The organism is Providencia sp. AGC89 (assembly GCF_053543535.1).
This window is the reverse complement of record NZ_JBIXLP010000094.1, coordinates 7,943-65,613: the sequence shown is the minus strand read 5'-3', so window position 1 is coordinate 65,613 and position 57,671 is coordinate 7,943. Positions and strand designations below refer to the sequence as shown.

55 protein-coding genes and 3 pseudogenes (1 of these 58 cut by a window edge) are annotated in these 57,671 nt (G+C 42.5%); 38 read left to right on the top strand and 20 right to left on the bottom strand.

Translation table 11 applies throughout. The features are described 5' to 3' along the window. Positions 1–1,561 carry the 3' portion of a replication endonuclease gene (locus ACIPUA_RS22535; RefSeq protein WP_449060177.1) on the top strand. The gene continues 551 nt to the left of window position 1, outside the view, so the window shows 1,561 of its 2,112 coding nt (coding positions 552–2,112); its start codon lies off the left edge, out of view; it ends in the stop codon at positions 1,559–1,561. Positions 1,562–1,565: 4 nt separating this feature from the next. Here ACIPUA_RS22535 and ACIPUA_RS22530 read toward each other — a convergent pair whose 3' ends face one another. Then, positions 1,566–2,915: a hypothetical protein gene (locus ACIPUA_RS22530; protein ID WP_449060176.1), complete on the bottom strand. Its 1,350-nt coding sequence runs from the start codon at positions 2,913–2,915 to the stop codon at positions 1,566–1,568. Positions 2,916–3,042: 127 nt separating this feature from the next. Here ACIPUA_RS22530 and ACIPUA_RS22525 point away from each other — a divergent pair, with 127 nt between their 5' ends. After that, positions 3,043–3,249, top strand: coding sequence for a hypothetical protein (locus ACIPUA_RS22525; protein ID WP_072502799.1), 207 nt, complete (start codon positions 3,043–3,045; stop codon positions 3,247–3,249). Here the strand turns inward: ACIPUA_RS22525 and ACIPUA_RS22520 are convergent. Genes ACIPUA_RS22520 through ACIPUA_RS22510 form a run of 3 tightly spaced genes read right to left on the bottom strand, consistent with a single transcriptional unit; the run spans position 3,229 to position 6,403 of the window. Further along, positions 3,229–3,546, bottom strand: a complete 318-nt coding sequence (locus ACIPUA_RS22520) for an ogr/Delta-like zinc finger family protein (protein WP_147281954.1) — start codon at positions 3,544–3,546, stop codon at positions 3,229–3,231. The genes ACIPUA_RS22525 and ACIPUA_RS22520 overlap by 21 nt on opposite strands. A 56-nt stretch (positions 3,547–3,602) precedes the next feature. Beyond that, positions 3,603–4,625 (bottom strand): phage portal protein, encoded by a 1,023-nt coding sequence (locus ACIPUA_RS22515; RefSeq protein ID WP_449060175.1) that lies wholly within the window; start codon positions 4,623–4,625, stop codon positions 3,603–3,605. Continuing rightward, on the bottom strand, positions 4,625–6,403 hold the full coding sequence (locus tag ACIPUA_RS22510; RefSeq protein ID WP_449060174.1) for a terminase large subunit domain-containing protein: 1,779 nt from the start codon (positions 6,401–6,403) through the stop codon (positions 4,625–4,627). The genes ACIPUA_RS22515 and ACIPUA_RS22510 overlap by 1 nt, the downstream gene beginning before the upstream one ends. A 148-nt stretch (positions 6,404–6,551) precedes the next feature. On the opposite strand from ACIPUA_RS22510, the gene ACIPUA_RS22505 reads away from it, so the two are divergent. The 25 genes from ACIPUA_RS22505 (at position 6,552) to ACIPUA_RS22385 (ending at position 24,033) form a co-directional block, all read left to right on the top strand. After that, on the top strand, positions 6,552–7,307 hold the full coding sequence (locus ACIPUA_RS22505; protein ID WP_449060173.1) for a GPO family capsid scaffolding protein: 756 nt from the start codon (positions 6,552–6,554) through the stop codon (positions 7,305–7,307). 46 nt (positions 7,308–7,353) lie between these two features. Beyond that, entirely contained in the window at positions 7,354–8,385 is a 1,032-nt protein-coding gene (locus ACIPUA_RS22500; protein ID WP_272688003.1) for a phage major capsid protein, P2 family, read from the top strand. Then, the gene (gene gpM, locus ACIPUA_RS22495; RefSeq protein WP_449060172.1) at positions 8,385–9,086 is read left to right on the top strand and encodes a phage terminase small subunit; all 702 of its coding nucleotides are present in this window, start codon (positions 8,385–8,387) and stop codon (positions 9,084–9,086) included. The genes ACIPUA_RS22500 and gpM overlap by 1 nt, the downstream gene beginning before the upstream one ends. 95 nt (positions 9,087–9,181) lie before the next feature. Beyond that, positions 9,182–9,634 (top strand): head completion/stabilization protein, encoded by a 453-nt coding sequence (locus ACIPUA_RS22490; RefSeq protein ID WP_449060171.1) that lies wholly within the window; start codon positions 9,182–9,184, stop codon positions 9,632–9,634. Further along, a complete protein-coding gene (locus ACIPUA_RS22485) occupies positions 9,631–10,101 on the top strand; it encodes a phage tail protein (protein ID WP_449060170.1) in 471 nt (156 codons plus the stop codon). Before ACIPUA_RS22490 ends, ACIPUA_RS22485 begins: the two co-directional genes overlap by 4 nt. Beyond that, positions 10,098–10,766, top strand: a complete 669-nt coding sequence (locus tag ACIPUA_RS22480; RefSeq protein ID WP_449060195.1) for a hypothetical protein — start codon at positions 10,098–10,100, stop codon at positions 10,764–10,766. Before ACIPUA_RS22485 ends, ACIPUA_RS22480 begins: the two co-directional genes overlap by 4 nt. A 24-nt stretch (positions 10,767–10,790) precedes the next feature. After that, positions 10,791–11,912 (top strand): DUF2586 domain-containing protein, encoded by a 1,122-nt coding sequence (locus tag ACIPUA_RS22475; RefSeq protein WP_449060169.1) that lies wholly within the window; start codon positions 10,791–10,793, stop codon positions 11,910–11,912. Beyond that, entirely contained in the window at positions 11,909–12,364 is a 456-nt protein-coding gene (locus tag ACIPUA_RS22470; protein ID WP_166685130.1) for a phage protein, read from the top strand. The genes ACIPUA_RS22475 and ACIPUA_RS22470 overlap by 4 nt, the downstream gene beginning before the upstream one ends. A gap of 14 nt (positions 12,365–12,378) precedes the next feature. Then, positions 12,379–12,681 carry a phage holin family protein gene (locus tag ACIPUA_RS22465; protein WP_109911427.1) on the top strand — a complete coding sequence of 101 codons (303 nt, stop codon included), beginning with the start codon at positions 12,379–12,381 and terminating at the stop codon, positions 12,679–12,681. After that, positions 12,668–13,000 carry a M15 family metallopeptidase gene (locus ACIPUA_RS22460; RefSeq protein WP_449060168.1) on the top strand — a complete coding sequence of 111 codons (333 nt, stop codon included), beginning with the start codon at positions 12,668–12,670 and terminating at the stop codon, positions 12,998–13,000. Before ACIPUA_RS22465 ends, ACIPUA_RS22460 begins: the two co-directional genes overlap by 14 nt. Continuing rightward, positions 13,000–13,398, top strand: coding sequence for a hypothetical protein (locus ACIPUA_RS22455; RefSeq protein ID WP_449060167.1), 399 nt, complete (start codon positions 13,000–13,002; stop codon positions 13,396–13,398). The genes ACIPUA_RS22460 and ACIPUA_RS22455 overlap by 1 nt, the downstream gene beginning before the upstream one ends. A 91-nt stretch (positions 13,399–13,489) precedes the next feature. After that, positions 13,490–13,750, top strand: a complete 261-nt coding sequence (locus tag ACIPUA_RS22450) for a putative phage tail assembly chaperone (RefSeq protein WP_115167863.1) — start codon at positions 13,490–13,492, stop codon at positions 13,748–13,750. 32 nt (positions 13,751–13,782) lie between these two features. Next, on the top strand, positions 13,783–13,941 hold the full coding sequence (locus ACIPUA_RS22445; protein WP_158514051.1) for a DUF6890 family protein: 159 nt from the start codon (positions 13,783–13,785) through the stop codon (positions 13,939–13,941). Further along, positions 13,938–16,013 (top strand): phage tail tape measure protein, encoded by a 2,076-nt coding sequence (locus ACIPUA_RS22440; protein WP_449060166.1) that lies wholly within the window; start codon positions 13,938–13,940, stop codon positions 16,011–16,013. The genes ACIPUA_RS22445 and ACIPUA_RS22440 overlap by 4 nt, the downstream gene beginning before the upstream one ends. Further along, positions 16,006–16,338 (top strand): DUF2590 family protein, encoded by a 333-nt coding sequence (locus ACIPUA_RS22435; protein ID WP_240133443.1) that lies wholly within the window; start codon positions 16,006–16,008, stop codon positions 16,336–16,338. The genes ACIPUA_RS22440 and ACIPUA_RS22435 overlap by 8 nt, the downstream gene beginning before the upstream one ends. Next, on the top strand, positions 16,328–17,512 hold the full coding sequence (locus ACIPUA_RS22430) for a baseplate J/gp47 family protein (protein WP_449060165.1): 1,185 nt from the start codon (positions 16,328–16,330) through the stop codon (positions 17,510–17,512). Before ACIPUA_RS22435 ends, ACIPUA_RS22430 begins: the two co-directional genes overlap by 11 nt. Then, complete coding sequence (locus tag ACIPUA_RS22425) at positions 17,505–18,167, top strand: phage tail protein (protein WP_449060164.1); 663 nt, start codon at positions 17,505–17,507, stop codon at positions 18,165–18,167. Before ACIPUA_RS22430 ends, ACIPUA_RS22425 begins: the two co-directional genes overlap by 8 nt. A gap of 3 nt (positions 18,168–18,170) precedes the next feature. Continuing rightward, the gene (locus ACIPUA_RS22420) at positions 18,171–19,475 is read left to right on the top strand and encodes a phage tail-collar fiber domain-containing protein (RefSeq protein ID WP_449060163.1); all 1,305 of its coding nucleotides are present in this window, start codon (positions 18,171–18,173) and stop codon (positions 19,473–19,475) included. Between the two features lie 5 nt (positions 19,476–19,480). Next, positions 19,481–19,789 (top strand): hypothetical protein, encoded by a 309-nt coding sequence (locus ACIPUA_RS22415; RefSeq protein ID WP_449060162.1) that lies wholly within the window; start codon positions 19,481–19,483, stop codon positions 19,787–19,789. Positions 19,790–19,797: 8 nt separating this feature from the next. Further along, positions 19,798–20,103 carry a hypothetical protein gene (locus ACIPUA_RS22410; protein ID WP_449060161.1) on the top strand — a complete coding sequence of 102 codons (306 nt, stop codon included), beginning with the start codon at positions 19,798–19,800 and terminating at the stop codon, positions 20,101–20,103. Continuing rightward, positions 20,100–20,753: a hypothetical protein gene (locus ACIPUA_RS22405; protein WP_449060160.1), complete on the top strand. Its 654-nt coding sequence runs from the start codon at positions 20,100–20,102 to the stop codon at positions 20,751–20,753. The genes ACIPUA_RS22410 and ACIPUA_RS22405 overlap by 4 nt, the downstream gene beginning before the upstream one ends. A gap of 2 nt (positions 20,754–20,755) precedes the next feature. Next, positions 20,756–21,106 (top strand): tail fiber assembly protein, encoded by a 351-nt coding sequence (locus tag ACIPUA_RS22400; RefSeq protein ID WP_449060159.1) that lies wholly within the window; start codon positions 20,756–20,758, stop codon positions 21,104–21,106. After that, positions 21,103–21,849, top strand: a complete 747-nt coding sequence (locus ACIPUA_RS22395) for a hypothetical protein (RefSeq protein ID WP_449060158.1) — start codon at positions 21,103–21,105, stop codon at positions 21,847–21,849. The genes ACIPUA_RS22400 and ACIPUA_RS22395 overlap by 4 nt, the downstream gene beginning before the upstream one ends. Beyond that, positions 21,815–22,354 (top strand): baseplate complex protein, encoded by a 540-nt coding sequence (locus ACIPUA_RS22390; protein ID WP_272688017.1) that lies wholly within the window; start codon positions 21,815–21,817, stop codon positions 22,352–22,354. Before ACIPUA_RS22395 ends, ACIPUA_RS22390 begins: the two co-directional genes overlap by 35 nt. A 5-nt stretch (positions 22,355–22,359) precedes the next feature. Continuing rightward, on the top strand, positions 22,360–24,033 hold the full coding sequence (locus ACIPUA_RS22385) for a hypothetical protein (RefSeq protein ID WP_449060157.1): 1,674 nt from the start codon (positions 22,360–22,362) through the stop codon (positions 24,031–24,033). Positions 24,034–25,109: 1,076 nt separating this feature from the next. Here the strand turns inward: ACIPUA_RS22385 and ACIPUA_RS22380 are convergent. The 6 genes from ACIPUA_RS22380 to allD form a co-directional block, all read right to left on the bottom strand. After that, positions 25,110–26,144 carry a hypothetical protein gene (locus ACIPUA_RS22380; protein ID WP_449060156.1) on the bottom strand — a complete coding sequence of 345 codons (1,035 nt, stop codon included), beginning with the start codon at positions 26,142–26,144 and terminating at the stop codon, positions 25,110–25,112. Between the two features lie 720 nt (positions 26,145–26,864). Then, positions 26,865–27,746: an aspartate/glutamate racemase family protein gene (locus ACIPUA_RS22375; RefSeq protein ID WP_449060155.1), complete on the bottom strand. Its 882-nt coding sequence runs from the start codon at positions 27,744–27,746 to the stop codon at positions 26,865–26,867. A gap of 36 nt (positions 27,747–27,782) precedes the next feature. Then, complete coding sequence (uraD, locus tag ACIPUA_RS22370; RefSeq protein ID WP_104873608.1) at positions 27,783–28,361, bottom strand: 2-oxo-4-hydroxy-4-carboxy-5-ureidoimidazoline decarboxylase; 579 nt, start codon at positions 28,359–28,361, stop codon at positions 27,783–27,785. A gap of 157 nt (positions 28,362–28,518) precedes the next feature. Continuing rightward, on the bottom strand, positions 28,519–29,304 hold the full coding sequence (gene allE / locus ACIPUA_RS22365) for a (S)-ureidoglycine aminohydrolase (RefSeq protein ID WP_004261565.1): 786 nt from the start codon (positions 29,302–29,304) through the stop codon (positions 28,519–28,521). Positions 29,305–29,362: 58 nt separating this feature from the next. Next, positions 29,363–30,595, bottom strand: coding sequence for an allantoate deiminase (gene allC, locus ACIPUA_RS22360; protein ID WP_036958433.1), 1,233 nt, complete (start codon positions 30,593–30,595; stop codon positions 29,363–29,365). 235 nt (positions 30,596–30,830) lie between these two features. Next, complete coding sequence (gene allD / locus ACIPUA_RS22355) at positions 30,831–31,877, bottom strand: ureidoglycolate dehydrogenase (protein ID WP_104872853.1); 1,047 nt, start codon at positions 31,875–31,877, stop codon at positions 30,831–30,833. 358 nt (positions 31,878–32,235) lie between these two features. Between allD and fdrA the strand changes: the two genes are divergently transcribed. The 5 genes from fdrA to ACIPUA_RS22330 are packed head-to-tail and all read left to right on the top strand — an operon-like array spanning position 32,236 to position 37,825. After that, positions 32,236–33,906 (top strand): acyl-CoA synthetase FdrA, encoded by a 1,671-nt coding sequence (gene fdrA / locus ACIPUA_RS22350; protein ID WP_104872852.1) that lies wholly within the window; start codon positions 32,236–32,238, stop codon positions 33,904–33,906. 10 nt (positions 33,907–33,916) lie between these two features. Beyond that, positions 33,917–35,182: a YlbE family protein gene (locus ACIPUA_RS22345; protein WP_104872851.1), complete on the top strand. Its 1,266-nt coding sequence runs from the start codon at positions 33,917–33,919 to the stop codon at positions 35,180–35,182. A 32-nt stretch (positions 35,183–35,214) separates the two neighbouring features. Beyond that, positions 35,215–36,027, top strand: a complete 813-nt coding sequence (locus ACIPUA_RS22340) for a DUF2877 domain-containing protein (RefSeq protein WP_104872850.1) — start codon at positions 35,215–35,217, stop codon at positions 36,025–36,027. Positions 36,028–36,052: 25 nt separating this feature from the next. Next, positions 36,053–36,955: a carbamate kinase gene (locus tag ACIPUA_RS22335; protein WP_104872849.1), complete on the top strand. Its 903-nt coding sequence runs from the start codon at positions 36,053–36,055 to the stop codon at positions 36,953–36,955. Between the two features lie 33 nt (positions 36,956–36,988). Next, positions 36,989–37,825, top strand: a complete 837-nt coding sequence (locus tag ACIPUA_RS22330; protein ID WP_004261547.1) for an aldo/keto reductase — start codon at positions 36,989–36,991, stop codon at positions 37,823–37,825. 11 nt (positions 37,826–37,836) lie between these two features. Here the strand turns inward: ACIPUA_RS22330 and allS are convergent, their stop codons facing one another. Then, positions 37,837–38,763 (bottom strand): HTH-type transcriptional activator AllS, encoded by a 927-nt coding sequence (gene allS, locus ACIPUA_RS22325; protein ID WP_104872848.1) that lies wholly within the window; start codon positions 38,761–38,763, stop codon positions 37,837–37,839. Between the two features lie 324 nt (positions 38,764–39,087). Between allS and ACIPUA_RS22320 the strand changes: the two genes are divergently transcribed. The 5 genes from ACIPUA_RS22320 (at position 39,088) to glxR (ending at position 44,098) form a co-directional block, all read left to right on the top strand. After that, positions 39,088–39,573, top strand: a complete 486-nt coding sequence (locus ACIPUA_RS22320) for an ureidoglycolate lyase (protein WP_104872847.1) — start codon at positions 39,088–39,090, stop codon at positions 39,571–39,573. A gap of 74 nt (positions 39,574–39,647) precedes the next feature. Beyond that, complete coding sequence (locus ACIPUA_RS22315) at positions 39,648–40,454, top strand: IclR family transcriptional regulator domain-containing protein (RefSeq protein ID WP_006661242.1); 807 nt, start codon at positions 39,648–39,650, stop codon at positions 40,452–40,454. A gap of 178 nt (positions 40,455–40,632) precedes the next feature. Further along, on the top strand, positions 40,633–42,414 hold the full coding sequence (gene gcl / locus ACIPUA_RS22310) for a glyoxylate carboligase (RefSeq protein ID WP_104872846.1): 1,782 nt from the start codon (positions 40,633–40,635) through the stop codon (positions 42,412–42,414). A gap of 12 nt (positions 42,415–42,426) precedes the next feature. After that, positions 42,427–43,203: a hydroxypyruvate isomerase gene (gene hyi / locus ACIPUA_RS22305; protein ID WP_104872845.1), complete on the top strand. Its 777-nt coding sequence runs from the start codon at positions 42,427–42,429 to the stop codon at positions 43,201–43,203. A 13-nt stretch (positions 43,204–43,216) separates the two neighbouring features. Further along, positions 43,217–44,098 (top strand): 2-hydroxy-3-oxopropionate reductase, encoded by an 882-nt coding sequence (gene glxR, locus ACIPUA_RS22300; protein WP_104872844.1) that lies wholly within the window; start codon positions 43,217–43,219, stop codon positions 44,096–44,098. Positions 44,099–44,343: 245 nt separating this feature from the next. Here the strand turns inward: glxR and ACIPUA_RS22295 are convergent, their stop codons facing one another. From ACIPUA_RS22295 to ACIPUA_RS22285, 3 genes are all read right to left on the bottom strand, one after another. Next, a complete protein-coding gene (locus ACIPUA_RS22295; RefSeq protein ID WP_104872843.1) occupies positions 44,344–45,639 on the bottom strand; it encodes a uracil/xanthine transporter in 1,296 nt (431 codons plus the stop codon). Between the two features lie 70 nt (positions 45,640–45,709). After that, a complete protein-coding gene (gene allB / locus ACIPUA_RS22290; protein WP_104872842.1) occupies positions 45,710–47,074 on the bottom strand; it encodes an allantoinase AllB in 1,365 nt (454 codons plus the stop codon). Between the two features lie 101 nt (positions 47,075–47,175). Continuing rightward, on the bottom strand, positions 47,176–48,666 hold the full coding sequence (locus ACIPUA_RS22285; RefSeq protein WP_104872841.1) for an allantoin transporter: 1,491 nt from the start codon (positions 48,664–48,666) through the stop codon (positions 47,176–47,178). Positions 48,667–49,428: 762 nt separating this feature from the next. On the opposite strand from ACIPUA_RS22285, the gene ACIPUA_RS22280 reads away from it, so the two are divergent. Further along, a complete protein-coding gene (locus tag ACIPUA_RS22280; RefSeq protein WP_104872840.1) occupies positions 49,429–50,568 on the top strand; it encodes a glycerate kinase in 1,140 nt (379 codons plus the stop codon). 1,472 nt (positions 50,569–52,040) lie between these two features. Here the strand turns inward: ACIPUA_RS22280 and ACIPUA_RS22275 are convergent. From ACIPUA_RS22275 to ACIPUA_RS22250, 6 genes and pseudogenes are all read right to left on the bottom strand, one after another. Continuing rightward, a complete protein-coding gene (locus tag ACIPUA_RS22275; protein WP_237683227.1) occupies positions 52,041–52,337 on the bottom strand; it encodes a hypothetical protein in 297 nt (98 codons plus the stop codon). After that, positions 52,334–53,272: pseudogene (locus ACIPUA_RS22270) on the bottom strand (transposase). Before ACIPUA_RS22270 ends, ACIPUA_RS22275 begins: the two are co-directional and overlap by 4 nt. A 436-nt stretch (positions 53,273–53,708) precedes the next feature. Continuing rightward, on the bottom strand, positions 53,709–54,293 hold the full coding sequence (locus ACIPUA_RS22265) for an antirestriction protein ArdA (RefSeq protein WP_166267887.1): 585 nt from the start codon (positions 54,291–54,293) through the stop codon (positions 53,709–53,711). Between the two features lie 403 nt (positions 54,294–54,696). Then, a pseudogene (locus tag ACIPUA_RS22260) lies at positions 54,697–55,615 on the bottom strand (IS3 family transposase); the annotation flags it as partial. After that, positions 55,616–56,968 (bottom strand): IS110 family transposase, encoded by a 1,353-nt coding sequence (locus tag ACIPUA_RS22255; RefSeq protein WP_449060154.1) that lies wholly within the window; start codon positions 56,966–56,968, stop codon positions 55,616–55,618. Between the two features lie 223 nt (positions 56,969–57,191). Continuing rightward, positions 57,192–57,492 (bottom strand): annotated as a pseudogene (locus ACIPUA_RS22250) (transposase); the annotation flags it as partial. Positions 57,493–57,671 lie beyond the last annotated feature (179 nt).

Sequence of the window (57,671 nt, the reverse complement as noted above, 5' to 3'; positions counted from 1 at the left end):
ACCCCCTTATTGGCAACAATTCATGCATGGCCGCAAGAAACCAACCGACGACCAGCTATGTGCAGCACTGCTACGCATGTTTGATGCTTCGTGGTGGTACCGTCGTTTAAAACGTTTGTGCGATGTAAAACGTGAACACCTCGCCATTGCGATTGGCCAGGTACAAAAATCAGCGTCCCCGTACGTCTCTAAAACCACATTACATCGGTGGGTAGAACAAAAGCGCGCTAACTGGCAATACCTAAAAGATTTTGAGTTAGAAGATGAGGACGGCAACCGTTCTGATTTATCAAAAATGGTATTGGGTAGCGTGGCAAATCCAGCCGTTCGTCGTTGCGAATTGATGGCGCGAATGCGTGGCTTTGAGGATTTAGCTGATGAAATGGGATGTGTAGGCGAGTTCTACACCATCACTGCACCATCAAAATACCATTCAGCCTACCAAGCAGGTGGCTTTGTCACTAATTGGATGGGGAACGATCCACGGGCAACACAAAAGTACCTTTGCAGCGTTTGGCAAAAAATAAGAGCGGCCTATGCAAGAGCTGGCATTCGTGTGTTTGGCTTTCGCGTTGTTGAACCTCACCACGATGGCACACCTCATTGGCACATGTTGTTATTTGTTCGCCCTGAACAAGTCGACGAGCTGCGCGATATCTTTTGTTATTACGCACGGTTGGAAGATTCAGAAGAACTGCAATCTTATAAAGCGCTAAAAGCCCGGTTTCATGTAGAACCAATCGATAAAGAGAAAGGCAGTGCGACAGGTTATATCGCTAAGTACATCAGTAAGAATATTGATGGCTATGCGATGGATGATGAAATTGACGAAGAAACAGGACAGAAAGCCAAAGAAATGGCGCGTTCGGTTTCGGCTTGGGCATCACATCACAAAATTAGACAGTTTCAACAAATAGGCGGTGCGCCTGTGTCTGTATGGCGTGAATTACGTCGTATGGGTGATGATGTCGAAGCATCAACAGGTTTAGATGTTGAGTTTGCCGAAGTTCACAAAGCGGCAGATACAAGCAACTGGAGCGAGTACACAAAGTTACAAGGCGGTGCCTTTGTCCGTCGTGCTGATCTTATTGCTCGCCTTTGGTATGAGCGTGAGGAAAAGACCAACGCCTACGGTGAGCCCGTCGATTACATTAAGGGGGTTTACTGTACCTTAGTGGGTAACGACTCCCCAATTATCACACGCATTAAGAACTGGCAGATTGTGCCGAAGTTAGCCGAAGCGACAGCGGAGGCTGGTTTTGATGGCGCGATTAGCGCCCCTTGGAGTTCTGTCAATAACTGTACGGAGGTTCTCGGTACGGTTAAAGATAGAAATGTGGCCATCCATAATATTGTAGATGCGGCCAAGTCTATTGGGATAATTTTTGACCCTGATAAGGATAAACCGATGTTGCTTTCGTTATGGAAAGGAGCGGTTTATACAGAAAATGGCCAGAGCGTGAGATTTCACGGCAATGGCCATATACAGAGCGTTGTGACTAAGGAGCAGAAAAGGAAATCGCACCTGGGGAAGTGCGATAGAATAATAAACAATAAATAACTTATTATTTATTTTTATATTTATGTTCCCAATCGTTCAATACTTTAATATCATCTATACATAATAGTTTGTTATAAAACTGTCCGAAACTAGTGTTTTTCCATTTTGATTCATCTGTTTTTAATATTGAGTTTATTTCAGGGTTTTTATACTCATCATATAAGCTATCATTAATAATTAAATAATAAACATCTTTTATGATTTTTTCTAATGATATAATTAAGTCATACAAATCAAAATAAAAATTTAGAAATAAATTTGAATATTTTATATATTCACTATATCTTATTTTAGTTATATCATTAAATTTCACACCAAAAGTAATTAAATCCATAATTAATTTATACTCTTTTTCTTTTAATTGTTGCCTTTCTCTTTCTATATCAAAACTTGAATTCAAATCAAGGAATTCCCATATGTTTTCTATTTCGTAAAGTAGATCTTGAAGATAATCTTCTATATTAAAGCATTCACTATTGGCGTAAATAAAAATCAATGGTTTAGAATCTTCATATTTTAAATATTTAAATCTAACATGAAAATCATCTAAAGAATTAGTTAAAATCTTAACTTTTTCGTTTAAATCTTTTATAAATTCAATTGAAACTTCAACTTCAAAATTACTAGTGTTTCTTTTCTTTAAAAATATTTCAGAGTAAAATTTATTTTTATTATTTATTTTAATGTTACCTCTGTTTTCACCTTTGTTTTTTATATAAAATGAATCACCATGGTAATTTATAAAAAATAAATGCCAATCTTTATTTCTTGGTTCAATTGATTCTGAAATGTCAGCTATTTTTTCAGTTACATATTTGTAGTGTGAATAAAATAAGTCTTGATTATTTTTAATCCTAACGAGATTAAATTGTTCTTTAGCTATCTCTATTTGCTGTTTGGTTTTTTTTATTTGCTCTTCGGTTTGTATAGTTCTATGTACATTTGATACAATAACACCAAAAATAGGTGATAAAGCCAAAATTCCTAGAGGTAATTTACTTATTTCAAGAAATTTATTAAAACCTTGATAATTAATATTAAAATCAGTTCCAAACCATGCAATAACTCCAATTATAACGAAGTATATGATAGGGGTTATAATCGCTATCCAAAATAAATTTTGTTTATCTAAGCTGTCGGAAGTTAACTTTAGTGATTTCCAGATTTTTTTGTAAAATGGTACTGATTCCTCTATTGATTTTGTAGATTTTTTTGTAAAAAAACTAAATAATGAAGCAATCAATTTGATCAAAATAACGAAAATAGCCAATAAGATAATAATTGGGAAAAAAATAATTATAAAAGCTATAAACAACCAATTTAGTTGAATTTGTTCTTTCTGCTCAATACTCATACCACCCCCTATCAAAATTTGCACAGAATTCTAATCTATTAAAATATTTTAAACTACCTCTTTCATACTAGGTAAATTTACTGTATAAATAACCAGTAAAGTGATTTTATGTAAGAGGATCATGTAGATGCTAGAGGCGTCAGTGGCGTTGGAACGGATAGAAATCATCGCCAGGTTTGGGAGTTTGGATTTATGTAATGATAAAGAGCGCCAAGTGGTATTAGCGCTGATTATGGAAATCGCAGAGGACACACGCAGAATTGAGAAACATAAAATAAAAAAGTCACTCGAAAGTGACCAACGAAAAATAGCTTTAAACGGGGCTGGACTTTAACAAGTCTAGCGCCATTTGGCGCTGTTCAGGGTTTAAATTCTGTATCATCGAGCCAATCATTTTATTACTTTTCGCGCTTGGGCTAATCGTATGGTCAAACGTCAGGCTTAACACATAAGTGTGCCCGCATTCGACGTCACTGCATGCACAATAGAGATCTGAAACTTCACGATGCTTTCTATTTGATTTACGAATAATCGCCTTTTCCCCACACTCAGGGCAGAATATTTTTAATACTCGCATGTTCCAAATCTCCGCTTGATAATGACCCCGTAATTTTACCTTATTTTTGCGCATTTTTCATTTCCCTATGACCGTTAAATTCCGTAAATATCGTTAATTTTGCGTTATTATTATTTCAATTGGTGGCTATCTTCTTGAAAAGTGATCTTTAAATGATCGGGCACCTCACCATCGTTATTTATCGCATTGGCAAACATCCGCTGAACGGGAATAATTTCATCTTGTCGATAGGCTTCACGGGCATTGCGCGGGTCACCTAAGCCGCCAACATTGCCAGGAATAATCCCTGCCAACCCCGCAGGGAAACGGTGTGCGGTTAAAATATCTTGCGCACTGATGTTTTTCACATTGCTAAATTCATCATTGGCCGAAATATCCCCCACAGGAATAAACTTGATGCCGTCCGCATCCCCATTGGGAATATGCACGAACATGGTTTCAAAGTTACCAATCCCTTTGCTTTGTTCTAATTTTTTGGTGATCATCACTTCCACTTCATCGGTGAGCATCGGGTCATTACAAAAAATCATTCCCCCTGTATGCGCCCCGTTATGGTAGTAACGACGACGAAAGATGGTGGCCTCACTGTTTAACATGGCCGCATGGATGCCCCCGATATAATCGGGGATGCCATACACTTGCTGTTGGGGGTCATATTGCTTGATATAAATCACATCGTCGGGGGTATACACCATCGGCTCACCCTCTTGCAAAATCACAAAATCATTGTTTTTACGACGACGCATAAACAGTGCAGGCAGCACATACAGCCCAACCACTTCCCCGTAATAATTGCGCAGCTTTAAAATGGGCGTATCACCAAACACAATATAATCCAATACGCTGGCACGCAGCTCCTGATGCGTCAGGCCACCGCCTCGGTAGTCCGATAACACCATATTGGCACGCGCATGGATCACGCCCCCGTGTTGGCCATTTAAATTGACCAATTGCGCCAAGGCGGTACGGTCTATCGGTAAGCTGTAATGGTCATAATCATTGTCATACCAAATGTTTTGGTATTCCGTATGGGTGGTTAAAATCGGTTCTGGCTTGCCTAATGTGATGATGTTCATCGATCTTTGGCTCGTAGTTTGTTTTTGTGCAGTTTTCCGTAACTTTTTCTTACTCATCATGCAGCCTTTTGAAATTTATATTTAGATTTACGCTGTCTTTCATTGTTTAGCGGTTCGTTAGCCACGGCGTGTGAGGTGGCAAAAAACACGTCTGCGTGACCTGTTTCCTTACTGCGATCCGCGATAAAGGTCATTGAGCCCCCTTTACCCGTGGTGGTGTGCCGAATGGCTAAGAAGCTGGCCATAATTTCTTTTTGCTCAACGTCCCAGGCAATGCGCTGCTCATCCACCAAATCAATCATTTTGAGGACTAATTGCGTTTTGGTATTTTGGCTGTAGTGAATGGCCGTGGTGACGCGCGGAGCAAAGTCGGCCACCATCTCATACACCCCGTGGCCAATCCCCGTGGTGTCGATGCCGATGTGGGTAAAACGGTATTGGCTGTACAGGTCTTGGATTTGTTTGGCTTGGTGCTTCCAGCTCATGCCCTGCCAATAAAAGGTCGCGAGGATGCGAAAATATTCCCCTGCGACCAAAGGCGGTGCGACTATCACAAAGGTGGAGGTATCCCCCGAACGTGCGGGGTCGTAGCCGCCCCAAACCTCTTTATCCCCAAACGGCCGCGGGGCATTAATATCGTGATCATCCCAAATCCCAATATCGATGGCACATTTTTCAAGGTCGTTGTATTTGAAAACCGATGCGCCACTGTCCACAAACACGCACATATACAGCATGTTAAAGGTGTCTTTGTTATAGCGGTTGCGCAGTTTTTCAATGGATGCCAGGTTAAATCCATTGCGGACGGCATCTTCAATGGTAATGACATAGCGCCATTGGCCATCGGGGCAATCACGGCCACCGTCCTGCATTTCTTCAAAGCTTGGAAATTCCACATTTTTACGAGTGGCTTCGCTGCCACGCCATTCATCACCTGTCCAAAACGGGTAAGCGGGATGGGTTTTCGCGCTCGGTGTGGAAAAATAAGTGGTGCGCCATTTGTCGTGGGTTGCCATCGCAGAGGCGACTTCATTCAGTCGTTTAAAATCAGGCACCCAAAAATATTCATCGCAATACAAATGGCCACTGTATGACTGTGCGGTGTTTTTATTGGTGGATAAAAAACGCAGCTCTGCGCCATTGCTTAAACGAATAGGGTTACCCGTGAGCGTGACACCAAAAAACTTATCGGCGATATTGACGATATAGGAGCGGAATACCTCCGCCTGTGGTCGTGAAGCCGATAAAAAGATTTGTGGATCACCCGTTAAGACCGCATCCTCAAACGCTTCAAAGGCAAAGTACCAAGTCGCCCCAATTTGGCGTGATTTGAGGATATTACGAATGGCCTTTTTAATATTAATGCGCAGGTGTTTTTGGTAACCAAACAGCATTTCATCCGCGAATTTCTGAAAGTCATCAGGGGTCAGTTCAGAGATATCATTTTTCTTATAGCGACGTTTTTTCGGTGTTTCACCGTCGCCCGTTGGACTATATTCCCCGCCAGACTCGGCTTGTGCTTTGATTTCAGCCAGCTTTTCCTTGTGCTTATTGGCCTGTGCCATCAATTTGACGTGATGGGCAATCAGCCTGTCGAGCTCCTCCAGTTCAAGTTCCGTTTTTTTATTGCGCTCCGATAACAGCGCAATACGTCGGTTAATTGCCTCCAACACACTCTCATGGTTGAGCATATCCGCCCAGCACCATTTCTGCGCCCAATAGTAGACAATCCGCCTGTTAGGCAGGTTAAGTTCCTCCGCGATTTCAGCGGGGGTATAGCGTCGCAAATAAAGTGATTTGGCGACCTGTATTTTTGCATCTGAGTGTTTAGCCATAGTGGTGCCATTGTGCAATGTTCAGAAATTGCAGGCATCTACCTGTTTTCGGTAATGGCCTTATAACCGAACTCAACCATTCGCACCGTGAATAAGAATTGGCAATACTGATGGCTCAAAAGGAACGGAATGCAGCTAAGGATTTTGAATGTCGCAATTACGCACAACATGGCTCTGCATTGCCACGGAAGGTGAAACCGTTGATGGTCGGGAAATTCTGCCCGAGGAAATTATCGAAATGGCAGAAACCTATGATACCGATTTGTACACCGCCATGATTTGGCCTCGGCACAATAAGCCAGATGAAGACCGCGGTGACCCACTGGGAGAGGTCATTGAGTTACAAGCGGATACCGATGAAAGCGATACGTTACGTTTGTATGCCGTATTGCGGCCATTTGCCCGTTTATTGGAAATGAACAGCCAAAACCGTGGGGTGTTTACCTCGGTTGAAATGAATACCGATTTTCGCAATTCAGGCGTGACATATTTAGAGGGCTTGGCGGTAACGGACACCCCAGCCAGTGTAGGTACGACAAGGCTAGACTTTGGTCGTCAAAAACAAAGGAAACGAAAAATGGCAAAACCCGCAAAAAAAACATGGCGTCAGCACTTTGGCATTGAAGAAGTCAAAGAAGAAAAACCAACCGAAACCACCGTTGATGATGAGGTGTTATCAGGCATGGCGGCAGATTTGGCGGCAGCACTGACTAAAATCGCTGAATTAGAAACCATGTTGGAACAAGCGCAAAGTGATGTGGAAGTGGTGAAAGACGTGGTAGACACCGAAGATTTCGCCAAACTGCGTGACAACTTACCGGAAATCACCAAATCATTCAGCAAAGTGGCGACCCAGCTCCCAGGGAAAAACCCCGCAGGCCGTAAAGAGTTTGTACACCTCTAATCCATTGTGATCAGAGCCCATTACTGAATTTTGGAGAGGGATTTCCATGTTTTTAAACAATACGGCCAGAACGTATTTAAAAGGCCATAAATCAGGCCTTGAACGCTCATACAACATTGATGATGCGTCGAAATATTTTGCCATCACCGAACCCAAAGAAATTGCGTTACGTAAAGCGATTATGGAATCGGTTGAGTTTCTCAACCTGATTTATTGCGCGGACGTTGACCAATTGGCTGGCCAAGTCATTTCGGTGGGTAACCCAGGGTTATTCACGGGGCGTAAAAAAGGCGGCCGTTTCATGCGTGAAACGGGGATTGATGGCAATGAGTATAAATTAGCCGAAACCGACTCAGGGGCGTTTTTACCGTGGGATGTGCTGTCTGTTTGGGCAAACTCAGGCGGTGAAAATGAGTTTTACCAACGGATGCAAAATTTCGTTAATGAAAGCTTTGCCCTCGACATGCTGCGTATTGGTTTTAACGGTACCCATGTAGCCGATAGCACTGATGCGAAAGAGTACCCGAACGGGGAAGATGTGAACAAAGGGTGGCACCAAATTGCCAAAGAATGGGACGGGGGTAAACAAGTGATCTCCGAATCCATCACTTTGGATGAAAAAGGCGATTTCCGTTCACTCGATGCAATGGCGCAAGAGGTGGTAAATACCTGTATTCCTGTGCAATACCGCACCGACCCACGCCTTGTGGTGTTAGTGGGTGCTGACTTGGTCGCCGCAGAGCAGCATCGCTTATATCAAGCCGCTGACCGTCCAACGGAGAAAATTGCCGCGCAATTACTGGGTACCACTATTGCAGGCCGTGCCGCCTACATCCCACCATTTATGCCAGGGAAACGCTTAGTGGTTACGACGTTATCCAACTTGCACCTGTACACGCAGCGCAATACGCGCCAACGCAAAGCAGAGTTTGTGGACGACCGTAAACAGTATGAAAACAATTACCTGCGTAACGAGGGCTATGCGTTGGAATACCCTGAGCTTTACGGGGCAATTGATGAGTCAGCGGTCACTATCGGTGAATTGGTTGAGCCGAAAGACACCGTCGAGACAGACTAATGTTATCACCAGGTCAACGTCACCGCCTAAAAGTGGAAATGCGCCAAAAGCTGGAGCAGCAACAAGCGATTGCCATTGCCGATGGCGAAAGTATGCACTTACAAGCGCGTGCCGTTGACAAGGATGCCGCACGGCTCAAAGGGATGACCAACGCAGAACGCACCGAGATAAAGCGGCAGGAATTTTTGCCCAATTATCTGCCGACTGCACAGCGTTATCTGGACGACGGGAAAATCTATAAAAACCCGATTTTTGCCTACTGTGTCGTGTGGCTGTTTGATGTGGGGGAATTCCAGCAAGGATTGGATTGGGCGGACATCGCCATTGAGCAAGGACAGCTTACCCCAACAGGCTTTAAAAGTGGCTTTCCTGCCTTTGTGGCTGACACCATCTTGCAATGGGCACAGCTTGAAGCGGAAGCAGGTCATGCCATTGAGCCCTATTTTTCGCGCACGTTTCATAACGTCACCGAAAAATGGCGAGTTCACGAAAAGATTAAGGCCAAGTGGTACAAATTCGCGGCCTTGGAAATCCTCAAAGGGGATAACAGCGAAGCGAAAGCCAGTGCCATTGATAACGTGGATGATTTAGAAAAAGCTGATGCCTACCTTGCTAGGGCGCATCAGCTTAACCCGAAAAGTGGCGTAAGAACCCATCGCACGCGCATTGCTATGCGGCTGCGGGCACTTACTGCCGGATGACTACCGCAAGCCAAGTGGGCGCAGCTGAGGCAATGCAATTGATTGCAATTGGCCAAGGAAGCTGGCCTTGCCCACTTTTTAATTAAGGACAGCCCATGTTTGATGGTAATAGCGGTAATTATCGCCAAGAAATCATTACCAATGACGGTTTTTGGCCAGATGTGGATTTACTGGAGTTTCAGAAAAGCCGTTCGCTACCGACCAGTATCGATACGGATTTTTTAGCCGATGCACTCCTGAACGCCATCACGGAAATTAATGGTGAACTTACTAGCGTGAAAAATCAGCACCACGCCAAAGGCTACCAGCAAGCGGCAGCAGTACCTGGTGTGCAACGTAATGGCCGTAATGCCTTATGTGCGCAGTATTTAAAAGCGGTGTTTGCGCGAGCCAAAGCGGATTTATTGGGGGAATACAGTTCTATCGTGAACCGTGCCCCGAACTCGCAGCAAGAAAGCCCTGAACTGCGCAATCGACTGTTAGCGGAATCTTCATTAGTGATCCGCAATATGAAAGGTTTGAAACGTGCCACGGTGACCATGATATGAGCAAATTGCAGCAATTAACCGCCTTTTTAAAGGCTAACTTGCCTGATGGTGTGTGCAATGTGGAATTTTCCAGTGTGATGGACAGCATTCAGTTTATCCCTGCGCAGCGCGATTTGGGCAATGACCAATACCGAATGCACATCAAACAATATGACGCGACGATTGCTTGGGGGCGTTTCCCCTATCGCCAAGTAAACCCTGATTACATCGGTATTTTGATTGATGCGTGGCTCAATGAAAATGACGATATCGATGATATTCAACTGGATTTAGAGCGCCCATCGATGGACGTGGATTTAAACGAAAGCCACCAAGCGGTGGTGATTGTTACGCTGCAACTGGCGGAGAACGTCAACATGCGAGAGGACGAAAACGGTATTGTCCCGATGGATGGTAAGCGCTGGACGCTGTGTGACCCTGATATGTGGATTGCTCAAGAGGCTGATATTGCATGCGTTCACGCATGATAAGCGGTCAGTTAAACCAAACCCAATTTAACACGCTGCAAGAGGCACTTAAGCGGTTTGATTTAACGCCGAAAAAACGCCAGCGCCTGTTATGGCGTATCGCTAAATACGGTGTGATAGCGGCAGCAAAACGCAACGTTCGTAACCAACAAACGCCAGAGGGCGAACCGTGGCAACAACGCCAGGGAAACTGGCGCAAAAAAATGCTGCGCAATATGCCCAAAGTGCTGCACATCAAGGAATTGCCCGAAACCGAAAGTGTGCGAATTTACCTCAAAGGGGGCAAATACCGCAACGGGAAAAAACAGATCCCTGCGGGGGTTGTGGGGTACTCGCAACAACATGGCATGAACGTGACCGTGAATAAATCCAGCTTTAAATCTGAGCGCGATAAAACATGGCCAGCCACCAAGAAGCAAGCCAAAAAGTTACGGGCGCTGGGGTACAAAGAGCGCAAAGGCAAAGGCTGGCGCAAACCGCCTGTTAAAGCTATTGAAAGCGGGATGAGCTTTGCTAAAGCAGGTTTATTAATTCGCACCTTAAGCGATGAGACACCGCAAAATTCATGGGTGATTGATGTGCCAGCGCGTGAGTTTTTGGGCATCAATCAAGATGAATTTGAAAAAGCCCTCGCACGGCAACTGCAAGGGATTGGGTTTGGTTAAACAACCATAAAAGAGGGATTTTTTATGACATGGCCATCTGTACAGGTGAACCAAGTAAATCAGCTACAAGGGGAAACCAAAGAGGTTGAACGCACCGTATTGTTTGTGGGTACGGGCAATACCAACGTGGGCAAAACGGTTTCCGTCAACACACAAACGGATTTTGATGATGTGTTAGGCCGTGAAGATAGCGACCTGAAACGCAATGTGATGGCCGCCATGAATAACGCGGGGCAAAACTGGTCGGCTTATCTTCATGTGATGGCGGTTGATGCTGAGCCGCTGGATTTTGTGGATGCAGTGATTGCCGCGCAAGACGTGGCCAGTGTGGAGGGTTACGTTTTATTGACCGCGGCTAGCAAAGAAGTCATTGATGCCGCCAATACCTTGCGTGAAACCTTAATCGCCAAATATGGCCGCTGGGTATGGTCAATGATTACCGTGGATACCCCCACCAAAGACGAAAGCTGGCCAGATTATGTGGCTCGCATTATTGCCTTACAAAAAGGCATTGCTGCCCCGTCAGTACAACTGGTGCCACAACTGTGGGGTAAAGAAGCGGGGGTATTAGCAGGCCGTTTATGTACACGCTCGGTGACCATCGCGGACACGCCAGCGCGGGTAAAAACAGGCGCATTAAAAGACATGGGCGCAACGCTACCCCTTGATGGCACAGGCAAAGAGATTGATTTGGCCACTTTGCAAGCCTTGGAGAAAAATCGCCTCAGTGTGCCGATGTGGTACCCCGATTACGATGGCTTGTACTGGGCAGATGGGCGCACGTTAGATGTGGAAGGCGGTGACTTTCAAAACATCGAAAACCTGCGCATTGTCGATAAAGTGGCGCGAAACGTGCGCATTCGGGCAATTGCCAAAATTGGTGACCGTAGCTTAAACAGTACGCCCAATTCCATTGAAACCCACAAAAGCTATTTTTCCCGTGTGATGCGTGAAATGGCACGCTCTAGCCAAATCAACGGCATTACGTTCCCAGGAGAATGCAAACCGCCGCAGGATAGTGATGTGGTCATTACGTGGATGAGCAAAACCAAAGTCGCGGTGTATTTTGTGGTACGAACGTATGAGTGCCCGAAAGGCATTGAAGCGAGTGTGATCTTAGATACCAGCTTGGAGGACGCGGCATGAGCAAACGGATTTCGGGTCAGTCGTTTGATTTCAACCTAGACGGCTCACTCATTCATGTTGAGAAATCAACGTTAAACCTTACGGATAACACGGGCGTCGCCCAAACCAATGGTATACCCGATGGTTGGGTTTCAGGGGATGTGTCTGGCGAAGGTGAGCTGGAATTTAGCACCAAAGCGTTAGCCATTTTAAAAGCCAAAGCCCGTGCGGCAGGCTCATGGCGTAGCATCCCCGAAGTGGATTTGATGTGGTACGCCAAAGCAGGCGGCGAGGAAATGAAAGTGGAAGCCTTTGGCTGCAAATTGCTGCTATCGGACATTTTAGACCATGACCCGAAAGGTGGTACCACGGTCAATTTAAAAGTGAAATTCCTTGTCACCAGCCCTGATTTTGTGCGCTTGGATGGCATTCCTTACCTTGAGTCAGAATTGACAGACAAATTAATCGGTTAAAAGGAAAAATGTTCATGGAAGAACATGAAAAAACATTTATCACGTTGTTTTTTATGGGGGTGCTTATTGCCGTTGGCAAAATCCTCACCAGTGATGAACAAATTACCGCTCGCTTGTTTTTTGGGCGTGTCTTTCTAGGGGCAGCTATTTCAGTCATGGCAGGTGCCGCACTGATTTGGTTCCCCAATATCTCACCTTTAGCGGTCACGGGGATTGGTACCGCTTTTGGGATCGCAGGTTACCAGTTAGTTGAAATGTGGCTTAAAAAACGTGGAAAAGCGTTATTACAAGGAAAGTTAAAAGATGACATTAAGTGAGAAACAAGCCTTATTCACCGTAATGATTGGCAGGCTGATTTTATGGGCAGATGAGCACGGTTACCGCCTGACCTTTGGTGAAGCCTTTCGCACCACCGAACAAGCCAGCGCGAATGCCAAAACAGGCAAAGGCATCAAAAACAGCTTGCACACCTCACGTTTAGCCGTGGATTTTAATTTATTTATCAACGGCCAATACTGTGAAGATACCCCGAGCTATTTGCCTTTGGGCGAATATTGGGAATCTATCGGGGGCACTTGGGGCGGTCGTTTTAACGATGGCAACCATTTCAGCTTAGCCCATAACGGGGTGAAGTAATGGCCAAACAACTTGCGTTAGTGTTCGTGTTAGGGATAGCGGCCTTTGGCGCAGGTTGGTGGGTGAATGGGCTTTATCACGACAGTTTGCAGCTTAATATTGAACGCGCTGCCAAACAAGCAGGCGATAAAGCCCGAGCTGAAGCCCAAGCCATTTCCCGAGAGTCTGCGCGTCAGCTTGAAAACCAATTGGAGAACATTGCCAATGCAACGCCCTGGGAAATCAGAACCGAAGTTATTAAACCTGTGTTCACTAACGTGTGTGTTAGTCCTGAGTTTGTCAGCGTGTACAACCGCGCCGCCGAGCGTATCGAGCGAGAGTTATCAGGAAAACCTGTTAACCAAATGCCCAATCTTGTTGCCGAGACTGAACGGGCAAACGGGCAAGCACGTCAGTGAACCGTTAGAACTGTTTTTAACCTTGTACGGCAATTGTGCCGCACGCCACAACCAGTTAGTGGATGACATTAACCGCAAAAGGAATTGAATTATGAGCCAACCAATCACATTAGACATTGCCGGAAAAGATTACCGTTTCGAACCCAACATGACCGCCTATAACGGGTTTATCAATGAAATGGCGATGGATAACAAAATTGCCCCTGCCCACACCTATTTACGTCGCATTGTGGTGAAAGACGACAAAGATGCACTGGATGAGTTATTGAAACAGCCAGGGGCAGCGTTACAAATCGCTTCATCCATCAATGAGCAATACGCCCCGAAATTGGACATTAGCGTAAAAAACTGAGGGCACGGGTTGAATCTATTGAGCGTAATGAGTTGGAGCAATTTATTGCGCTGCGTCGTCATTACTATCCTCATGATAATGATGAAATTGATAGTTTGGCTCGTGCTGCATGGCTGAATAACCAACACTGGGAAAATATGCGCATTGCCGTGGCCAACGGCATTGCACTGGCGTTAAAGGGTGATAAATGAACTCATTAGATTTTACTTTAAGCTTAATTGATAACGTGACGCAGCCGTTAAAACAGGCTCAGTCTGCGTTATCCAATTTTGCCAATGAGAGTCAAAAAGCCTTTACCCAAAGCGCCATTGGCGTTGCAGGGTTAGCGGGTGCGTTATTTTCCTTAAAAGGCTTACTTGACCCTGCGCTGCAAATGAATGAAGCGCTACAAACCGCCAGTTTGCAAGGCGTGGATGCTAGCGCGATGAAAAACGTCACCCAAGCGGCCATGAAATTCAGTGCGCAATATGGTAAGTCATCGGTGGAATTTACCCAATCTGCGCTCACCATCCGCAAAGCCATTCAAGGCGTATCCGATAACGAACTGCCTTATTTAACCACGGTGACCAACACCACGGCCACCGCCTTAAAAAGTACCGCAGATGAAACCACTGCCTATATGGGGCAGATGTTTTCGCAGTTTTCCACCTACGCCAACCAAGTGGGTAAAAGCCAATTTGCCGAAGAATTGGCAGGCAAAGCGCTGTATATGTCGCAAGCCTTTGATACTTCAATGGCCGACATTACAGGGTTAATGGAGGGCGCAAGGTCGGCAGGGACTCACTTTGGCGTGGGTATCGATGAACAGCTGGCCGTGTTGGGGGAATTACAGCGCACATTGGGCAGCGAAGCCAGCAGCGCTTATGAGGGATTTATGACGGGGGCTGTGGATGGCGCTAAAAAACTGGGGCTGAGCTTTGTCGATGCGTCGGGGAAAATGAATTCCTTGCCTGAAATGTTGGGCAAATTACAGCAAAAATATGGCGCGAACATTGATGGCAACCTCAAGGCGCAAAAAGAGATTGAAGCCGCCTTTGGGGATTCGGCCATTGTGGTGAAGCAGCTCTATGGCGATGTGGATGTGTTACGCAAAAACATCACCGCCTTGGGCGCGAACGATGGCATGAAACGTACCCGTGAAATGGCCGAGCAATTGGCCGACCCGTGGGAACGTTTAATGGCCATTTGGACTAATGTGCGCGTAGCTGTAGGTATGACGCTATTGCCTGTCATTAATCCACTGGTGAATAAAATCGCGGAGATGGGGCAAACCATCCAGCGTTGGTTAACCTTGTTCCCCAATATCGCCAAGTATGTGGGCTATATCGCCACCAGTATCACAGGCGTGGCCGCTGCGGGAGCGATGGTCAATATCGTGATGGGTATCAGTAAATTTATTTGGGCGGGGTTAGTGGTGGTCTGGAAACTGAGCCTAGCCACGTTGAAATTAATCCCAGGTGCAGTTTGGCTGGCCAATAAAGCGATGGTGATTTGGCAGGCAACGTTAAAGCTTTTGCGCGGTACTTTGCTGGCGCTACGGATGGCCGCCATTACCGCAGGCATTGGCTTCAACCTAATGAGCTTGCCCATCATTTTGATTCTCGGGGCAATTGCGTTATTAGGCGTGGGCATTTATTACCTGATTAAACACTGGGATGCAGTAAAAGCAGCCATCCAAGATACCACCACATTTAAAGTGTTGGCTGCAATTGTGATGGCAGTTGGCCAAGTGTTTAGCGATGTATGGGAATGGATTGGCCAAGGTTGGGAAACCCTGTGCAATTGGTTTGGTGAGTTTTCATTAACGGAAACCTTTGAGACCGTCGCCAACAGCATCCGCGATATTTTCGGCAATGTATGGGCGTGGGTCAAACAGACCTTTGCAGATATCTATAACTCGTTTGTCGATACCTTAAATTATTTGCCCGGTGTTGAAATTGAACGCATGGAAATCAACACCCCAGCAGCCCAAGCCACCAATAGCGTGCCTGATGTTGAGAGCATGGCTGCGGTCGATATTATTCGCCAGCAACAATTGTTTATGCAGGCACAAGTTGAGCAAGCGGAGCCCATCACCAATACACAAATATTAACGGGCAAACAGCTCAAAGGCATTGATAAAAATGGCATTGGGAAAAATGCTGTGGGGTCAACAACCAGTCATGTCGATAACAGTCGAAATTATGAAAATGTGGTTATTAAAGTTGAAACAATGCCATCACCACAACAATTAACCGAATATGAGATGTTAGCGCATGGATAGCCAATACATTGATTTATTAATCACTCAGCGTGATTTTACCTTGAATTCAGGCAGCGAGCCGATTTTGTGCAATAACCGTGTTTCCATCGCCCAAGATTGTGTCCATGCCATTATGGAAAGCGGCTTGGCCACACAATTGGTGGGCGAACGTAGCCCCACCTTACGGGCAGATATTCGTAACCAAATTGAGATGCTTGTCGAATATGACGAGCGCATTGTCCCAGGGACAATTTCCATTCACGAAGAATCGCCCGTGAAATTGTGGATCACCGCAGAAACTTACGATTTTGGCCGCATGGATGTGGGAGTGGATTATGGCGACTAAACCCGACATTGATTATGAAAAAGCCCTGCAAGATAGCGGGATGCCGACTACCGAGGCCGAAATTCACTCGCAATTTAACCAAGTGGTGGCCGATGAGGGGCTAGTGACCAATACCTCACGGATGTCCCCGTTTTGGCGACTGATTACCACCATCGTGACCAAACCCGTGATGTGGTTAAAAGAGGCCTTGGTCAATGTCGTCATGCGCAATATGTATTTGGCCACGGCATCAGGGGCATGGCTCGACCTATTTGCTTGGGGCGTCAATTTAACCCGCAAACCTGCCACTCAAGCCCACGGAGTCATCCGCTTTTATAAAGTGGCAGGCGCTAGCGCGGTCACTGTGCCTAAAGGCACCATCATCCAAACGGAGCGCATCGCGGGGGTGATTTACAGTGTGAGTACCACCCAAACAGTGGAGATTGCCGCAGGCCAACAAAGCCAGTTAATCCCTGTAATTGCGGATATGGCAGGCGGTGCGCATAACCTCGCCCCAGGCTATTTTCGTATTTTGCCCGTGGCTGTGGCAGGGATTGAACAGGTGCAAAGTGAAAATGACTGGTTAACGACGCCTGGCGCAGATGCTGAAAGCGATGATGATTTACGCGACCGCTGCCGCAACCAATTCAATTTAGTGGGGAATTACCACACGGATGCGGTTTATCGCGGCATGATAGCCAGCCTTGTGGGTTTGAGCATTGACCGTATTTTCTTTTTGCATGATGCGCCCCGTGGCGCGGGTACCGCCAATGCGTATTTATTATTAGATAGTGGCGTGGCAAGTCAGCCTTTTATCGACCAAGTGAATGACTACGTGATGAAACAAGGCCATCACGGCCACGGTGATGACATGCAGTGCTTTGCCATGCCCGAAACACATCATGCGTTAGTTTTAACCGTATTCGTCGATAACCTCGGCAACTTTAGCGCAGAGCAACTGGGCAGCTTAAAAAATGAGGTGAACGATTTGGTGCGCTGCGCCTTTCGTGAAAACAGTTTGTACCAGGTCAAACAGACATGGCCATATTCACGGTTTTCATTCTCTAACTTGGGGCGCGAACTGCACCGCCAATTTAGTGATATTCAATCACTGCATTTTTCTTTGGGAGATATCACCAGCGAGCTCAACGTGCCGCGCTTAACATCGTTAGTGGTTGAGGTGAAAAATGTCTGACTTTTACGAAAAACTCAAACGCCTTGCGCTACCAAGTTGGATGGACAAAGGCGAGCCCGCCAAGCTACTGGCGGCATTACGGCGTTTCTGGTCATTGATTTATGGCTGGCTAACATGGCCATTAGCCCAATTGGATGCTGAAACTTGCACAGAATCATTGTTGAACTTACTGGCATATCAGCGGGATATTCAGCGCTTCAATGGTGAACCATTGGACTTATACCGCAAGCGGGTGAAATACGCCTTTATCAACGCCAAAGACAGCGGCAGCGTGGCGGGGTTTATCGCCATTTTTGAACGGTTAGGCATAGGCAAAGTACTGATTAAAGAGCGCCAGCCGCACATTGATTGGGATGTGATTATTCTCGTGCTCAATGATGAGCAGCTCTCACGCGCCCCTGATTTGCTGATTAACATCATTTACCAGTATGGGCGCACCTGCCGCCGCTACCAGTTTGAAGTGATTAACGATTATCAACTGAATATGCGAGTGGGCAGCATTGAGGGCGAGCACATCAGCTATAACGCAAAATTACCTGTGCCTATTTTAACGCTGCGAGTGGGTGAAATTGCCAGTGATATTCAAATCAGTTATGCAACGCTGCAAGGAAGCAGCGCACCCAATATGACCTATGGGGCATCATTAAAAGGATAAATTATGTCATCAGTCATTACCCTTGAATTTGAGCACTACAAAGCGCAGGAAGCAGCAACAGGTAAGCCCATCATTTTAGATGAATTTGTGTTTGCCTTGGTGCCAAATTTAGACCCAAAGAAACCCATCGAACGTACCGAACAACTGCCCGATGCCAAACACATCGTGCACCGCCAAGCAATTAACAAGGCGGGATTAGTCAGCGAAAATGCCGTGGCTTACAGTGTGACGCTGGGCACGGAAATCGGTAATTTCGAATTTAACTGGATTGGGCTGTTAAACAAAGCTAGCAATTCCGTGGCGATGATCACCCATGCCCCGACACAAAAGAAACTGCGCACGCAAGGTGGCCAACAGGGCAACGTCTTAACCCGCTCATTTTTACTGGAATTTGACGGAGCGGCCAAAGATACGGCGATTAATACCACCGCAGAAACGTGGCAAATTGATTTTACGGCTCGCTTAACGGGGATCGATGAAGCGCAGCGGCTGATTAACACCGACAGCTACGGTGAGGCGGCTTTCTTTGGTTCTGCGTTTGAAGTCTCCCGTGATGGTGAACAATTTACCGTAAATAGCGGTTTAGCCTATGTGGGCGGCCTGCGTGGTGAGCTGGCTAAAAGCCAAGCATTCAATAAATTGCGTGATACCCACATTTATGCGGATTTTAGCTATCAAGGTAACTTACTTAGCCAATGGAAAACGGTGGTTAAACTCACCACGGGCAATCAACTCAAACACTATGTAGATACCAGCGGCTATGCCCATTTTGTGTTTGCCATCGCGGCGATTGATAAAACTGGAGCTGTCACCGATTTACGCCCTCAAGGGGCTAAATGGGAGCAAAGCATCGCGCAAATCAAGCAGCAATATGCGCTAAAAAGTGAAATGAAATCATGGCGCTATGTCGCCAAAGGCAATGAAACGACCCTCACCCCAAACGAGGTGTTTCATCACTGTTTACTGTTTATTAATGGCCTTGAACAATACGCCAATTATTCTTTTGCCGTTGAAAATAACACGGTTTATTTAGCCGAGCCGTTGCTAAAAGACGACCACATTGAGGTATTGATTAATGTGCCGGTGATTAGCCCACGTGCATTACATACCGGTTCTGAAACTGACGTATTACGCAATGAAGTGGAGGCGCTTAAAAGCACGGTGAAGAACTTGAAAGGAAAGGATTTTATTAGTGCAGATAACCAGAACTTGGCAGCCATCGGCTCCGATGAAAACATTTTTATTTCAGAAAAACAGTTGCAGCACATTCATGACATTGAAGTCGAAACCACCATTAAAGGGAAATAGCGAACATGGCAATTAAACGCACGATCACACTGAATTTTAAAACCTCTGACGGTAAAACCTTACCCGCTTCTTTTGATGTGAGTGATGGTGAGTCCGCCTTTGAGGTCTGGAAAAAACTCCCAGGGAATGCAGCCAAAACAGAGGCACAATTTTTTGCAGAGCAAAAAGGTGCGCAAGGGGCAAAAGGTGACAAAGGCGACCGAGGGGCTCAAGGTGAAAAAGGCGCAACGGGAGGTCAAGGCGCAGCAGGAGCCGCAGGCGCACAAGGTGCCAGTATCGTCAGCGTCTCAGTCCAAGTTAAAGAGAATCCGTGAGGTGATGCATGGCGAAAGGTCGCACGGTCACACTGACGTTTAAAAATAGTGCTGGCACTAACTTGCCGCCTGTTTCTTTCGTCGTCAATGACGGGGAAAAAGGCGATAACGCCCATATTCAGGTGACGTCCATTATTCCCACGATTAAAGGTGGTGAAACGTCATTTAGCATCGGCAATGTGGCCGTGTTATCTGTGCAAATTAATGGCATCACTCAGCCCCAAGGCTATGCCTACACCGTGGAGGGAGCCACATTGTATTTAGCTGAGGCCTTGAAAAATAGTGATTTTATTTCTATTGAGGTAACAAAATGAGTAAACCAACAGGGAAGTTGATCCGCATTACCACCACCAGTATTGGGGCGGTGCCCGTCGGACGAAAAGTGAATAACAAACCGCTGAGTGCGGATATTTCGTTAAGTGCAGGTGATGTGGGGGCGTATAGCAAAACAGAAACGGATAACAAAGTTGCGGATGCAAAAAAAGCAGGTACCGACGCACAAACTAAAGCGAATGCCGCCAGTACTGCCGCAACCAATGCCAATAATAATGCCAATGGCCGCGTGCCAAGTGGCCGCAAAGTGAATGGTAAACCGTTAACGTCGGATATTACGTTAGGTGCGGGGGATGTGGGGGCATTTGCAAAAACGGAAACATACAACCGAACTGATATTGATAAAAAGATTGGCGCAGGTAGTGGATTTGGGTATGGGCAAAAATGGCAAGATTTCACCTCACAACGTAAAGCCAATGTGGTTTATCAAAATACGACAGGGAAACCTATCGCTGTATTTAATGACTCATCACCACACAGAGGTAAGTTCTCATGGGTGTCTACAGATTCAAAAACGTGGGTGAAAGTCGGCAATACCAGTGGAGATGCAGGTATTTCAAATAACTTTGTTGTACCTGTTGGCCACTATTACAAGGTTGAAAGTTTTATTTATTGGTCGGAGCTGAGGTAATCATGGAATATTACAAAGATAATATAAATCAGGTATATGCGTATGATAAAACAGATATGGATGGTTTCCTAATTCGTGAGGACTTAATACCGATCACTGAGGCGGAAGCCTTAAAAATCGCCAGTCCGATACCATCTAAACAACAATTGATTGTCAGTGCAGAATACAAAAAGAAAAGTGCATTCAATGAGGCATCTATTGCTATAGCACCGCTCCAAGATGCCATTGATTTAGGTATTGCCACCGATAAAGAGCTCAAACAGTTAAATGCATGGAAACAGTATCGTGTGGATTTAAACCGTATCGACACTGCAACCGCGCCCGATATCCTATGGCCAGAAAAACCCCAATGAACAAGCCCCGTTATCAGTGGCATAAACAAAACATGAAAATGGCGACAGGTTTGCCGCCGATCACCTGTTCGATTCTGCCTGTGCATCCGTTTATTTATGGTGTTGGTCAAACGAATAGCTCTGGCAGCTATCTCAGCCCCAGCAATGCGATTAACCATTTAGCGGACAAACTCACAGGGGCTGGCCATGTTTCTGCATTGGTGCTGATGGTCACAGGGAAATCATTTGCTGAATTTATGCAGCAATTATCGGCTTTTTCGGCGGTATTTCCACTGCCTGTTTTTGCCCAAGTTGAGCGGATGGCCAGAACGGCACATACGTTGGCCACCACAAAAATGCAATTGCCAGGGAAAATGGCGGGCGGCTTACCTTTGCTACAATCCCTATCAACGACGACCAGCCGCATGGCGTCTAACGCACAGTTAATTGAAGCGGCAAAAGCAGCGGCAAGCCAGCCTAGCGGGTTGGATAGCATGAAATCGGCACTGTCGGATTTCAGCCAACAAAAGGACAATGCCTTAAAACAGATGAGTGATGCCCTAAACGGACTTTTAGGCCAATCAGCCACTGTTTGGGCATTTTCAGGCACGGATGATGCCAGCGTTTTGGCCGATAAAATGCGAAAAAACATTCCTGAACCTGATGCGATATTTACCCTCGCCACTTTATTTGTTGGCAATGAAATTCACGCTTTAACAAGGATGTTAAATGACACAGACCATCACCCTTGCCCTGAACGGTGAGGCTATCCCACTGAAAAACTTGGCTGTAACGCCCAGTATGATGTTTCAGGATAAAGACCAATCAGGGCAATCTTCCAGTACGGCCGTCGCCGAGCAAGGTATTAAGCCCAAAGAACTGCGCATCACGGGCATTTTACCTTTTACTGAACACAAGGCGTTTTCGCGCCTGTTTGCGTTAGCTGAAGCCAAAGAAAACGGCAATTTAAAACGTTATCGCGTGGCCAATTTGACGGCTCAAGCCATTAATTTTCGCATCGGTACATTCACCAATTCCATTGATGCCAGCAAAATTGAAGGGAAACAGGCGTGGCAAATTACCTTTACTTTACGTGAGCATTTATCTGTTTCAGAAAAACGCGAAGCGCGAGCTAACAGTAAAGTGGCCAGCAAAACGCAAGGCGGTAGTGCAACAAAAGGCGGTCAATCAGGGGCATCCGATGAAACCGAGCAATTGACTTGGTTTGAAGAAAAAGTGTTAAAACCGATTAACGATTCGTTGGAGTAAAGGGAATGAAACCCATCAATCGACTGTATTTATCAGGAGATGAAATTCAAGTCACCGATATCAACATTATGTTAGAGCTCTCTGCCGCAGGGCGCGGCTTTGTCACCGTGAAAACCGATGAGGACTACACAGGCAAATTAGTGCGCCTTGATGTCGGTTACCCCGAATTATTATTACGTTATTTCACAGGGTTCGTGGAGCGGTCGCAGCCCTCAACCAATGGATTTCAACGGTTATTTATTCGTGAACTGGTTGGCGTGTTTGAGCGTGAATGGCCATGTTCTTTTCAGCATCCCACTTTGCGCACCATTACCGAACACCTGCAAAAGGAAAGTGGCTTAACCTTTCAATTACCCGATGCGCCTTATTCGGATGAGCCTATTCCTCACTTTACCCACAGTGGTACAGGTTACCAATTACTGGCCAATTTAGGGCATGTGTTCAATATTGATGATTATGTGTGGCAGCAGCTCCCCAATGGCCATGTGTATGTGGGGAGTTGGCCACATTCGCTATTTGCCAATAACCCCGTAGAAATCCCCAATGAATTTGCCACCTCGCAGGCAGGCGGGAACACGATGACCATTCCGATGGTGCAATCATTAAGACCTGGTGTGAACGCGAACGGCAAACGCCTGCACAAAGTGAATCTTATCAATGAAGATATGACGCTCACGTGGGCAATCACCAATAAAATCACAGGAAAATCCGCTAACAAGAGCCCCATTCAAAACCAAATCGACAATGCCTATCCTGAATTGGCCGCAGGTTTACATCTGCCTAAAACTGCCCGCATTGAAGCCCATAGTGAACCCGTTCGTGCAGGTGATATTTCTGACCCGTATCGCCCCCGCTATGCGGTTGATGTGCAATTATTGGATGCCGACGGGAACCCATCCAGCACCCCAATTTACCGTGCGGTACCTTTGCCCCTACCGATGGCAGGGGGAGAAAGCGGTTTATTCCAATATCCACCCGTTGGCACGGTCGTGGAAATTGCCTTTGAGGGTGGCCGCCCTGATAAGCCATTTATTCGCCAAACCCTTAGCCAGGGAAACACGCTGCCCGATATCCAACCAGGCGAACAATTGCAGCAACAACGGCAAGAAGTCTCACAACGCATCACACAAGATGGGAGCTGGCAACGACAAACAGACCAAACCATCAGTGAATCATCCATGCATCGGCAAGTCACCGCCGACACCGAACAGCGCACCTTAGTCACCCGAGACACCACTATTCAAGCCACCGATAAAACGATGGTACTCGGTACTGCAACATTACTGGCAGGCGCTATCCAACAAATAGCCGATGGTGATTACAGCATTGCATCTAAGGGTAACTTAGTGGCCAGTATCGGTAAGAAAGCGGAGATTAATATTGCAGAGGATGCCACACTCAGCGTTGGCCAAAAGCTGATTGAAAAGGTTGGTGCACTTAAGCAAAGCATCGCGGGTACCAAACAAGAAATCATTGCACCGGTTGTTTGGATTGGTAGCCAAGAAATTAACGTGGCACAACTGATGATTGATACATTAGATATCGTCAAAGAGTTGGCCGAACTCACCGCCAATCACAGCCACCACAATACGGGAACGCCATTGAATGCCAATGCCATCAAAGGCACGGCAAGTAAATCAGTTGGTTTGAAAGAAAAGTATCAGCCAGTTATTAGTTGAGATATCTAACTGAAAATATTAAACTTGCCTTGTTAGCTTAGAAATATCGGACTTTAATGCAAGCAATTGCATAAACAAAAAACTCAACCTTATCAGTTGAGTTTTTTGTTTTATAAGTAAAAATTATTATCATTCGTTGAATAAATGGGAAATGATCATATAATCAGCGACGTTAGTTATATTGGACTGTAAATCTAGACATGTTGATGTTTTACATCAGCATTTAGAAATGGATTTTCGCCTTTTCGTACAATACGGAAAGATAAGCCCTGAATGAATAACATGTGATGGTGATTCATAGCCTTAGATGGGAAGTCCGATATTTCTAAGCTAACAACTGAGAAGCCTAACTGGACAGGCAAACATAGGCAAAAGTTAGGGCTATCGGCCTTCCTTGTGACCAAGGAAGGACACGTATGAAAGAGATGTTAGACATCACAATCATGGTTTTAGCAGTGATATTGCCTATGCTAAAACTAATCCGTTATTTCTTATAATCGGATCGTAACTAAGGCTACCGACTTATCATCGGTAGCCTTTAATATTTGTAGTCCATCATGGGTGAGCCTATACACCACCGACAGCCTACCAACACCCAAACCACATTAAGCAACCTTTTATTTGGATCACATCAACAGCATGGCGCAGATGCAGCGCTACCCCACGAAATAAAGTTACCTACCACGTAAAATGCACTACACCGCACCCGCCTGCACAATTTGGATCTAAACTTTATTTCAGTTTTGAAATTCTACAAAACATATCGCCAAGCCGCGCTAGCACTAGGGCGTTGCCGAAAATCTCAAACTGAAATGAGTGAAAAGAATTTCAGGAGATTTCAGTTTTTGGATCACTGAATAGATCGCATCAAAATCACAACACAATGAAAAATATAGAAAACCTCTATTTTGCGTGAGTTTGATTGAAGCTCAGAATTAGCCGCATAATTTCATGAAGTCAGTAATTATGCGGCTTAGAGAAAATAGAAAGCAAAAATTATGACAGGTATAGCTAAAGATTCGAATGTAACAGGTATAACCTTAGCTTATTATCTAAGAAGGCAATTAGAAATTTGATTAATGGTTATTCATTCTATAATTACAATCTGCACATAGACCAGAGCAATCTTGGTCATCCTGTGTAAGGATAACATCACATGAATTGCAGCGAGTGTAACCTAGCTCGTGATCGCACCAACGACACACTTGCTCTTGGATAACAAATGTATCATGCATGCATTCTACACATTTCTCGTAGGTTGGATCATCTCCATTTGGGGGCCAATAGAAAAATTTGTGGTCAAATTCGTTTATTAATAAAGGTGCAATAAGATCGGAGTAGTTGCAGGAAACACAGTTATATTTAAATTTATCTTCATCTGAATCAACGGTATAACCATTTTCAATATCTTCATTGTTTGCTATTAAGAGGCTGGAACCACATTCTTGACATTTGCATTCATTTAAAAATTCAAACATTCCTCGAGGGATACCTGAATCTTGCCAAGACTCTTTACATTCAAAGAGTTTCTTTTGGTAGAAATCTTGATGCTCAAGCATTATTAACCAAGATGGACCTAATAATTCGGTAGGATTCTCGCTTAATTCATTAGTTATAAAATCGTTCAGGATAGGAAATAAATCTGCTACAAAGTTGGCAAGCTCGCCATGTGAGTTTTTAGGATGTAGGTGCTCTAAATCATTACGACTTTTTTGTAATTTTAAAATCGCCTCCCAATCAACAACAATTTCAAATTTTTCAAATCGTTGTTTGATACCTTCTACGTCAATTGTTGTTTGCTTGAATTTTCCGTCAGGTTTCCAAATTACCCCACCTTGCCCGTCAGGATGAGGTAATATTTTATGTGGAGGTGAGAATATTAATTGATAAGCATCTTCTTCTGAATCTACGGATATGATGATTTTGTATTTAAATAGTAGAAGCATTCCTGCATAAAGATTCCGTATCGCTGATAGCGTGCGAAATGGATTCCCGCCATCATCAAGAGGTAATTGGGATTTTTTGAAATCTTCTATGCCTAGCTGTATAGATATTAAGGCATTTTCATAAAGCTTTTCAGCACTTAATGTCTGTGATTGCTTTTCATTCATGAGAGCTCAACCTTCATCAATAAATTAATATTCTACAATATGTTTTTTATGGAGTGACGGACGCAATGTGGACATTAGATAAAACAAAGGGGCTGCGTTTTCACGCAACCCCTTGATTTATTTGGTGGAGCTGGCGGAGTCTGAATTCGTCGCTTAACTAAATGATTTTATAGTGCTAATGTTCAATTCAACTTTTCAAAAGTGCCTAATAAGGTGCCTAAAAATGAATTAGTTTATTTCTTGAGTCTATGATTACTTAAATTCACGTAAAAAACTATATTTTTTTCGGTTAGCTTTAAATAAGGTATAATTTTTCATATTGGAAATATTCATAGTGGCTGTAATACTATTAATTTTCTAATAACCTTCAAGGTTTATTCATTATTGGCTCTTGTATAAAACATAATGGATGTTGTTCAGGATATGAATAATGTTGTTTAAAACCTAGAATAACATCCTTGGTTCTTACGGTATTGAATATTATTGGCCATAATTTAAATTAACCAGAAACTTTAACTTATTGATAATTAGTGTGAAATGTGGGTTTTGCTGAAGGTGAATTATAATTAGTCTATTAGAAATTAAACTAAAAAAGGCCCACATGCCTAATGCGGGCCATAATATTTTTCGGTTAACATAAGTTTTAATATCCATCTTCATTAATTGAGACGTATTCATATAGATATTAATAGTACCTTCGATAAATTCATTGGTGTAATTTTAACTAATCTGTTGTTTTTTTAAAAGAAAATCAGAAAGTTCTGGTGATAAATTTTGGCTGCCCATTTTAGGTGATGGCGTTTGCTGGTTACTATTTGGCTGGGGAACGTACTTTGCTAGAGTGAGTGCCGTTGAAATGGTTACTGCGAGATTATCAATCAGTGGAACACTTACTCGCTCATGAAGGATTGCGGGGAAACCTGCGAGTGCAGCTCCCCCCAAAATGACACAGGATGCCCCATCTTTTTGTGCACAGGTATCGCTGAGTTTCACTATCATCTCATAAGCTTTATCTGGATTGTTAACGATTTCTGCACCTGTCATTGAAACAGTTCTCACGGAAGCTAACCGGTTTGCTAGGCCAAAATTTTCAACTTGTTTTTCCAAAATAGGCTTCCATTTTTCGCCTCCCGAGAGAATTGAAAATTTACGTCCAAATAGCAGGGCAGTGGACAGAGATGCTTCGAGTAAGCCGATGACGGGAAAAGGCACCATCTCTTGTAAAATAGAGGCTTCGCCGCAGTCGAAACCTGCAATAATCGCGGCATCAAATTGTGCGTCTTTTTTAAGTTGTTTAGCCATCATATCAATGAGTGAATGCATTGCGATACCGATAGCAACCTCGCTGCCGATATAGTCAGGCCCAAAACTGGATGTTAGCCCAACAACCTCGACATTATCTCCTGCAGCTTTACGTGTTTCAGAGACGATGAGCTGAGTAAATTTCTCAGAAGTATTTGGATTAATGACTAATAAACGTATTTTTTTCATTAAATTATTGGCCGTTGAGTCGGTAGATGCGATAGTTTTTTGGGTAACCGCTATAGTCGCTAAAGCCGATGCTCCGAGTATAAAATTTCTACGGCTGCTATTCATATTCATTTTGAACTGTCCTTAGTTGAAATAACATAAATGTGATTATTGAACGGTATCTAATAAACGAAATAGGACAATCTTGTATTCTTGCTGTAAGGCAATTTTAAATTCTAGATCTCTGGTATTATTGATTCTGGTTTTAAGAGAAGAGAAAATTTGTTGTTTAGTGGCTTTTTTAACGGCCAATAAAAAAGGGAAACCAAATTTTTCATTATATTCTTTATTTAATTTAGCTAGTTCTTTGGCCTCTTCCTCTGTGCATTCATTGAGCCCAGCACCTGATTGTTCCCCTTGTGATAAGGCTGCGATGTTATTATTGCGCAAATTTTTGCACGCTAATTGAGGATGAGATTTAATGAGCTCTAATTGTTTCTCTGCTCCCGATTTTTCAACCACATTAACAAGATCAATATACATATTAACAAACCCAGTAAAAGGGCGTTTAGAGGCACTCTCGACAATAGGCCACGTTGTATCTTCAAAAATATTCGAGAATGTTTTTTCGTAATCATTAACACTCATTTTATTTACTTCATCAATATTATAAACTTGACTGGCAGTTACATAGTGTGCAGAAAGTAACAAAGGCAAAGAAATTAAAGCGCATTTAATTAATTTCATATCTATTCCTTTATATAATGGTAAAGTTGATTTTAATTTTAAAGAAATCAAAGGCATTATTTATTAATGCCTTTGATTGCGAGTGAGACTATTCTGTTTTCTTACAATTCAAATAATTTAGAATATAGATAATGAATTGCAAAATAGTTATTTGAAATTATAGTTCAATATCACGGTTACAATCTTTAGAATAAATATAGCTAAATTCTTCGTCGCCAACAGCATAACCTGCTTGCAGTGCATATGATGCCATAAAAATATAATCGCCTTTCTTGACAGGAACCCAATCATTATCGAGGTTATACATACCTTTACCCGATAATATTAACGCACCATGTTCTTGATAATGGGTTTCGATATAACCGTGGCTAGCACCTGGTTGGAAGGTTAGAATATGGATATTCATATCAAAACCAAGGTCTTTAGGTAATAAGTCTTGTAAATGGACGTTGTGCATTCCTTCATAATCAATTTTAGGAAGCTCATTGACGTTACCACAAACCACGTGTGCTTTATGGCCCTCTGTTGGTTCATAAACGCGTTTGTATAAAAATATTTGTGAAGGGTTACCCTTGTTATTATTTTTAAAGCGCATGGTGACACCCGCTGGGCAATACAGGTAACCACCTTGGGTTAATTTATGTTCATCTTTATCAGAATAAGCAATTAGTTCGCCTTCAATGACATAAATAATACATTCAATTTTACCGCCACCAAAACCCGCTAAGTTACCACCTTCATTGAATAAGGTTCCGACGTAGTCAACAAAGCTAGCTCCTAATTTTGGGGTGGATAAAATTGTCATATTACAGTCAGTAAAACCGGGAATGATATTACAAACAACCCCGTTAGGTGGAATGATGGCATAATTATCTTTTTTGATAATTGCACGTGACGCCAAAATATCATTTGGGTAGCCAATTTGATTATCTAAATAACCCATTTTAACCTCTCCTAAGTAATTTCATTATTTGTTTTTTTGGCTATATGTTGCAGAACATCTATTCCAGATAGGCCAATTTATATAAAACTTCCGTCAGTAATTTCACTCCTTCAGCGAGATCGCTTAATGTAGTGGCTTCCGCAGGATTATGGCTGATCCCTTTAATGCTGGGAACGAACATCATGACGGTTGGAACAATAGGGGCAAATATTTGTGAGTCATGGCCAGCACCACTGTGCATGACTTTATAGCTATATTGATTTTCATCACAAATTTTTTTTACGAAAGTAACTAGCTGCTCATCCATTGGAATTGGTGCTTCGTCCATCCAGAGGTCGATTTTTACCTCAATACCCATTTCAGCGCAAATTCGTTGAATATCGTTCTCTATCATAGCGGTGAATTCAACTAGCGTTGCTTTATCGGTATGGCGACAATCAATCGTAAAATCAGTTTGGCCTGGGACCACATTCACCGTATTTGGGTGGGGAACTACTCGACCAAACGTGAGTACTAATGGGTCACCATACTGTTTGGCTTTTTCAGTGGATTCATAACAAATACGGCTGAAGGCACAGATAGTATCTTTGCGATACCCCATTGGCGTTGTGCCTGCGTGATTGGCTTCACCTTTTAAGGTTATATTGTAACGACGTTGACCAACAATGCTATTCACAACGCCAATTGTAATATGTTCACGTTCAAGAACGTTACCTTGTTCAATATGTAATTCAACAAAGGTTTTAATATCACTGCGAGGTTTTTGGTTGGCGGGGCGAAATTTAAAACCAGCTTGCGACATTGCGTCGACAAAATTGACCCCTTCAGCATCTGAAATATGTTTAACGTCTTCCTTTTTGGCGATACCGACAATATTTTTGCTACCCCAGTACACGTAAGGGAAGCGGCTACCTTCTTCTTCCGCTAAGGAAACAACCTCTAATGTTCTGAGTGGCTGGCCATATGTTTTTTGCAGATAATCTAAAGCTATAAAGGCGGCTTCAATTCCGAATTGCCCGTCTAGATTTCCACCATTAATAACGGTATCGATATGTGATCCTGATAAAATCACTTGATCTGGATATTTACGGCCCTTGAGTTGACCAAACAGATTGCCAATATCATCGTAATAGGCATATAGACCTGAACTTTCGAATGCATTTTTTAACGCTCTTTGTGCACTAACCCATTCTTGAGTATAAAGCAGGCGCGTCATGCCATTATTTTCTACCGCGCCGTGTTGAGACAGCCAATTTGAAGTTTCTTTAACTTCTTTTGTAAAGTCCTTCATATTCATACCACCTAGTGATTTTTATACTGTGTGCTGTAGCAACAAAACAGTTTGTGTTGTCACTAAAGCGCGATATTTGTTTTCATAGGCAAAAGAAAATAATTAATGGTTCTACTGTATTTTTGTTATATTTGGCAAGGAACCCCTAATCTCTTATTTATCGAGTGATTAGGGGTAGAACGATGCAATAAATATTGGCAGGAGATCCGATTAATCATCGTATTTCCGTATTTATTTAGCTGGCAAATGGTGATTTATTGTCATAGGATTTTTGGTAAATATCATCAGAAACCAAATAATCATAAATTTCATCGACAATATCGATACCATTTACTTCACTTTGTTTTTCTCTTGCTAAGCTATTTTGTCCTGGGAATTGAACCTGATCGAAGCCTGGAGCAGGCTTAACGGCATTGAGTTCATTCATGACTTGAGTGATGTGTTTGCGGAACATCACAGGGTCAGTAAAATAAGCAGGGTTGATAACAATATGTAATTGGCCCAGCTCTCTTCCTTGCGTTAAATCGTGGTACATGGAACTGACGTGTTTACCAAAAGGCAGTCCAAGTAATACACCGGAGAGAATATCGACCATCATCATCAAGCCATAACCTTTAGGCCCTGCAATTGGGACTAATGCCGTTACTGCAAATGGATCTGTTGTTGGGTTACCGTCTTTATCTACAGCCCAAGTATCTGGAATTTTTGCATTTTTTGAACGAGCATCTAACACTTTGCCCCAGGCTTGTACGGTAGTCGCCATATCAAAAGTGATATTATCTGTTTCACCCGGCGCTGAGAATGCGATAGGGTTAGTACCATAGTAGGTTTCAGCACCACCATAAGGAACCACCATCGGGTCTGACTGACAAACTGAAATACCTATCATGCCAGCACTAGAAGCCTGTTGAACAAAATAAGATAATGAGCCGCTGTGACCTATACGGCGCACTCCTACCACTGCAATCCCATTTTCTTCTGCCATTTTAATGGCTTCGTCCATACTCAGTTTTGCAGCAACGTGGCCTGCGCCGTTATCACCGTCAAAGACAGCACTACAAGGACCTGTTTTATCAAAAGTAAAATTAGGTGAGTTATTTGTGCCACCTTTCGAAATGCGCTCTGCATAATATTCGACACGCACTGCACCGTGGGAGTGAATACCCTTTGCATCGGCATGGACAAGAACATCAGAAACGATATCAGCATGATCTTTAGATAATCCTGCTGCATGGATTTTATTAGCGATGAGCTGATGGAGTTTTTCTTTAGAAACTTTCATACATAAATAACCCTTTAGTGTTTTCGAAGTTTAATAAAACTCTTTGCTGATACCAATGTAACAACTAAATTATCTATAAATGTGATCTAGATTATTTTTATTTGATTTTATAAAAAATTATGCAAATAGCCCCTTAATTATTAGAACGAATCTAATAGTTTTAAATTTGGTGTTTTTTCTTTTAATGTCCAGTGTATTTTAAAGGAATTTCTAACAATATATAAAGTGTGAGCATTCTCAACTTATTTGTAAGGTTTATTTGTAATTTTATTTTTCAATAAATGCCTATTTACTTTTTCATCTCATATATTGAGTAAATAAAACTTCAATTAATAAAAGTTGTTTAAAGGATGTCACTATGATCCATGCTTTCATAAAAAAAGGGAGCTTCCAAGATTCAGTGAGCTTAATGCTGATATCTCGAAAACTAAGTGAATCTCCAAATGTTTCAGAAATCTCCGTCATGATGGGAACACCAGCAAATAAGTCGTTACTTGATGCGACCGGATTTTGGCATTCATCCTTTGATGACGCAACACCGAATGATATCTGTGTTGCGATTAAAACCGAATCTGCAGATACCGCTATTGTTGATGAAATTGCACAAGCGCTGGATGAATCACTCAAAGCATTGGCTCAAGGACAGCAGCAAACGGGGAAAAAACTCAAGCGTGTTCGTAGTTGGCGAATGGCCAAGAATAAGCTTCCAAATGCCAATGTTGTATTAGTTTCTATTGCAGGGGAGTTTGCCGCAGAGCTGGCTGACCAAGCATTAGATGATGGCTGTAACGTCATGATGTTCTCCGATAATGTGTCGCAAGCGGATGAGCGTAGATTAAAACTGAAAGCAAGCGAACGTGGTCTGATAGTGATGGGACCAGACTGCGGTACGGCTTACTTAGCCGGGGCACCATTAGCGTTTTCTAACGTAGCACCACAAGGAAACATCGGCATTATTGGGGCATCGGGAACTGGTATTCAAGAGCTGATATCTCAAATTACGCTTGCGGGACAAGGTATCACCAATGCGATTGGATTAGGTGGTCGTGATTTAACGGCGGAAATTGGTGGCGTCAGTGCCATGACCGCCATTGAATTACTCGCATCTGATCCGCAGAGTGATGTTATCGCCTTTGTTTCTAAGCCTCCAGCCAAAGAAATCCGTAGCAAAGTGATTGATAAGCTTAAGGCTCAAGGAAAACCAGTTGTCGCATTATTCCTCGGGACAAAACCCGAAATCAAACAGGATGGAAATTTATACTTTACTGAAACATTGGATGAAACTGCACGTGTTGCGGCCATGCTTGGCCGTGTTGAAAAAGCAGCAGCATTTCAACCGCAAGCAAAGGGCAAGAAAATTTCAGGCCTATATGCTGGGGGGACACTCGCGGCTGAGTGCGCAATGTTATTGGCAGAAAAATTAGGACTGCAAACAGACGCAGCTCACGATCAGGGAATGATGCTTAATCAAGATGGCCACAGAATTATAGATTTAGGTGATGACTTTTATACACAAGGCAAGCCTCACCCAATGATTGACCCTTCTACTCGCAACCAGCAAATTGCTGCGTTTGCTCAGAAAAATGATGTTGGGGTGTTATTGCTGGATGTGGTTATTGGTTACGGTGCTCAAATAGATTCCGCTCAAACACTAGCCAAAGAAATCAAAGCATTAAGAGAAAGTCGTCCAAGTAGCTCACCGATTGCGGTTATCGCTACCGTGACGGGGACTGAGCAAGATCCTCAAGTGCGCTCCGAACAAATCGCTTATCTAGAAGAGGCCGGTATTGCGGTGATGAATTCACTGCCTGAAGCGGTGACGCTGGCATGCAATATTATCTCTCCACCTGTGATTGTATTCCCCCAAAAAGAACAAGATATCCTGCAAAGCGTTTCGGTCATTAACGCGGGCGTACGCAGCTTTGCGGATGACTTACAAGCCAATGATATTCCAGTTGTTCACTACCAGTGGGCTCCAGTCGCTGGTGGGAATAAAAAATTAGCTAATATTCTGAAAAAATTGAAATAAGGGTTTGGATATGTACTCAACGATTGAAGAAGCAAATACCGCAGTAATTGAACGTATTCGTGCCGCTCGTCCTTTTTGGCAAAGTGTTGAACCTGCAAAAGATCTCATCCCAACTTTGCAACAAGGCAAAAAATTACTGCATGCGGGCCCACCTGTAACTTGGGAAGAAATGAGTGGTCCAGTGCGTGGTGCTTGTATCGGTGCGTGTTTATTCGAGAAATGGGCCGATAATGAAGATCAAGCACTTAACCTATTGAATAATGGCGAGATTGAATTTATTCCTTGTCACAGTGTAAAAGCAGTGGGGCCAATGGGGGGAATTACTTCCGCCAACATGCCTATGTTAGTTGTCAAGAATATGACCCATGGCAACGTTGCATATTGCAACATGAATGAAGGAATCGGTAAAGTCATGCGTTTTGGGGCATATGGTGAAGATGTGCAAGTACGTCATCGCTGGATGCGTGATTCATTAGGTCCTGTTCTGAAAAAAACCTTACAAACGTTAGAAAATGGCATTGATTTAACGGCGGTGATGGCACAAGGCATTACCATGGGTGATGAATTCCACCAACGCAACATTGCCACTTCAGCATTGTTATTAAGACAACTGGCACCAATCATGAGTGCGCTGGATATCGATAAAATTGAACTTCAGCAAGTGATGCAATTTTTAAGTATCACAGACCAATTTTTCCTCAATCTTGCAATGGCTTACTGCAAATCGGCGATGGATGCTGGCGCTGAAATTCAGCATGGCACCATTGTGACCGTATTAACGCGTAATGGTAAAAACTTTGGTGTGAAAATCAGCGGTATGGGTGATCAGTGGTTTACTGCGCCAGTTAACACACCGGAAGGTCTCTTTTTCTCAGGTTACAGCCAAGCTGATGCCAACCCAGATATTGGTGACAGCGCAATCACTGAGGCGTTCGGTATCGGCGGTGCAGCGATGGTAGCAGCACCGGGTGTTACACGTTTTGTTGGTGCAAGTGGTGGTATGAGCGCCGCATTAGATGTGTCTGAGGAAATGACTGAAATTTACTTAGAACACAACATGATGCTGCAAATTCCGACTTGGGATTTCCAAGGCGCGTGTATTGGGCTGGATGCGCGTAGAGTCGTAGAAACGGGTATAACACCGCTCATCAATACAGGGATCGCACATAAAGAAGCAGGGATTGGTCAGATTGGTGCGGGTACGGTAAGAGCACCACTGGCTTGCTTTGAAAAAGCGATTGTTGCGCTAGCTGAAAAAATGGGTATCAGCGAATAAATCGATAATTTTCACTCTGAAGGAGTTTAAAAATGATCATGCAAGCACTGTCCGTTAGCGCTCACTTACCTAAAGAAACAGGAATATTGAATTGCGTTGGACGCTTTAATCATGCACTTAATTTTGTCACTCCTTCAGGTGAATTATTGACATTACATCGCTATGGTCGAGGATTAAGCCCAATGGGCTGGATGGTCTCTGATACTGATTTTCAAGCTATTTTTAATGATGAGAATGAGTTTGTTGAGTATAAAAACGATCGATTGGTCAGCCCTAACTGGCAACTCATTGCGCCAAAAGAACACTTATCGCTCAAGTTGGTGCCACAAAAACTCCCTGATGGAACGTTTACAGCGCTATGGGATATCTTAAGGCAATCGAAAGCGAAAAGTGGTTTACACGGCAGTTTGAGTGAAGCGACAACCGGCCCATTATGTCGAGAGCTAAAAGAATTAAAAGCAAACTATCAACGATACCTTCAAGGTGAACGTATTGATTGGCAGTCGATAATTGGAAGAGGGCCGGGGTTAACACCAAGCTTTGATGATATCTTAATAGGTATGCTATTGGTCACCTTTCTTAATCCAGAGATTGACAGCGACAGCTTACCAAACTTTTTTCAAGATACTCCTTCTTTAGGGTCATTAACGACTCTGGTCAGTGTGAACTATTTACGTTTTGCTTCCCAGGGCATCTTTTCTACTCCACTACAAACATTAGCAACTGCGTTAGTGCAGCCGATGAAATTATCACAGGCGGTTCGCTTGCTGCTTCAGGTCGGCCATTTTTCTGGTGCGGATACGTTAATAGGCGTGTGGTTAGCGGGTATGGATGAAATGGGTTAACGTTCGCGAATAAACAAGGACAAACATGGAAACTATTGTTATCGCCTTAGGTGGCAATGCATTACTGCAGCGTGGAGAAGTGCTTTCCGCTGAAAATCAATACCAAGCTATCGCATCGATTGCGGGTACTTTGGGGCAACTTGCACAAAAATATCGTGTGGTGATTGTACATGGCAATGGGCCTCAAGTCGGGCTATTGGCCTTGCAAAATTTAGCTTATACCGATGTTCCTGCTTATCCTTTGGATATTTTAGTGGCCGAAAGTCAGGGAATGATTGGATATATGCTGATGCAAGAACTGGGACGCAAGCACCCTAAACAGCCAGTAGCAACGCTGCTCACTCGTGTTGAAGTTGATAGCAATGACCCTGCTTATCAAAACCCCACTAAATACATTGGCCCTGTGTATGACAAGCAGGAAAAAGAAAGCTTAGAAGCTGAGCTAGGTTGGGCGATTAAACCCGATGGCAAATATTATCGTCGGGTTGTTCCATCTCCTCAACCTAAAGCCATTCTGGAAATTGATGCCATCAAATGCTTATTAGATCAAAAGCATATTGTCATCTGTAATGGTGGCGGTGGTGTTCCTGTTATTCAGCAGGATAATGGATTTTGTGGGAGTGAGGTGGTTATCGATAAAGATTTATCCTCCGCACTATTAGCAGAAGTGCTTGAGTCTGACCACCTAATTATTCTAACCGATGCGGATGCCGTCTATCGGAATTGGGGAACTCCTGAGCAAAGCGTGATTAGATGCGCAACGGTAGCAGAGGTTGCCCCTATGGCAATTGATGATGGTTCTATGGGACCGAAATTGATGGCGGTCAGCCGTTTTGTACAGCGTTCTGGTAAACCTGCTTATATTGGTGCGTTAAAGCAAATAGATGCTATCTTGAAAGGAGAGGCAGGCACTAGAATTATACCATAGTGATTAATTGCTTTGATAATCAAGGAAGTATTAATGAAAAACGTTTCATTTGGTCATGATGTTTTACCCGCAATTGGCATGGGTAGTTGGAATTTGGGGCAGCAGCGGAAAAGTGCAAAAGAAGAAATTGAAGCGATACAAGCAGGCCTTGATGTAGGCTTAAAATTAATTGATAGCGCTGAAATGTATGGCAATGGGGCTTCTGAACAGTTAATTGGTAAAGCAATTTCAGGACGACGCGATGAAACGTTTTTAGTATCAAAAGTTTATCCCTTCAATGCCGGAGGTAAAGCATTAGTTAATGCTTGTGAGGCATCTTTGCGCCGGTTAAAAACGGATAGGCTTGATCTTTACTTGCTGCATTGGGCTGGCGATATTCCTCTCGAAGAGACTATTAATGGTTTCGAAAAACTGCAATCTGCTGGGAAAATTCGTTATTGGGGAATATCTAACTTTGATATCAATGAACTGCAAGATATGTATGATCACCTCGCGGGTGGACGTTATTGTGCGACAAATCAGGTGCTATATAACCTTGGTAGCCGCGGTATTGATTATTCATTACTTAACTGGTGTCGGCATAAAAAAATGCCATTAATGGCTTATTCACCACTCGGCAGCGGCAATCAATTACTTAGACATCCAACGTTGAAGATGATTGCGCAAAAATATCAGGTCGTGCCAGCAACGGTTGCATTAGCGTGGGTGATCCGTGGCGATGGGATCGTTGCTATTCCTGAGTCAGGTAGCAGGGCGCATATGTTGCAAAATGCGCACGCTTGCCAGTTAGTATTAGACAACGACGATATTGCTTTATTGGATGAAAGCTTTCCACCGCCAACACATAAGCAATATCTGGATATTTTGTAATTCATTCAACGTTATTTTGTCGCTGGGTCAATTGGGCTCAGCAAGCTTTGGATGATGGGATCGCGCAGTTTGAACAGTTTCACGATCGTTTTTAATACTTCCCCTTGCTGATTGCTATTCCAAGCTAAGGATAAGGGGGACGGTCTTCTAGGCCTTTTTATTGATTTCTCAATCAGTTGTTGGTTTTGAATATAGGGTTTGCAAATAGAGGCAGGTAAAAAGCCAATTCCCGTTCCTTTTAGGTGACAGAGTACTTTGGTTTTCATATCAGGCACTTTGATTTCTCGTTGGCCTGATAATAGCCATGCAGTGCGTTTGGATAAAACTTGCGAGGTATCTTCCACATTGATAGTCGGGTAACAACGCAGTTGTTCATCGCTAAGAATACCGTTAATAGAGGCAAGAGGGTGTTGATTGGCAACTGCAAAGACCCAATCGATTTTGCCTAAAAACAAGGTATTCATGTCGCTGTCCAATGATTCAGAACCTGGGACACCGATTGCAATATCACATTTGTTACTGAGTAGGGCATCCCATACCCCCATATACACTTGCCGAGTGATATTAAGGCGGGTGAAAGGAAAGCGCTCGGTTAGGTGTTGGAGTAGGTCAGCGACGGCATTTGGCTCATAGAGTAAGTTATTAATTGCAATCGTAATTTCTTGTTCGACACCTTCATTAATCAGCCGTAACTGATTTGGCATATTACTTAACCAGTTATGCCATTCACGGCAATGCTCAAGGAGATATTCCCCCGCAGAGGTCAAGTTAACGGTTCGTGTCGTTCGAGTAAAAAGTTGGACTCCAACATATTCTTCTAAGATTTTGATCCGATAGCTGATGGTTGCGGTACTTTTATACAGTTGTTTTGCGGCTTGAGAAAAGCTCTGGCACTGTGCAACGGTGATGAAAGTCGTCATCGTTTCTTGATCTAACATGTTTGCATCTCCCGAAAGCTAAAGGAAAAACTAAATTATAATATTTTTTATATCTGCATTTTGTTTCACATCACTCACTACGTGAATTTCATCTTAATTGAAAGTGATAGGTATAAATCTTGTAGAATTGTTAGTAATTGTTATCCTACTGAATATTAAAAGATTATGCTCTATTTAAATTAAAAAAATGTGATCAGTGATTCTTTGTGGAAAAATTTTCCAAAAATTGGTGTTAAATGGAATACAACCTGATAAACTGATTTTGTCATGTAGGTGGTTGTACAAAACAGTGGCTTAAAATTTTTAGCGTGTTAGGAGAAAACAATGGAACTTGTTCTATCTGATCTGACACCGGAAGCGTTTGCCCCCTATGGAGACGTCATCCAAGTTGAAGGATCTGAATTTTTTCATATCAATGAGGGTACGACAGAACGTTATCATGCTTTAGGTAAAGCAGAGATTACCGATGAAAGCCCAGTTCTAATGAGTATTAGTCGTTCAGAACCCATTGATATTCCAATGAATGTTAAACTTTTAGAGAAGCATCCGCTTTCCAGCCAAGCTTTTATTCCAATGAATGGCGAGCGTTTTATTGTCGTGGTGGCTGAGCCGGGGGATGATATCCCTGTTGGTACCTTGCGAGCATTTATCACCAATGGTAAGCAGGGTGTAAATTATCACCGCGATGTATGGCATCATCCGATTTATGCATTTCAATCACAAACGGATTTTTTAACGGTAGATAGAGGCGGTGCAGATAATTGTGTCGTTAAGGATCTCCCTGAGCCTTGTCAAATAGTTTTTCCTTAACTACTCTATTGGGCGACAAGGGCTAGCTAATATGGCTCCTTTCTGCCGATAGCAAACATAAAAGGTAAAAATAAATGACTGAACCACGCACAAAAGGAAGACCACAGACAGATAAAAGTTCGCCAAAAGGTGCGCAGGCACTTGAGCGCGGGCTGGATATTCTTCAATTTCTGGCCAACTCAGGTGGTAGCTCATCAGTCTCCGTTTTATCCGAGCAGTTAGGTTTACCTTTATCAACGACATTTCGCTTACTGAAAGTCCTTGAGCAAGCAGAATTTATTTTTCAAGACCCACAGCTTGGCTGGTGGCATATCGGTCTTCAATCATTCACGGTTGGGGCGACCTATATGAATGATAGGGACGTTGTATCGGTGGCAGGGCCATTTATGCGCAGGCTAATGCTGCTATCAGGCGAAACGGCAAATCTGGCTATCCGTAATAATTTGGATGCAGTTCTGATCCGCCAATGTGAGTGCCATGCGTTAGTGAGAATGTGTGCACCTTTAGGGAGTCGCTTACCATTACACGCTTCAGGGGCTGGGAAGGCGTTATTGTTCCCTCTTGATGAAGAAGAAATGTTAGAGCTTGTGACACGTTCCGGCTTACAGGAATTCACCCCTAAAACCATCACCAGTATCAATGTGTTGAGAAAGGCATTGGGGCATTATCAAGAGCTGGGCTATGTCATTGATAGCGAAGAACATGCACTGGGTCTTAATTGTTTAGCTGCGCCGATATTTGATCGTAATAATTCAGTGATAGCGGCAATATCAATTTCAGGACCGAGTTCAAGGGTAACTGAAGAGCGTTTTACTGAGCTGGGAGAACTGGTTCGTGACGTTGCTGCGGATATCAGCGCTGCATTAGGTGAGCGCCAATAAAGACAAGAGACCAGCGGGTGCTAACCATCCGCTGAAAAGACAATATTTAACAGGTAGTTAGCTGATAATCAACGCGCTGACTAACCAATGAGCACAGAATACATAGATAACCCGTTTTAAAAAACGGTTTTTTTAGATAAAAAATCAAGTTGGAAAAATTTTCCAAATAGGAGTTGTTATGGCTAAGATGCGCGCAGTTGATGCTGCAATGTATGTACTGGAAAAAGAAGGGATCACAACGGCATTCGGTGTTCCTGGAGCCGCGATAAACCCATTCTATAGCGCTATGCGCAAGCATGGTGGGATCAAACACTACCTAGCTCGCCACGTAGAAGGGGCTTCGCACATGGCTGAGGGATATACAAGAGCAAATCCGGGTAACATTGGGATGTGTCTTGGTACATCAGGCCCTGCGGGAACCGATATGATCACTGCATTGTATTCCGCGTCTGCTGATTCAATTCCTATTTTGTGCATTACAGGCCAAGCCCCAAGAGCGAAATTGCATAAAGAAGATTTCCAAGCTGTTGATATCGAGTCTATCGCAAAACCTGTCACCAAAATGGCAACAACCGTGTTAGAACCTGCATTGGTTCCTCGCGTATTGCAGCAAGCTTTTCATTTAATGCGTTCAGGCCGTCCGGGACCGGTATTAATTGATTTACCTTTTGATGTGCAAGTCGCTGAAATTGAGTTTGATCCAGAAACCTATGAACCACTACCAACTTACAAACCTGCGGCGACAGTGGCTCAGGTTGATAAAGCGCTGGATATGTTGTTCGCATCGAAAAAACCACTGATCATCTCCGGTGGCGGTGTTATCAATGCAGATGCGGCAGACAAACTGCAAGAATTAGCTGAAATCTGTAACGTACCCGTCATTCCAACGTTAATGGGCTGGGGAACTATCCCTGATGACCACAAATTAATGGCAGGTATGGTGGGCTTACAAACGGCTCACCGTTATGGAAATGCCACTTTATTAGAATCTGATTTCTTATTAGGAGTCGGTAACCGCTGGGCAAACCGCCATACCGGCACTATCGAGAAATATGTCGGCGACCGTAAAACGGTACATATTGATATCGAGCCAACGCAAATTGGCCGTATCTTCTGCCCTGATTTAGGGATCGTGTCTGATGCTAAAGCGGCTTTAGAACTGTTGGTTGAGCGTGCAAAAGCACGTAAAAAAGCAGGCTCTTTACCTGATTACAATAAGTGGGTGGATGAGTGCCAAGTGCGTAAACGTACTATGTTACGTAAAACGCATTTTGATAATGTGCCTGTAAAACCACAACGCGTTTACGAGGAAATGAACAAAGCATTTGGCCGTGATGTTTGCTATGTCACAACCATTGGTTTATCGCAAATTGCTGCGGCTCAAATGTTACATGTATTTAAACCACGCCACTGGATCAACTGTGGTCAAGCAGGCCCATTAGGTTGGACTCTGCCAGCAACTCTGGGTGTTCGTGCTGCTGATCCTAAACGTAAAATCGTTGCCGTTTCTGGCGATTATGACTTCCAATTTATGATTGAAGAATTGGCGGTCGGTGCGCAGTTTAAACTACCATACATCCACGTTGTCGTGAATAACGCCTACTTAGGTCTGATCCGCCAGTCCCAACGTGGCTTTGATATGGATTACTGTGTCCAGCTTTCATTTGAAAATATTAATAATGAAGCATTGGGAGAGTACGGTGTTGACCACGTTAAAGTGGTTGAAGGCTTGGGTTGTAAAGCTATTCGCGTATTCAAACCAGAAGACATTGCACCTGCATTTAAACAAGCTGAACAACTGATGGAAGAGTTCAGTGTGCCTGTTGTTGTGGAAATCATTTTGGAGCGCGTCACCAATATTTCGATGGGTACTGAGCTGGATAACGTGACTGAGTTTGAAGAAGTTGCAACATCTGAAGCGGATGCACCAACGGCAACAGCGTTTTACCAATACAAATAAGGGAGCGGAAAAATGACCAAGTTTGCAGCTAACTTATCCGTGCTATTTACTGAAGCCGAGTTTATGCAGCGCTTTAAATTGGCGGCTCAAAATGGATTTAAAGCAGTGGAATACATGTTTCCTTATGATTTTTCAGCGCAAGCTATTAAGCAAGAGTTAGATGAAAATAAACTGATCCAAGTTCTTTTTAACTTGCCAGCCGGTGACTGGAATGATGGTGAAAGAGGGATTGCTTGCTTACCTGAAAGACAAAGTGAATTTAAAGAAGGCGTCCAAAAAGCCATTGAATATGCAAAAGTCTTGAACTGTAAACAAATTAACTGCTTAGTGGGTCGTAAAGACCCCTCTCTTAGCGAAGAAAAAACTCTGGAAACTCTCGTTGCAAACTTGCGATATGCTGCGGAGCAGTTAGAAAAGGCAAACATTCGTTTATTAGTTGAAGCAGTGAATACTTATGATATTCCAGGTTTCTATCTAAATAAGTCTGCACAAGTTGAAGATTTAATTAATCGTGTTAACCACGCGAATATTTTCTTCCAATACGATATTTATCATATGCAACGTATGGAAGGTGAATTAACGGCAACAATGCAGCGCTTATTAAAGCACATTTGCCATATTCAATTAGCGGATAACCCAGGCCGTAATGAACCAGGGACCGGCGAAATTAATTATAGCTATCTATTTAAACAGCTTGAAAAAATGGGCTACACAGGTTGGATTGGCTGTGAGTATAAACCAGTAACCACAACCGAAGCCGGTTTAGGCTGGATGAAACAATATTTATAATTAGGAGAACATCATGAAATTAGGCTTTATTGGTTTAGGAATTATGGGTGGCCCAATGGCGGCTAACTTATTAAAAGGTGGCCATCAGTTAGCTGTTAATACACGAGGAAATGTCCCTGCGTATTTAACTGATGCAGGTGCCAAAGTTTACCCAAGCGCAAAAGAAGTTACTGAAAATGCAGATATCATTTTTGTGATGGTACCGGATACACCACAAGTGGGTGATGTTCTTTTCGGTGAAAATGGTTGTGCATCGACATCATTGAAAGGAAAAATCATTGTTGATATGAGTTCTATTTCACCAATAGAAACCAAAGAATATGCAAAGAAAGTCAATGAATTAGGTGGCCAATATTTAGATGCCCCAGTTTCCGGTGGAGAAGTTGGCGCTAAGCAAGGCACTCTGAGCATTATGGTGGGCGGTGAAGATGCGACTTTTGCTAAGGTAAAACCGTTATTTGAACTGATGGGCAAAAACATTAGCCTAGTTGGTGGCAATGGTGATGGGCAAACCTGTAAGGTTGCAAATCAAATTATCGTTGCATTAACCATTGAAGCCGTTTCTGAAGCATTGGTCTTCGCATCGAAAGCAGGGGCCGATCCTGCACGTGTTCGTGAAGCGTTGATGGGGGGATTTGCCTCTTCTCGCATCCTTGAAGTGCATGGTGAGCGCATGGTAAAACGCACGTTTGAACCAGGCTTTAGGATCTCTTTACATCAAAAAGACTTAAATCTTGCCTTGCAGGGCGCTAAGGCTTTATCAATGAGCTTACCGAATACTGCAACCTGTCAGGAGCTATTCAACTTATGTGCGGCACATGGTGGCCAAGATAATGACCATTCAGCCTTAGTGAAGGCAATTGAAATTATGGCTAACCATAAATTAGGAGACTAATTCGCAGTGTAGTTTTTTAGACGTAATGATCCTCATGCTGTAAGTGTAAGTAGTAAACAGTTTAACTAGTCGTTTATTTGCCCCATGTATTTGGGGCTTTTTTTTGCATCGTATTAAACGAATAAAAAAGAGATAATATGATGAGCACATATTACCTCTATATTTCTAATCATCCGAGTTACAGCGAGTCAACATTGCGGTCATAAAGTATTACAGGTATACAAGAATTCATTGACTTGTCTTTCCTATTTAACCGAATCCCACTTAAATATATTTTCAAGAATAATAGAAATAATGATTCCCATTAATAACCCATTTGTGATGATAGGCCTTACCATCAATGGAATGTCTTGCATGTATGTTGGTGGAACACTCATCAAGAATATGCCAATAAAAATAGGTAACGCAAGGCGATAAATATTGCGTGGGTTTAAATCTAGAACACGAATAAATAACAAGGAAGACCACAGTAGTGGTAAGTAGGTGACCATCATAACGGTACTGCTAATCACTAAAGGAAAGGTAGAAAAGAGCGACGAAAATAAAGGGACTATACTAATAACTAAAAATAGCAAACTACCAATAATAAACGGTTTTTTGCTGAAATCATTGGTCTGTGTGATGAGCCCTATTGATGAAACAAAAGGCGCGAAAGGAATAATTCCTAATGGGGAACAGGCAAAAGTCAGCGCACCTGAGCTAATAAAGCTGCGGCGATACATCGCTGGGGTAGCTGGCGAATCTGGGTGGAACAAATCAGTTCCTTTTATTGCGCCAAACGTATTGGACGTATTCAACAGTGAGGCAATAACACAGGTTGCGACAATACCATAATTGATAGTCTCAACTTTTCCGAGAGGAAACAGATACCACTCAATGCCATTTGTTCCTACTGAGTCACTTCGAAAGATCATGGCAAATAAGAGCCAACCCAGTATGGAGCCAATCAGTACGGCATATTTATTAATATGACGAGGGAGTAGGACAATAATCCCAATAATTAGCACCATGATAAGTAAAGCCAGTAAAAAGGTATCAAAATTAATATGGACAACATCGGTTGTGGCACTAAAAGGTAAGCCCAACATGCCTTTTAGAAAAATAGTAATTAAGTTAGCGCCGAGTAATAACATGAATACCGCCATTACTCCGGGGGAAAATAATAAAGCCAAATATTTTCCTGCGCCACTCAAACCGATAATAACCGTTATGATCCCTGCAATGGCAATTCCTACGGCAAAGCTTCCACCAATAACCTCCAGTGGTGTTCCTTGAGCAGACTCCGCAAAGGCGACAGATAAAATCGTTCCCCACCAAAGCCCTGCGGGACCCTCCATAATAGAGCGCTTGTGCCCGAAAATCGCTTGAATCAAGCAAGCTAGCGATGTGGCTAAAAAGGCATACTGGGCAATTGTATGGGTGGTCGCATTGCTCAGATGAAATGCAGATTGTAATGTGGGAGGAATAACAACCGTATTACAGAAAATAAAGAAGAACCACTGCAAGCCGGATAACACATTATCTTTGTTCAAATTAAACATAAATGACATCCTGTTATAAATGACAATACAGCACACCCAATAAAGAGTGTGCTGTATTGTTTACATCCTATTACTGTTGGTGTTTTAAGATAAACTGCCCGATAGGGGTTTCACGAACACCAGTTTTAATATCGTAGATAGTTTCCCCGCGTAATATGGTACGTGCAACTTGAGCACCAATTTTGCGGCCTACATATGGGCTGACTTTATGGCGATACTCTAAGTCTTGAGCTTTTAATTCATAAGATGAATTTGGTTTGATGAATACAAAGTCTGCATCCTTACCAACGGTAATTGAACCTTTGTGCTTTAGACCGAAGATCTTCGCTGCATTAGTTGCCATCAATTTAGCAAATAATGGGAGTTTCATTCCGCGTTTTTGCACTGCCTCATCAAACATCAAGTCAACACAGGTCTGCATCCCGGCAATTCCCCCCCAAGCCTTGAATACATGGCCTTCTTTCATTTCTGGTGGGCATGGTGAGTGGTCAGAACCTAAACAATCGATTTCACCATTAAACAGTTTTTCCCACATGCCTTCTTGGTTCGCTTCATCACGAATTGGTGGTGAACATTTAGCTAGGTTGCCAATTTTTTCAAACTGATTGGTTGTTAAGGCAAAATAGTGTGGGCAAGATTCAGAGGTAACATCCTGTCCTTCATTGCGGGCCTTAGTCACTTCAGCAACACCTTCAGGGCTACTGATATGACAAATATGCACTGGGCAATTAGCCACTTTAGCAAGATATAGCACGCGGCGAATTGCTTCAATTTCAGTGTACACTGGGCGTGAAGCGACGTAATCATGAGCGGTGACTCGACCTTCAGCTTCAGCTTCTTTGCCTAATTCATCACATATTGATGCATTTTCACAGTGTACTAACACGCGAGAACCATCGAATTTACTGATAATTTCTGCGCCACGTAAAAACTGGAAGTCATTAACATCACGGAAGTCATTATCAATAGTTTTATCACCACAAGTCGCGATAAAGCATTTGAAGCCCACAACACCCACTTCATCTAATTCGTGCAGTCTATCGAGATTATAAGAGACTAAGCCGCCAAATTGAGCCGCATCAACGGATAGTTTACCCGCGGCAGCGTCAAATTTCATTTGAATACTTTCACGGTCAACGGTCGCAGGTAACTGATTTAATGGCATTTCGATGATAGTTGTAATGCCACCTTTTGCCGCTGAACGGGTTCCTGTTTGATAGCCTTCCCAGTGTGTTCTACCCGGCTCTGAAATATGGGCATGAGAGTCAACCATACCGGGGGAAACGACGAGGCCTGTCGCATCTATTTCTTCTTTCGCCCCTTTTAAATCAGAACCAATAGCCGCAATCTTGCCATTTTTTACCGCGACATCTGTTTTAATTGCTTCGTTTTCAAGAATGACAGTACCGTTTTTAATGATTAAATCGTATGACATAGGGTATTCCTTAGATAAGATTATAATTTCATTTTATTAACATTACTGTTCAGCATGTTTTCAATATATTAAAACGGGCTGAATAGGGTATTTAGTTCAGATTACACTGGGTTTTTTACGCCAATATCTGAATCAGTCACGGCTTTAATTTTTTTTTCGACCACCTTAGAGGTGTCTTTTTTAAATAAAGAGTAAAGAACGAAGGCTAAAATGACACCTGCGAACCAAGACAAACGGGATACAGGCTCTAATACCGGAATGAATTTTCCACCAAGTGAGAAAATAACAGCGATAACGGTGACAACGAATGCGGTCACATTAAATCCATGCTCATAGAATTTATAATCGCCTGCACGGGTATATAAGACGTCTAAATTAATGTTGGTACGCATCACGATGAAATAATGCGATAACATGACGCCAATAACTGGACCTAAAATACCGCCAATAATATCTAAGAAAGTATAAATACTATCTTGGTTCTCAATTAACTTCCACGGCATGATTAATACGCTGATGATACTTGCAATAATAACCCCATGGCGGTAAGTCAGTTTTGATGGGTACAGTGAAGCAATTTGGTATCCAGCAGGAATGATATTACCGGCAGCGTTGGTGGAAATTGTCGCCATCAGAATAACAACGACCGCAAATAGTGATGCATATAAGCTATCCCATTTCTGAACAATATCGAGTACGTTCCAAGTATCAACACCATAGTGAATGCTAGCACCTGCTAAAATACAGACACTACTAATAGCAAAGAGTAGGTAAGCAACTAACAAACCGGCGGTTTGTCCAATGGCTTGTTGTTTAAAACTCGTCGAATATTGAGTAAAATCAGAGGCATTCACGGCTGGGGCAGCCCAGACAGCGACGACACTATTAATCACGATAAAGAAAAAGAAAACTTTACTTGGCGCTTCACTTATACCGTTTGGGATATAATCCAAAATAGGTTGAATACCAACTAAAGAGATTGACCAAATCGCCATACCGCCAAATAAAATATAAATACATGGATTAAGGATAGCGGTAAGTTTATTTAATACTTTTCCTCCGCCTAGTCCTATGGCTACGTTCATGACCCAGAAAACAATGAAAACAATAAATGCTGGAATGGTAACTCCCATATAGGTTTCGCCATTACCAATATTTAAAAATTCAGGCCAAACTTTACCAATTAAGATTAATAGCGCTAATGAACCGGTAAAGCATTGCAAGCCAAACCACATAATAGCAGCAATACAGCCTCTTAATACGCCAGGAAAGAGTGAGCCTTTAATTCCATAGGATGCACGAAGTAGCATTGGGAATGGGATACCATATTTAGACCCCGCAGCACCATTCATTACCATCACGAAAGCGATACATATTGCACTTAATACAATGGCGAACATAATGTTCAAAGTAGAAAGACCCAGAATAAAAAAACCGCCAACCATCAGGTAATTAGGGACATTGTGGACAGAACCCATCCATAACGTAAAGTAGTTAAATGTTTTCCATGTTCGTTGCTTCGGTGTTTTAGGTAATAAATCATCTGTATAACCGCGTTCACGATAAATCTCTTTTTCTTCTGAATAGTTCATATATGTGTCCTTCCACGCATATAATTTAAATTTGAAAGCGAGAGATTTAACTAATCGAATTTTTAATAAAGTAATAAAGTAATTGTTTTAAATTTTTAAATAATATTATTTTTTATATGCACATCAACTTAATAACTAGTTATTTATATATAGTTATTAGCGTTAGCTTATTTAATTATATTGACTACAAGAGAATTAATTCTTGAGCTCAATATAGCCACCGTTAACTAATAGATGCAATATAAATTTAAAAAATTTTTCCAAAAAATAGATCTAGAGCACCATTATCTATAAATATTCATTATAAACATGATGTTACAAGGTGTTTTTATTCTCATTAATTCTATTTTTGTTGTTTTTTATGATGCGATTTGTTCGAATTAAGTTAATTAACTCTATTATTGATTGATTTTGATATGGTTAGTTGATTTTTAAGGCTGTATTGGTTTGGTCATCTTAAGTTGAAAAAATTAATTTGTTGATTTGTATGATATAAATTTAACGGAAAATATTTCCATTAAAATCTTTATCAATCGTTTTTTTTTGATACAATGGCAAACAGAAGTTGATAGCTCTACTCAGAACTAAAATATTTTTTAGGAAGTGGTGCTGAATATAATCATCTCAATTTAATAATCTAATCTATTTATAAGCAATATGAGTAAATTGCATGAATAGATGTATATTTTGATAACCGATAATATTTTGCTAAATTAACAATATTATTAAGTGATTACTTAAACTTTCTATAGGTAGCCATATATGAAAATTATCATAGCCCCTGACTCTTTCAAGGAAAGTATGAGTGCAAAATGTGCTGCAAATGCCATAGCTAAAGGGTTTAAACTTGTATTCCCAGAGGCTCAGTATCTTTGCTTGCCGATTGCAGATGGGGGGGAGGGAACGGTTGATGCATTAATTGCTGCCGCAGGTGGTGAGCGAGTATCACTTGTAGTTAAGGGTCCATTGGGGGATATGGTAAGCGCTTACTATGGTTTATTAGATGATGGTAAAACTGCCGTCATTGAAATGGCACAGGCCAGCGGATTGATGTTAGTTAGCCCAGAACAGCGTAATCCAATGCATACGACGAGTTATGGAACAGGCCAGCTCATTCAAGATGCCCTCGAAAAAGGGGTGGAAAAAATCATTTTAGGGATTGGAGGGAGCGTAACTGTTGATGGGGGCGTTGGGATGCTTCAAGCCTTAGGTGCCGTTTTTTATGATAGCCAACAAAATAAACTTGGTTTAGGTGGTGAAGTTTTAACGCATATTGCAACGATTGATACGTCAAGTCTGTCTCCTCAGTTGCAACATTGTACGATAGAAGTGGCTTGTGATGTTGATAATCCATTGGTTGGTGAACGTGGAGCTGCCGCGATATTTGGCCCTCAAAAAGGGGCAACACCGTCAATGGTATTGGCATTGGAAGAAGGTTTAAATCGTTTTGCTGATGTTATTGAACAAGTTAAAGGTCATGACTTTAGACATTTATCTGGTGGCGGTGCTGCTGGTGGGATTTCTGTCGCTGCCGCTGCATTTATGAATGCACAGCTCAAACCCGGTATTGATATCGTGATTGATGCCGTGAAATTAGAGCGAGAAATCCTTGATACCGATTTGGTGATTGTCGGGGAAGGTAGCATGGATGGGCAAACGGCAGGTGGTAAAGCGCCTTTAGGAATTGCCAAAGTTGCAGCCAAACACAATGTTCCTGTTATTGCACTAAGCGGTGTTTTAGGTAAAGGTGTTGAAGCTCTTCATCAAGAAGGCATTGATGCATTTTTCAGTATTTTGCCAAGATTAAGCCCATTAGATGAGGCGCTAAAGCAGGGGACAGAGAACGTGCAACAAGCGGCATATAATATTGCAAAAGTTTTACAGTTAGGTAAGTTATTGTAATTAATTTTATTTTTGTCTTTTTGGGATGTTGAGTGTTCGATAAAATTAATAACATTTCTATAAAATAGATGAAATCCGTTTTAGTGCTGTGAAAACCTGTTTTGATTCAGGGTAGTTAGAAAGTGTATAGGGTTAACACGAGTCTAACCAAGTGCTTTTGATATTGCCCTAATTTTCGTTCAGATACATATTTTTATGATGTAACAGGCGTAACAGCGATACAGGTTGATATCATGGACATCTGTTATAAGGTTTTCTAAAAATATAATGTTACTCCGCTGTGAAGCCTGTAATATCTTCAATATCGATTTCATAAGTATTAGACTAAAAGTAGTCTATCAGTTTATGACCAACTGTTAATCGAAGATATCCAACGTAGCTATAACTCTATTTCTTGTTGCTTTATATATGTTAAATGCAACGAAATTTGTATCAAACATGACAAAAATAATAGAAGAAAAAGGTTTAAAATATCAATTGATTCAAGATCTACTGAGAATTTTGGGGATTAGGTATATTATAACGTCCTTTAATTAAGAAATTAATAGTTATTGATGTTTACTTTAAATTCAACTCCCTATTAGGGAGCTGAATTAATATTTATGGAGTAGTTGCAAGCTATTGGTAATCCCATTAATGATTGAGGTGAAATAGTTTGAAAGCTCCGTCTGAGTACATCAATTCTCTTATCAATATTCAGATGAAAATCATCTATTTCACGCTGCCGCTATGCGTTGACTAATAACCTGAGTTACTGCTGGAAAAAGACAATGTATTCCTTGACCGTTTCCGTGGTTCCTGAATATAGGGCTTGCCAGTGATTATATTGAAGATTAAGGCTAATGGTCGGGATGGTTTTACGAAATTATCATGTATTGGCTCGATAGTAGAGGTAGTGGGAGAGCTTTAATGTCGTCATACAGTATATCCTACGGCACAATTTCAACATGAAATTGGTGGAAATTCTTTATATATCAACCTGTTAGGCTGGCGGAGTCTGAATTAAGCTTGTACTATATTGATTTTAAATCAATAAAACTCAATTCAACTTTTAATTTGGGCCTATTGTTGGGCCTAAAGTTTATTTTACTGTTTTTTGCTCTAGACTAAAAAGTAGATTGCTATTTTAATATGATTGGTTGATGAAACGGAAACGACCAATAAAATTCTGTAGATTGTCTTGTGCCATAAGCATACATTGTTGATTGTTGATTGTTGATTGTTGATTGTTGATTATGATACTCATTTTGTTCTAATTCATTATACGCTAGGATATTTGCCATATTCATCAATTAAAAAAATCTGAGACAGGTACCAGTTATTGTTTTGTTTGACAAAATGATATTCATAAATTGAGGAATAGTATAACTGTGTTACTTTAGTCGTAATATTGGCAATATTTTCGATAATTACTGTAGCTATAATTTTGGGCAATATTTCCATATGCTCAACAGCAATACTATATGATTTTTTCACTTTGTTTTCTTCCAATCAGTTGCATATGTTTTGTCTATCAAGCCTTTTAGCAGCGATGATGGTTCATGTTGTCTTTTCGTATTTCTGGATATTTTTTGTTTTATAGGTTTGGCTGGGGTAGGGCCTAATAAGAGATCAAAAGCATCATCAATAGTTATATTTTTTTCTGCTGCTATAATTTGAGCTTGTAATTTTAATAACCTCTTTCTTGCTATAACTGATTTAGTATCCATATTAACCTTTAACGTAATGAATTTCATATGGCTATTATCAAATCTGGTGTATGGCATCATGTCGCGTTCCTGTCTGATTGATCCGATACCCGTTCACCATTCTTGAACTTTACATTGTTGACCACTAGCGTCAGTAGATTAAATCCTTTGATCTGCTTCCATTTATTTTGTGCTGATTCCAACAGTTTGTAAACCATTACTAAGGTGGTTTCTCGTGAACCACAATTACGTACACGCTTGGTTCTCAGTCGAACGGTTACAAAGGTCGACTCTATTGGATTGGTCGTCCGAATATGGCACCAGTATTCGGCCGGGAAATCGTAGAATGCTTGCAACTCATCTCTGTCCTTGCGCAGGCGTTCCATCGCACCATAATACTTCGACCCAAAGCGCACCAATGCACGATCAAAAGCTTTGTAGGCATCATTATGAGTCTCAGATATCCAAATCTCATGCAATGCTGTTTTGACCTTAGGCTGAGCTGACTTTGGCTACGTATTCAGAATGTTCGCCGTCTTTTGTATCCAACAACGTTGATGGCGTGTATCTGGATAGGACTTGCTCAGCACCTTCCAAAACCCTAGTGCGCCATCACCAACCGCGAGCTTAGCACCTAACAACGATGATAATGTTTCCTGATAATCACCTGTGCTGACACCCTTCAGGTACAGCCAAGGCATTAGCTCTTCTACACTTCTAGCTCGCTTTATGTAAGGCATGTAAGGCATGTAAGGCGGTAAAAGGTTACTGCTGAAACGGATTACTGATCCACTCTGATCACGTACCTTGGGCTCTTTAAACTTGATATCACCAATACCAGTGCTTTGCGAACATCCGGTAACCTATAGCCAGCATACTGATCTAGTAACACCTGAAGCTCTGCTTCAAGGGCCTGAGCGATCAAATCTCTGGCACCCGACCGCAGAAGTTTACTCTGTAGGGATGTTATCTGTTTTTTCTGGTTGTGAAAGCGCTTTGAGGGTAGAATTCATCATGGCGTGTCACCTTCTATTTATTGGTAACTTTATCTTTATCAATCAATGGGATATGTCATCCTTCTAAATCCTCGTACACCAGAAATCACTATAACTCATTGCATATCGTTAATCCATTAACTGACAATCTCTATTTCTAATTCTTACATCTATCCACGATGTCATATCTTTTAAAAGAGCAAGGGCATCTTCTTTTCCCCGCGTATTACCCCAAAAACTTAGTTTAAGATATTAAATTATAGCTTGATATCAGTACACTAAATAAAAAAGAAGGTCTAGGTAATGACCACCTTTACGAATATTTGTAAAGGTGGCTAAATGATATTATTCAGTTTGATTGATGTTCTATCTTATGGATGTTATTGGGATACCACTGCATCAATTATTCTCCGTCCTATGGGATGAAAGCGGTTTGACTCTCATTCTGTTGTTCTATCTACCCGCCCGTATGATAAACATATCCTCCATCGTAAAAAATCCCTCCTTGTTCAATACAAACATCATGTCCGTAGCGTTCATAGTCAAAGTAATGGGATAAATGACCAAGTTGGGCTAAATCATAACAACCACTTTCTTCTATCCAGTAATAACCTAAGTCATATTCATTATTGACCCCCGCTAATTGCTGGAAAGAATCTAAATTATCCGCTAAATGAATTAAATCATGAATTGAACTCGCTGAAGAACCGATTTCAATTGCCGCCTGATAAAGGTCAATTTCATCAGGCGATAACATGGCTAATTGTGTGGCTAACTCGTTCAACTCATCTAAAAGGCTATATTCTGAAATGTAGGATGAAAGGCCATCAATTGAGGATTCATAGTCGGTCAAGAAATACTCTTCATAGTGAATACCATCAATGCCAATACGGGCTAAACAGTGTTCTATCTCTTTTGAGGTTGCTGGAAGCTCAAGCCATTCACCAACCAGCTCTCCTTCGTTATATTTTCCTAAATTCGTAATAAAAACAGAAATCATTCCCGATTTTAGGCATGGGGAAGCCGTCGCTGTTATTCGCATATTCATGTCCTATTATTGATGTATTGTGATTTAATTAATGGCGATATTTTGATAAAGGGAGCTATTTCCCTTTAGAAGACGATGTTGATATAAAATATCCATCAGCTGAAAACAGACAATCTACTTAAAACGTGATTAATGACGTTTTAGATCAAGATGATGAGCAGACTCACAGATCCGATAATGCGTTATGTTTTTTACCATGATTTATTTTTGTGTGGGTTAAAACGAAAAAAGCCCCTGTCCATCAGGACAGAGGCTCTTGCTTTCGTGGGCTATAGGTTACAAACTAAAATGCATTATAATAAAATTATAATCATGATTATGTTTTTAGGCATAAGCTATTCTTAAATCACTTTATTTTGGCTTTCCAAAGAATCCATGTAGTCAGCATATGTAGTGGTCAACAAAAATTGGTCACCGTTTTAAAGTTTTCCCAATATAATCGTTCTGATTCATTGGGCGTTAAGCCACCGTTATATTGATGGGGTCTAAGCTGGCTATAATACCCGATGATATATCGTGTTATTTCTTGCTGTGCTTCTATAAAATTACGGTAGCCTAAAGTGGTACCCATTCTGTCTTTAAACTTCGAAAGAATCGCTCCATCGGCGCATTATCCCAACAATTACCTCGCCGAGATAAACTTTGCTTTATCTGATAACGCCATAATAATTGGCGATATTGGCGGCTTGTATAATGACTTCCTTGATCTGAATGAAACAGGATATTTATTGGATTACCTCTTGATTCAAAAGCCATTGATAATGCTTTTCCTGTTAGCTGGCTATCCGGTGAAAATGACATCGCCCAACTAATGGGTTTTCCAGCAAATAAATCCATTACAACAGCAAGATACATCCAGCGGTTACCTGACCAAATATAGGTCATATCACCCAACCAAACTTGGTTTGGCTTCATGACCGCAAATTGACGCCCGAGATGATTTGGTATTGCAACGTGCTCTTGAGTCGCGGTTTTTTATATCGATGATTTGGCGTTTGGCAACTCACTAAGCCGAGTAATTTCATCAACTTAGTTGCGCGATAGCGTGTTAAAGGAACCTGTTTTGTATTCGATACAATGTCAGCAATAGTACGAGCACCAGCAGAACCGCGACTACTTTCATGGGCTTCTCGAACAAGCGCCCGAAGCCGTATTTGCTCCGCTGATGGTACCTTTGAGCGATGACGCCAATATTGATAGCTACTGCGATGAACACTGAACACGTTACACAGTTGTTTAATACTAAAGCGCCGACTGAGTTTCTCGATCAGCGAGAATTGTTCAGAGAATCCGACATCACCAGCGCTGTAGCCTTCCTAAGAAACACATTCTTCTTTTGCCTGTAAAGTCATACCCATTCTCTCGGCTTGGCGTTTGAGATTTTTTAGTACCATTTCTTTGTACCGCTCTTCGTAATATTCAGCGCCAGGATCTTTATACTTTGTGCCATATTTCATTGCATTGTAAAACAGTATAGCTATCTTTCTTGCAGTGGCAGTTACCGCTTTTGCTTTACCAATCCTAGATGAGAGCCTTCGATAAAATGCACCAAGGGCTGTATCTGAGCGACCAACGGTCGTTGCTGCTAGTCTGAGATGAGCGACAACTCGATTATTACTCTTTCGGGAGTGAGAAGACATGACCTTACCACCACTAATTTTTGAGCCTGGGCATAATGTTAACCATGAGGTAAAATGCTTTTCAGTCGGCCATTTATTCATATCTGTACCGCACTCAGATATCAGTCGTAACGCAAGAAAAGGGCCTATGCCGTGAATTTGCGTGAGATCTGCCCCTATTAAACGATAAAGCTTTTCTCGCACATCAAATGTCATTGCGTTTGCCTGCTTTGCTCTGTGCTTTGGTTTGGGGATAGGCTCATCGGGTTCGCTCGAATTTATGCAAAGCCTATCGAGTACAGCTTCAATTTGTACATCACATTCACCAACTCGTAACTGATAGGCATCATACATAAGAACAGCCTGACGTAGAGCAAATAGATGTTCTGGCTGATAGTTACCTTTTAGGGCCGCACAAATTGTTTGTTCGTCTGCTTTACCACGTGGATCTCTGAATTTTGCTAATATAGCTGGGTCGTGCTCGCCCGCAACGATGGCTCTTACAATCTTCATCCCCGTTACGCCTGTGATATCAGAAACGACTATATGCAATTGAACGTTCATGAATGTGAGTGCTTTTTGCATATGTTGAATATGCGCTGCTGCATAATCCAACATACGTTCTCTGACTCGCATATATGTCCGAAGTTCAGCTATTGTAGCATCGGGTCTAAAACTGGCTTTTAGCAAACCACATGCATGAAGCCGCTGGATCCATTGTGCATCTCCCACATCAGTTTTCCTACCTGGTATTGCTCGGGTATCACGTGCGTTGGAAAGGACAACCTCAAAACCATGTTCTTCCAAAATTTCATACACAGGTACCCAGTATACGCCGGTCGACTCCATAGCGACGGTCGTTATTCTACATTTAGTTAACCAACGTGCCATGTTATGGATATCGCCAGTAAAAGCTTTAAACGTTTGGACGGATTTGTCACTGCGATCAGGAGGAACGGCGACAACATGAAAACGGCCACCTATATCTATACCCGCAGCATTAGGATTGATGACAGGAAGTGATTGGGATTTTGGTTTTAATTTTGACATAGTAACCTCGGCTCAATTGTGAATACCGGATGGGGAACTCGGATTAATCACTTTCCTAAACGGGGTCTATGCCACCAACATCGGGTCCGCAGATTTCCCTGGGTCAGGTTTTTTGACGGGATTTATGTCTCCAAAAGGCGTACGACCACTATCCGGTTAATTTAGAGTATAGATTTTTCTATGTTTCTAGTCAGATGGGGGATATCGCGAAATGTAGGCAGTTTTTTAATATCTCATTATGCTCTTCAAGTCGTGCAATTTTCTTTTTCAATTCACGGATCTCGACTTGTTCTGGCGTCATGGGGGACGCTTTCGGTGAAATCCCTTTGCGTTCTAGCTTGAGTTGCCGAACCCATTTGTCCATGGTTGATTTACCGACGCTCATGGCGTTGGCGGCCTCGACTACGGAGTAGCTTTGGTCAAGTACCAGTTGAGCAGCTTCAAGTTTAAATTCAGCACTAAAAAGTCGTCGTATACGTTTTGCCATAAATGTCACCTGTCTGTTTATGAAGTGATGATATCACCTCTGACTTAGTGACCAAATTAACTATGCCATATATGGACGTCCCGCGTTGTGCAAGCTCTGAGTTGATACGGTTTGCTGCCATATATTCGGCGTCGTTAGTGGATCTAATGATCCGCGCCATGATGTCATCCGCACCCTGTTTCCTTATCACTACATCGGTATGTCACTACCATGGCA

Excerpts from the sequence above, each read along its gene's own strand:
- gpM (WP_449060172.1), top strand. The coding sequence starts at position 8,385 with ATGTTATCACCAGGTCAACGTCACCGCCTAAAAGTGGAAATGCGCCAA.
- allE (WP_004261565.1), bottom strand. The coding sequence starts at position 29,304 with ATGGGTTATTTAGATAATCAAATTGGCTACCCAAATGATATTTTGGCG.
- ACIPUA_RS22375 (WP_449060155.1), bottom strand. The coding sequence starts at position 27,746 with ATGAATATGAATAGCAGCCGTAGAAATTTTATACTCGGAGCATCGGCT.
- ACIPUA_RS22400 (WP_449060159.1), top strand. The coding sequence starts at position 20,756 with ATGGAATATTACAAAGATAATATAAATCAGGTATATGCGTATGATAAA.
- ACIPUA_RS22385 (WP_449060157.1), top strand. The coding sequence starts at position 22,360 with ATGAAACCCATCAATCGACTGTATTTATCAGGAGATGAAATTCAAGTC.
- ACIPUA_RS22475 (WP_449060169.1), top strand. The coding sequence starts at position 10,791 with ATGACATGGCCATCTGTACAGGTGAACCAAGTAAATCAGCTACAAGGG.
- ACIPUA_RS22480 (WP_449060195.1), top strand. The coding sequence starts at position 10,098 with ATGATAAGCGGTCAGTTAAACCAAACCCAATTTAACACGCTGCAAGAG.
- ACIPUA_RS22415 (WP_449060162.1), top strand. The coding sequence starts at position 19,481 with ATGGCAATTAAACGCACGATCACACTGAATTTTAAAACCTCTGACGGT.
- ACIPUA_RS22460 (WP_449060168.1), top strand. The coding sequence starts at position 12,668 with ATGACATTAAGTGAGAAACAAGCCTTATTCACCGTAATGATTGGCAGG.
- ACIPUA_RS22335 (WP_104872849.1), top strand. The coding sequence starts at position 36,053 with ATGGAAACTATTGTTATCGCCTTAGGTGGCAATGCATTACTGCAGCGT.
- ACIPUA_RS22425 (WP_449060164.1), top strand. The coding sequence starts at position 17,505 with ATGTCTGACTTTTACGAAAAACTCAAACGCCTTGCGCTACCAAGTTGG.
- allB (WP_104872842.1), bottom strand. The coding sequence starts at position 47,074 with ATGTCATACGATTTAATCATTAAAAACGGTACTGTCATTCTTGAAAAC.
- ACIPUA_RS22430 (WP_449060165.1), top strand. The coding sequence starts at position 16,328 with ATGGCGACTAAACCCGACATTGATTATGAAAAAGCCCTGCAAGATAGC.
- ACIPUA_RS22455 (WP_449060167.1), top strand. The coding sequence starts at position 13,000 with ATGGCCAAACAACTTGCGTTAGTGTTCGTGTTAGGGATAGCGGCCTTT.
- ACIPUA_RS22435 (WP_240133443.1), top strand. The coding sequence starts at position 16,006 with ATGGATAGCCAATACATTGATTTATTAATCACTCAGCGTGATTTTACC.
- allD (WP_104872853.1), bottom strand. The coding sequence starts at position 31,877 with ATGAAAGTTTCTAAAGAAAAACTCCATCAGCTCATCGCTAATAAAATC.
- ACIPUA_RS22345 (WP_104872851.1), top strand. The coding sequence starts at position 33,917 with ATGTACTCAACGATTGAAGAAGCAAATACCGCAGTAATTGAACGTATT.
- glxR (WP_104872844.1), top strand. The coding sequence starts at position 43,217 with ATGAAATTAGGCTTTATTGGTTTAGGAATTATGGGTGGCCCAATGGCG.
- ACIPUA_RS22465 (WP_109911427.1), top strand. The coding sequence starts at position 12,379 with ATGGAAGAACATGAAAAAACATTTATCACGTTGTTTTTTATGGGGGTG.
- ACIPUA_RS22280 (WP_104872840.1), top strand. The coding sequence starts at position 49,429 with ATGAAAATTATCATAGCCCCTGACTCTTTCAAGGAAAGTATGAGTGCA.
- ACIPUA_RS22395 (WP_449060158.1), top strand. The coding sequence starts at position 21,103 with ATGAACAAGCCCCGTTATCAGTGGCATAAACAAAACATGAAAATGGCG.
- ACIPUA_RS22505 (WP_449060173.1), top strand. The coding sequence starts at position 6,552 with ATGTCGCAATTACGCACAACATGGCTCTGCATTGCCACGGAAGGTGAA.
- ACIPUA_RS22450 (WP_115167863.1), top strand. The coding sequence starts at position 13,490 with ATGAGCCAACCAATCACATTAGACATTGCCGGAAAAGATTACCGTTTC.
- ACIPUA_RS22515 (WP_449060175.1), bottom strand. The coding sequence starts at position 4,625 with ATGAGTAAGAAAAAGTTACGGAAAACTGCACAAAAACAAACTACGAGC.
- ACIPUA_RS22500 (WP_272688003.1), top strand. The coding sequence starts at position 7,354 with ATGTTTTTAAACAATACGGCCAGAACGTATTTAAAAGGCCATAAATCA.
- allC (WP_036958433.1), bottom strand. The coding sequence starts at position 30,595 with ATGAAGGACTTTACAAAAGAAGTTAAAGAAACTTCAAATTGGCTGTCT.
- ACIPUA_RS22330 (WP_004261547.1), top strand. The coding sequence starts at position 36,989 with ATGAAAAACGTTTCATTTGGTCATGATGTTTTACCCGCAATTGGCATG.
- ACIPUA_RS22390 (WP_272688017.1), top strand. The coding sequence starts at position 21,815 with ATGACACAGACCATCACCCTTGCCCTGAACGGTGAGGCTATCCCACTG.
- ACIPUA_RS22320 (WP_104872847.1), top strand. The coding sequence starts at position 39,088 with ATGGAACTTGTTCTATCTGATCTGACACCGGAAGCGTTTGCCCCCTAT.
- ACIPUA_RS22265 (WP_166267887.1), bottom strand. The coding sequence starts at position 54,293 with ATGCGAATAACAGCGACGGCTTCCCCATGCCTAAAATCGGGAATGATT.
- ACIPUA_RS22275 (WP_237683227.1), bottom strand. The coding sequence starts at position 52,337 with ATGATGCCATACACCAGATTTGATAATAGCCATATGAAATTCATTACG.
- ACIPUA_RS22490 (WP_449060171.1), top strand. The coding sequence starts at position 9,182 with ATGTTTGATGGTAATAGCGGTAATTATCGCCAAGAAATCATTACCAAT.
- ACIPUA_RS22410 (WP_449060161.1), top strand. The coding sequence starts at position 19,798 with ATGGCGAAAGGTCGCACGGTCACACTGACGTTTAAAAATAGTGCTGGC.
- ACIPUA_RS22420 (WP_449060163.1), top strand. The coding sequence starts at position 18,171 with ATGTCATCAGTCATTACCCTTGAATTTGAGCACTACAAAGCGCAGGAA.
- uraD (WP_104873608.1), bottom strand. The coding sequence starts at position 28,361 with ATGAAATTAATTAAATGCGCTTTAATTTCTTTGCCTTTGTTACTTTCT.
- gcl (WP_104872846.1), top strand. The coding sequence starts at position 40,633 with ATGGCTAAGATGCGCGCAGTTGATGCTGCAATGTATGTACTGGAAAAA.
- ACIPUA_RS22340 (WP_104872850.1), top strand. The coding sequence starts at position 35,215 with ATGATCATGCAAGCACTGTCCGTTAGCGCTCACTTACCTAAAGAAACA.
- ACIPUA_RS22510 (WP_449060174.1), bottom strand. The coding sequence starts at position 6,403 with ATGGCTAAACACTCAGATGCAAAAATACAGGTCGCCAAATCACTTTAT.
- ACIPUA_RS22405 (WP_449060160.1), top strand. The coding sequence starts at position 20,100 with ATGAGTAAACCAACAGGGAAGTTGATCCGCATTACCACCACCAGTATT.
- ACIPUA_RS22285 (WP_104872841.1), bottom strand. The coding sequence starts at position 48,666 with ATGAACTATTCAGAAGAAAAAGAGATTTATCGTGAACGCGGTTATACA.
- ACIPUA_RS22295 (WP_104872843.1), bottom strand. The coding sequence starts at position 45,639 with ATGTTTAATTTGAACAAAGATAATGTGTTATCCGGCTTGCAGTGGTTC.
- hyi (WP_104872845.1), top strand. The coding sequence starts at position 42,427 with ATGACCAAGTTTGCAGCTAACTTATCCGTGCTATTTACTGAAGCCGAG.
- allS (WP_104872848.1), bottom strand. The coding sequence starts at position 38,763 with ATGTTAGATCAAGAAACGATGACGACTTTCATCACCGTTGCACAGTGC.
- ACIPUA_RS22255 (WP_449060154.1), bottom strand. The coding sequence starts at position 56,968 with ATGTCAAAATTAAAACCAAAATCCCAATCACTTCCTGTCATCAATCCT.
- ACIPUA_RS22525 (WP_072502799.1), top strand. The coding sequence starts at position 3,043 with ATGCTAGAGGCGTCAGTGGCGTTGGAACGGATAGAAATCATCGCCAGG.
- fdrA (WP_104872852.1), top strand. The coding sequence starts at position 32,236 with ATGATCCATGCTTTCATAAAAAAAGGGAGCTTCCAAGATTCAGTGAGC.
- ACIPUA_RS22470 (WP_166685130.1), top strand. The coding sequence starts at position 11,909 with ATGAGCAAACGGATTTCGGGTCAGTCGTTTGATTTCAACCTAGACGGC.
- ACIPUA_RS22520 (WP_147281954.1), bottom strand. The coding sequence starts at position 3,546 with ATGCGCAAAAATAAGGTAAAATTACGGGGTCATTATCAAGCGGAGATT.
- ACIPUA_RS22440 (WP_449060166.1), top strand. The coding sequence starts at position 13,938 with ATGAACTCATTAGATTTTACTTTAAGCTTAATTGATAACGTGACGCAG.
- ACIPUA_RS22380 (WP_449060156.1), bottom strand. The coding sequence starts at position 26,144 with ATGAATGAAAAGCAATCACAGACATTAAGTGCTGAAAAGCTTTATGAA.
- ACIPUA_RS22485 (WP_449060170.1), top strand. The coding sequence starts at position 9,631 with ATGAGCAAATTGCAGCAATTAACCGCCTTTTTAAAGGCTAACTTGCCT.
- ACIPUA_RS22315 (WP_006661242.1), top strand. The coding sequence starts at position 39,648 with ATGACTGAACCACGCACAAAAGGAAGACCACAGACAGATAAAAGTTCG.
- ACIPUA_RS22530 (WP_449060176.1), bottom strand. The coding sequence starts at position 2,915 with ATGAGTATTGAGCAGAAAGAACAAATTCAACTAAATTGGTTGTTTATA.